Source organism: Serratia sp. NGAS9, from assembly GCF_009905295.1.
Lineage (GTDB): Bacteria > Pseudomonadota > Gammaproteobacteria > Enterobacterales > Enterobacteriaceae > Serratia > Serratia bockelmannii.
In genome coordinates this window covers 1-57671 of sequence record NZ_CP047605.1, presented here as the reverse complement: position 1 = coordinate 57671, position 57671 = coordinate 1, and the positions used below count along the sequence as shown (strand labels likewise).

51 protein-coding genes (1 of these 51 running past the window's edge) are annotated in these 57671 nt (G+C 61.5%); 22 read left to right on the top strand and 29 right to left on the bottom strand.

Going from position 1 to position 57671, the window contains the following annotated elements; translation table 11 throughout:
- Nucleotides 1–977, top strand: the 3' portion of a protein-coding gene (locus tag GUC32_RS00255; protein ID WP_049204735.1) for an MFS transporter. It extends 271 nt beyond the left edge of the window; only the last 977 of its 1248 coding nucleotides appear in the window; the start codon falls outside the window, past its left edge; it ends in the stop codon at nt 975–977.
- Between the two features lie 54 nt (nt 978–1031).
- On the opposite strand, the gene GUC32_RS00250 is transcribed toward GUC32_RS00255, so the two are convergent.
- Nucleotides 1032–1658: a LysE family translocator gene (locus GUC32_RS00250; protein WP_192974160.1), complete on the bottom strand. Its 627-nt coding sequence runs from the start codon at nt 1656–1658 to the stop codon at nt 1032–1034.
- A 121-nt stretch (nt 1659–1779) separates the two neighbouring features.
- Here GUC32_RS00250 and GUC32_RS00245 point away from each other — a divergent pair, with 121 nt between their 5' ends.
- The gene (locus GUC32_RS00245; protein WP_049209019.1) at nt 1780–2691 is read left to right on the top strand and encodes a LysR family transcriptional regulator; all 912 of its coding nucleotides are present in this window, start codon (nt 1780–1782) and stop codon (nt 2689–2691) included.
- Here the strand turns inward: GUC32_RS00245 and selB are convergent.
- The 8 genes from selB to fdnG form a co-directional block, all read right to left on the bottom strand.
- The gene (selB, locus tag GUC32_RS00240; RefSeq protein WP_197759519.1) at nt 2681–4537 is read right to left on the bottom strand and encodes a selenocysteine-specific translation elongation factor; all 1857 of its coding nucleotides are present in this window, start codon (nt 4535–4537) and stop codon (nt 2681–2683) included. The genes GUC32_RS00245 and selB overlap by 11 nt on opposite strands.
- On the bottom strand, nt 4534–5928 hold the full coding sequence (selA, locus tag GUC32_RS00235; RefSeq protein ID WP_049204691.1) for an L-seryl-tRNA(Sec) selenium transferase: 1395 nt from the start codon (nt 5926–5928) through the stop codon (nt 4534–4536). Before selA ends, selB begins: the two co-directional genes overlap by 4 nt.
- A 69-nt stretch (nt 5929–5997) precedes the next feature.
- Nucleotides 5998–6603 carry a glutathione S-transferase gene (locus GUC32_RS00230; RefSeq protein ID WP_238968826.1) on the bottom strand — a complete coding sequence of 202 codons (606 nt, stop codon included), beginning with the start codon at nt 6601–6603 and terminating at the stop codon, nt 5998–6000.
- A 40-nt stretch (nt 6604–6643) separates the two neighbouring features.
- A complete protein-coding gene (locus tag GUC32_RS00225; RefSeq protein ID WP_025304791.1) occupies nt 6644–7291 on the bottom strand; it encodes a DcrB-related protein in 648 nt (215 codons plus the stop codon).
- 114 nt (nt 7292–7405) lie between these two features.
- Entirely contained in the window at nt 7406–8335 is a 930-nt protein-coding gene (fdhE, locus tag GUC32_RS00220) for a formate dehydrogenase accessory protein FdhE (RefSeq protein ID WP_043140774.1), read from the bottom strand.
- Nucleotides 8335–8970, bottom strand: coding sequence for a formate dehydrogenase cytochrome b556 subunit (gene fdoI, locus GUC32_RS00215; protein WP_004934017.1), 636 nt, complete (start codon nt 8968–8970; stop codon nt 8335–8337). Before fdoI ends, fdhE begins: the two co-directional genes overlap by 1 nt.
- On the bottom strand, nt 8967–9869 hold the full coding sequence (gene fdxH, locus GUC32_RS00210) for a formate dehydrogenase subunit beta (protein WP_369435481.1): 903 nt from the start codon (nt 9867–9869) through the stop codon (nt 8967–8969). The genes fdoI and fdxH overlap by 4 nt, the downstream gene beginning before the upstream one ends.
- 12 nt (nt 9870–9881) lie before the next feature.
- Nucleotides 9882–12929, bottom strand: coding sequence for a formate dehydrogenase-N subunit alpha (gene fdnG / locus GUC32_RS00205; RefSeq protein WP_086013585.1), 3048 nt, complete (start codon nt 12927–12929; stop codon nt 9882–9884).
- Nucleotides 12930–13346: 417 nt separating this feature from the next.
- Between fdnG and sodA the strand changes: the two genes are divergently transcribed.
- The 4 genes from sodA (at nt 13347) to GUC32_RS00185 (ending at nt 17673) form a co-directional block, all read left to right on the top strand.
- Nucleotides 13347–13967, top strand: a complete 621-nt coding sequence (sodA, locus tag GUC32_RS00200) for a superoxide dismutase [Mn] (RefSeq protein ID WP_004934003.1) — start codon at nt 13347–13349, stop codon at nt 13965–13967.
- Between the two features lie 125 nt (nt 13968–14092).
- Nucleotides 14093–16021, top strand: a complete 1929-nt coding sequence (locus GUC32_RS00195; protein ID WP_167324697.1) for a methyl-accepting chemotaxis protein — start codon at nt 14093–14095, stop codon at nt 16019–16021.
- 98 nt (nt 16022–16119) lie between these two features.
- Nucleotides 16120–16791: a 6-hydroxyaminopurine reductase gene (gene yiiM, locus GUC32_RS00190; RefSeq protein ID WP_342096744.1), complete on the top strand. Its 672-nt coding sequence runs from the start codon at nt 16120–16122 to the stop codon at nt 16789–16791.
- A 102-nt stretch (nt 16792–16893) separates the two neighbouring features.
- Nucleotides 16894–17673 carry a class I SAM-dependent methyltransferase gene (locus GUC32_RS00185; protein ID WP_043140768.1) on the top strand — a complete coding sequence of 260 codons (780 nt, stop codon included), beginning with the start codon at nt 16894–16896 and terminating at the stop codon, nt 17671–17673.
- Between the two features lie 11 nt (nt 17674–17684).
- Here the strand turns inward: GUC32_RS00185 and GUC32_RS00180 are convergent, their stop codons facing one another.
- Together GUC32_RS00180 and GUC32_RS00175 are read right to left on the bottom strand one after the other, a co-directional pair.
- Entirely contained in the window at nt 17685–18047 is a 363-nt protein-coding gene (locus GUC32_RS00180) for a YibL family ribosome-associated protein (RefSeq protein WP_025304785.1), read from the bottom strand.
- A gap of 73 nt (nt 18048–18120) precedes the next feature.
- Nucleotides 18121–19587, bottom strand: a complete 1467-nt coding sequence (locus GUC32_RS00175; protein WP_025304784.1) for a PLP-dependent aminotransferase family protein — start codon at nt 19585–19587, stop codon at nt 18121–18123.
- Between the two features lie 142 nt (nt 19588–19729).
- Between GUC32_RS00175 and GUC32_RS00170 the strand changes: the two genes are divergently transcribed.
- Complete coding sequence (locus GUC32_RS00170; protein WP_025304783.1) at nt 19730–20338, top strand: LysE family translocator; 609 nt, start codon at nt 19730–19732, stop codon at nt 20336–20338.
- On the opposite strand, the gene GUC32_RS00165 is transcribed toward GUC32_RS00170, so the two are convergent.
- The 7 genes from GUC32_RS00165 to GUC32_RS00135 form a co-directional block, all read right to left on the bottom strand.
- Nucleotides 20335–20886, bottom strand: coding sequence for an MltR family transcriptional regulator (locus GUC32_RS00165; protein ID WP_016929575.1), 552 nt, complete (start codon nt 20884–20886; stop codon nt 20335–20337). The two genes, GUC32_RS00170 and GUC32_RS00165, sit on opposite strands and share 4 nt — an antisense overlap.
- A 94-nt stretch (nt 20887–20980) precedes the next feature.
- Nucleotides 20981–22126 carry a mannitol-1-phosphate 5-dehydrogenase gene (locus GUC32_RS00160; protein ID WP_049209024.1) on the bottom strand — a complete coding sequence of 382 codons (1146 nt, stop codon included), beginning with the start codon at nt 22124–22126 and terminating at the stop codon, nt 20981–20983.
- A 58-nt stretch (nt 22127–22184) separates the two neighbouring features.
- On the bottom strand, nt 22185–24104 hold the full coding sequence (locus GUC32_RS00155; protein ID WP_025304781.1) for a PTS mannitol transporter subunit IICBA: 1920 nt from the start codon (nt 24102–24104) through the stop codon (nt 22185–22187).
- A gap of 539 nt (nt 24105–24643) precedes the next feature.
- Entirely contained in the window at nt 24644–25363 is a 720-nt protein-coding gene (locus GUC32_RS00150; protein WP_025304780.1) for a DUF3053 domain-containing protein, read from the bottom strand.
- Between the two features lie 319 nt (nt 25364–25682).
- Complete coding sequence (gene glyS, locus GUC32_RS00145; RefSeq protein ID WP_049207117.1) at nt 25683–27752, bottom strand: glycine--tRNA ligase subunit beta; 2070 nt, start codon at nt 27750–27752, stop codon at nt 25683–25685.
- 9 nt (nt 27753–27761) lie between these two features.
- On the bottom strand, nt 27762–28679 hold the full coding sequence (gene glyQ, locus GUC32_RS00140; RefSeq protein WP_043140757.1) for a glycine--tRNA ligase subunit alpha: 918 nt from the start codon (nt 28677–28679) through the stop codon (nt 27762–27764).
- 731 nt (nt 28680–29410) lie between these two features.
- The gene (locus GUC32_RS00135) at nt 29411–31399 is read right to left on the bottom strand and encodes an autotransporter outer membrane beta-barrel domain-containing protein (protein WP_193402763.1); all 1989 of its coding nucleotides are present in this window, start codon (nt 31397–31399) and stop codon (nt 29411–29413) included.
- Nucleotides 31400–31595: 196 nt separating this feature from the next.
- On the opposite strand from GUC32_RS00135, the gene GUC32_RS00130 reads away from it, so the two are divergent.
- The 8 genes from GUC32_RS00130 to ghrB all read left to right on the top strand — a co-directional run bounded on the left by GUC32_RS00130 (nt 31596) and on the right by ghrB (nt 39038).
- Entirely contained in the window at nt 31596–32162 is a 567-nt protein-coding gene (locus GUC32_RS00130; RefSeq protein WP_025304776.1) for a DNA-3-methyladenine glycosylase I, read from the top strand.
- Entirely contained in the window at nt 32159–32611 is a 453-nt protein-coding gene (locus GUC32_RS00125) for an N-acetyltransferase (protein WP_043140746.1), read from the top strand. Before GUC32_RS00130 ends, GUC32_RS00125 begins: the two co-directional genes overlap by 4 nt.
- 246 nt (nt 32612–32857) lie before the next feature.
- On the top strand, nt 32858–33520 hold the full coding sequence (locus GUC32_RS00120; RefSeq protein ID WP_016929583.1) for an OmpA family lipoprotein: 663 nt from the start codon (nt 32858–32860) through the stop codon (nt 33518–33520).
- A 124-nt stretch (nt 33521–33644) separates the two neighbouring features.
- Nucleotides 33645–34679 carry a LacI family DNA-binding transcriptional regulator gene (locus GUC32_RS00115; RefSeq protein WP_025304774.1) on the top strand — a complete coding sequence of 345 codons (1035 nt, stop codon included), beginning with the start codon at nt 33645–33647 and terminating at the stop codon, nt 34677–34679.
- Between the two features lie 172 nt (nt 34680–34851).
- Nucleotides 34852–35604 (top strand): sugar phosphate isomerase/epimerase, encoded by a 753-nt coding sequence (locus GUC32_RS00110; protein WP_025304773.1) that lies wholly within the window; start codon nt 34852–34854, stop codon nt 35602–35604.
- 7 nt (nt 35605–35611) lie between these two features.
- A complete protein-coding gene (locus GUC32_RS00105) occupies nt 35612–36577 on the top strand; it encodes a sugar kinase (protein ID WP_025304772.1) in 966 nt (321 codons plus the stop codon).
- Between the two features lie 141 nt (nt 36578–36718).
- Complete coding sequence (locus GUC32_RS00100) at nt 36719–37987, top strand: MFS transporter (protein ID WP_033639091.1); 1269 nt, start codon at nt 36719–36721, stop codon at nt 37985–37987.
- A 73-nt stretch (nt 37988–38060) separates the two neighbouring features.
- On the top strand, nt 38061–39038 hold the full coding sequence (gene ghrB, locus GUC32_RS00095) for a glyoxylate/hydroxypyruvate reductase GhrB (protein WP_049204664.1): 978 nt from the start codon (nt 38061–38063) through the stop codon (nt 39036–39038).
- Between the two features lies 1 nt (nt 39039).
- Here the strand turns inward: ghrB and GUC32_RS00090 are convergent, their stop codons facing one another.
- Nucleotides 39040–39192, bottom strand: a complete 153-nt coding sequence (locus tag GUC32_RS00090; RefSeq protein WP_162837931.1) for a hypothetical protein — start codon at nt 39190–39192, stop codon at nt 39040–39042.
- Nucleotides 39193–39388: 196 nt separating this feature from the next.
- On the opposite strand from GUC32_RS00090, the gene GUC32_RS00085 reads away from it, so the two are divergent.
- The 4 genes from GUC32_RS00085 to GUC32_RS00070 all read left to right on the top strand — a co-directional run bounded on the left by GUC32_RS00085 (nt 39389) and on the right by GUC32_RS00070 (nt 43514).
- Nucleotides 39389–41452, top strand: coding sequence for an alpha-amylase (locus GUC32_RS00085; protein WP_369435480.1), 2064 nt, complete (start codon nt 39389–39391; stop codon nt 41450–41452).
- 135 nt (nt 41453–41587) lie between these two features.
- Nucleotides 41588–42838 (top strand): valine--pyruvate transaminase, encoded by a 1251-nt coding sequence (locus tag GUC32_RS00080; protein WP_049204660.1) that lies wholly within the window; start codon nt 41588–41590, stop codon nt 42836–42838.
- Nucleotides 42839–42912: 74 nt separating this feature from the next.
- Nucleotides 42913–43134 (top strand): ribbon-helix-helix domain-containing protein, encoded by a 222-nt coding sequence (locus tag GUC32_RS00075; protein ID WP_025304767.1) that lies wholly within the window; start codon nt 42913–42915, stop codon nt 43132–43134.
- Nucleotides 43134–43514, top strand: coding sequence for a type II toxin-antitoxin system VapC family toxin (locus tag GUC32_RS00070; RefSeq protein WP_025304766.1), 381 nt, complete (start codon nt 43134–43136; stop codon nt 43512–43514). Before GUC32_RS00075 ends, GUC32_RS00070 begins: the two co-directional genes overlap by 1 nt.
- Before the next feature lie 10 nt (nt 43515–43524).
- Here the strand turns inward: GUC32_RS00070 and GUC32_RS00065 are convergent, their stop codons facing one another.
- From GUC32_RS00065 to ibpA, 3 genes are all read right to left on the bottom strand, one after another.
- Nucleotides 43525–45183 carry a putative transporter gene (locus GUC32_RS00065; protein WP_089181468.1) on the bottom strand — a complete coding sequence of 553 codons (1659 nt, stop codon included), beginning with the start codon at nt 45181–45183 and terminating at the stop codon, nt 43525–43527.
- Nucleotides 45184–45350: 167 nt separating this feature from the next.
- On the bottom strand, nt 45351–45779 hold the full coding sequence (ibpB, locus tag GUC32_RS00060; protein WP_004933922.1) for a small heat shock chaperone IbpB: 429 nt from the start codon (nt 45777–45779) through the stop codon (nt 45351–45353).
- A gap of 106 nt (nt 45780–45885) precedes the next feature.
- On the bottom strand, nt 45886–46299 hold the full coding sequence (gene ibpA, locus GUC32_RS00055) for a small heat shock chaperone IbpA (protein WP_004933919.1): 414 nt from the start codon (nt 46297–46299) through the stop codon (nt 45886–45888).
- A 309-nt stretch (nt 46300–46608) separates the two neighbouring features.
- On the opposite strand from ibpA, the gene GUC32_RS00050 reads away from it, so the two are divergent.
- Nucleotides 46609–46956 (top strand): YceK/YidQ family lipoprotein, encoded by a 348-nt coding sequence (locus GUC32_RS00050; protein WP_016929593.1) that lies wholly within the window; start codon nt 46609–46611, stop codon nt 46954–46956.
- 30 nt (nt 46957–46986) lie between these two features.
- On the opposite strand, the gene GUC32_RS00045 is transcribed toward GUC32_RS00050, so the two are convergent.
- Nucleotides 46987–48267 carry a DUF3748 domain-containing protein gene (locus GUC32_RS00045; protein ID WP_043140737.1) on the bottom strand — a complete coding sequence of 427 codons (1281 nt, stop codon included), beginning with the start codon at nt 48265–48267 and terminating at the stop codon, nt 46987–46989.
- 38 nt (nt 48268–48305) lie between these two features.
- Nucleotides 48306–48707, bottom strand: a complete 402-nt coding sequence (locus tag GUC32_RS00040) for a hypothetical protein (RefSeq protein ID WP_152692847.1) — start codon at nt 48705–48707, stop codon at nt 48306–48308.
- A gap of 36 nt (nt 48708–48743) precedes the next feature.
- Here GUC32_RS00040 and GUC32_RS00035 point away from each other — a divergent pair, with 36 nt between their 5' ends.
- Complete coding sequence (locus tag GUC32_RS00035; RefSeq protein WP_369435479.1) at nt 48744–49712, top strand: threonine/serine dehydratase; 969 nt, start codon at nt 48744–48746, stop codon at nt 49710–49712.
- Nucleotides 49699–50640, top strand: a complete 942-nt coding sequence (locus tag GUC32_RS00030; protein ID WP_369435478.1) for an ornithine cyclodeaminase family protein — start codon at nt 49699–49701, stop codon at nt 50638–50640. Before GUC32_RS00035 ends, GUC32_RS00030 begins: the two co-directional genes overlap by 14 nt.
- Before the next feature lie 26 nt (nt 50641–50666).
- On the opposite strand, the gene yidA is transcribed toward GUC32_RS00030, so the two are convergent.
- The 5 genes from yidA to dnaA form a co-directional block, all read right to left on the bottom strand.
- Nucleotides 50667–51482 carry a sugar-phosphatase gene (gene yidA, locus GUC32_RS00025; RefSeq protein ID WP_025304760.1) on the bottom strand — a complete coding sequence of 272 codons (816 nt, stop codon included), beginning with the start codon at nt 51480–51482 and terminating at the stop codon, nt 50667–50669.
- A gap of 125 nt (nt 51483–51607) precedes the next feature.
- The gene (gene gyrB, locus GUC32_RS00020) at nt 51608–54022 is read right to left on the bottom strand and encodes a DNA topoisomerase (ATP-hydrolyzing) subunit B (RefSeq protein WP_025304759.1); all 2415 of its coding nucleotides are present in this window, start codon (nt 54020–54022) and stop codon (nt 51608–51610) included.
- A gap of 18 nt (nt 54023–54040) precedes the next feature.
- Entirely contained in the window at nt 54041–55126 is a 1086-nt protein-coding gene (gene recF, locus GUC32_RS00015) for a DNA replication/repair protein RecF (RefSeq protein WP_025304758.1), read from the bottom strand.
- A 45-nt stretch (nt 55127–55171) separates the two neighbouring features.
- Complete coding sequence (gene dnaN / locus GUC32_RS00010; RefSeq protein WP_004933892.1) at nt 55172–56272, bottom strand: DNA polymerase III subunit beta; 1101 nt, start codon at nt 56270–56272, stop codon at nt 55172–55174.
- A gap of 4 nt (nt 56273–56276) precedes the next feature.
- The gene (gene dnaA / locus GUC32_RS00005; protein ID WP_071826153.1) at nt 56277–57671 is read right to left on the bottom strand and encodes a chromosomal replication initiator protein DnaA; all 1395 of its coding nucleotides are present in this window, start codon (nt 57669–57671) and stop codon (nt 56277–56279) included.

The following is a 57671-nucleotide window of genomic DNA, read 5'->3' as shown; positions in this document are numbered from 1 at the left end:
TCTTTATCGTCTCCTGCCTGGCGATCCTGCTGGTCACCACCATCGAGCAGTTCATCGCCATGCGTTTCCTGCAGGGCATCGGCCTGTGCTTTATCGGCGCGGTCGGCTACGCCACCATCCAGGAGTCGTTTGAAGAATCGGTGTGCATCAAAATCACCGCCCTGATGGCCAACGTGGCGCTGATCGCCCCGCTGCTCGGGCCGCTGGCCGGCGCGGCGCTGATCCACGTCGCGCCGTGGCAGAGCATGTTCGTGCTGTTTGCGGCGCTGGCGGCCATCGCCTTCTACGGCCTGTGGAAAGCCATGCCGGAAACCGCCACGCTGCAGGGCGAGGCGTTTTCCGCCGCCAACCTGTGGCGCGACTACCGCCAGGTGCTGGGCAACCGCCGCTTCCTGTGCGGCGCGCTGGCGATCGGTTTCGCCAGCCTGCCGCTGCTGGCCTGGATCGCCCAGTCACCGGTGATCCTGATCAGCGGTGAGTCGCTGTCGACGCTGGACTACGGCCTGCTGCAAATCCCGGTGTTCGGCGCGCTGATCCTCGGCAACCTGACGCTGGCGCGCCTGACCGGCAAAAACAGCGTGGAGCGCCTGATCAAGCTGGGCGCGGGCCCGATGCTGCTGGGGCTGCTGATCGCCGCGCTGGCAACCCAGTTCTCCAGCCACGCCTACCTGTGGATGACCGCCGGCCTGAGCCTGTACGCTTTCGGCATCGGCCTCGCCAACGCCGGGCTGTACCGCCTGACGCTGTTCTCCAGCAATGTCAGCAAAGGCACGGTGTCGGCCACTATGGGCATGCTGAGCATGATGGTATTCACCGTCGGCATCGAGCTGGCCAAGGTCGCCTACGTCTGGGGCGGCAGCGGGCTGTTCAACCTGTTCAACCTCATCAGCGGCCTGTGCTGGCTGACGCTGGTGGCGCTGTTCCTCGGCAAACGCCGCAACGGCGACCCCACACCGCAGCCGACCGGCGCGGTGTAAACGCGACGATAAAACGCCGGTCCGGTTTCCCGACCGGCGTTTTTTTATGCGGCCTCAGCCGAGCAGCCCCCACAGCGCATACCCCGCTCCCACTACCGCCACCCCCAACAGCAGCAACGCCGACAGGACAGAGATCGCCCGCCGCGCGCGCTGCAGCGCCTTTCCCGACAGCAGGGTGATATAGGCCAGCAAGATGGCGAAATCCGCCAGCACCCACAGCGCGGTCAGCAGCGTCAGGCTGGCGCCGATCGAGGGAGTGACGGCGATGAACTGCGGGAAAAAGGCGACGAAGAAGATGATGTCCTTGGGGTTAGCGATGCCTACCAGAAAACCGTTTGCCATCGCCGAGCGTTTTTGCGATGGTGCAACGGGCTGCGCATCGGGGGTTCGTGCGGATAAATCCTCATACAGCGAGGCGATCGCCATGCGGCCGATAAACAGGCAGCCCAGCAGGCCTATCCACTGCAGCAAGCGCATATCCACCGCGAACAGCCCGGTGACAACCAGCGCGGCAATACCGATCAGCAACAAAGAGGCCCCATTGCTGCCCAGCGCGGTCAACAGCGCGCACCGGGCGCCAAAGCGCGCCGCGGTGTTGGCGACCATCATCACCACCGGCCCTGGCGTGGCGATCAGCAAGAAAATGGCGGCGAAATACGCCGCCAGCAACGACAGGTTCATCTTTATTTCACTCACATTCAGGCGGTTGGCGTCGGATCATTATGGTGCCGTAGCCCCCGCCTTGAAAAAGGAGTAATCCTGTCGTTTACTGTGAGCCAGACTCATTCTTAGAGACGCCGCGATGGCCAGTTCCCTTCCGCCGCTTTACGCCCTGCGCGCTTTCGAGAGCGCCGCCCGCACCGGCTCGTTCACGCTGGCCGCCGACGAGCTGCATCTCACCCCCAGCGCCGTCAGCAAGCACATCAAAACGTTGGAGCAGCACTTCGGCTGTCGGCTGTTCCAGCGCAACGGCCCACGCATCGAGGTCACCCCGCAGGGAAAAATCTTCGCCGCCGAGCTGCAGCAAGGGTTTGGCCGCATCGAACAAGCCTGCGAGCTGTTCAGAAGCCACCGCGATCTGCTGCGGATGAAGGCGCCCTCCACCCTGACCCTACGCTGGCTGCTGGACTGCCTGAGCCGATTCCGGCAAACGGCGCAGGCGTTCGAGGTGCAGGCAGCCAGCGTGTGGATGGACATCGACAGCGTGGATTTTTTCAGCGAACCCTACGACTGCGCCATCCTGCTCGGCAACGGACATTTCGGCGCCAATACCGCCGCCGCCAAGCTGTTCGACGAATGGCTGATCCCAATTTGCGCCCCCGCGCTGCTCGCCGACGCGCAGCGCGATCTCGCCACCTGCCCGCTGATCCATCCTTCGCCCGATCGGCGCGACTGGCGACGCTGGCTGCAAAAAAGCGGCATCGCAGCCCCGATCGATCTCACACGCGGCCAGGTATTTGATTCACTGGAACAGGGCAACGCGGCGGCCATCGCCGGGCACGGCGTCTCGATCGGCGATCTGGCGCTGAGCCTGCGGACGATGGAGGAGGGGTTATTGGCGCTGCCTTGTGACGCCGCCGTGCGTACCGGCGACGGTTACTATCTGGTTTGGCCGGAAGAATCGGCAAAACGGCCGCTGATCGAACGTTTACAGGCGTTTCTCACCGCCCAAACGCCCGACGTCAGCCGGGCCGCCGTCAGGTTTATCGGGTAGGGGACTCGCTACCGAACAGCCCGCCGTCGCGCAGCAGATGCTCGTTGCCCTTGCGGCGGGTAAAGCCGCTGCGATCGAAGAACTCCAGCACCTGGATCGCCAGCTTGCGCCCGACGCCGAGCCGATCGCGGAAATCGGCGGCGTTGGCGCCCCCGCGCTCCGCATCCAGCTCGCGGATCAGCGCCGCGAACTGATCGATGCGCCGGCTGAGGTAGTAGCGATCCACCACCACCGCCGTCACATGGCCCAGTTGAGCCGCCTTGCGCAGCAGCGCCCGTACCCGGCTCTCTTCCTCGCCCAGTTCGCTCGCCAGATCGCGCACCCACCACGGCTCGTCGCCGAACAGCGGTTCGATGCGCGCCCACAGCGGCGCCTCGTCGGCGCTGAACGCCAGGCCGTGTTCCGGCAAGTGCAGCCAGCCGCGCGTATTGCGCAGCGCGCCGGCCTTCAGCAGCCGATCGATCATCATAAACACCAGCGCTTCCGGCTGCTGAGGCAGCGCCATGCGCCGCAGGCGGGCGCGTCCTAAGCCCAGCTGATCGGCGTGCTGTTGGTGATACTCCGCCAGCACCTGCAGCAGGCGGCTTTCCGCCTGCTGCACCTGATCCTGCGCCAGCGCTCGGTCACCGACGATCAGCAGATCGCGGTTCGCCAGCAGTGCCGCCAGGCCGTCGTCGGTCAACTGACGCGCCCAGGCGAACGCCGCCAGAGACAGCGCGCCCTGCGGCAACTCAAGCGCCAGCGCCCGCACGTCGTCTTGCGCCTGCGCCAAGGCCTGCAGCCATGCCAGATAGTCCGGCTGACGCTTGCCGCGCTTGGGCGCATTCAGCCTGAGCACCCGGGCCGCGCCCAGCGTTTGCCGCGCGCCGATATCTCGCAGCACCAGCCGATCGTTTTCCGCCAGCCACAGCGGGCGATCGAGGATCAGTTCCGCCAGTCCGTCGTTCAGCAGCGAAATGCGCCCGGTGATGTGGCTGGCGGCATGGTGCAGATGCAGCGGCTGCCAATGGCGGATCGGCCGATCCGTCTCCAGCGCCACCAGAATGCGTTCCGCCGCTTCGGGCGGACGCTGCGCCAGCAGCCAATCACCGCGCGCGATCCGCTCTTTATCGACATCGCCGCTGATGTTAAGCGCGATGCGTTGCCCGGCCTGCGCCTGTTCCACGGTTTGATTCTGGGCATGCAGGCCGCGCACCCGCACCGGCGCGTCGGCGCCGGTCAGCCACAGCGTATCCCCCACCTTCACCCGGCCGCCGAGCGCGGTGCCGGTCACCACCAGCCCCGCCCCTTTGACGCTGAACGCACGGTCTACCGCCAGGCGAAAACGGCGCGTCAGCGCGTGCTCGCCGGGCGACAGCGCCAGCAAATGCGCGCGCAGCGCCTCGATGCCCTCTCCCGCCGCCGCCGCGGTGACAAACAGCGGCGCATCGGGCCAGCCCTGGCGCGCCAGCTCATCACGCACCTGACTGCGCACCTCGTCGACACGCGCCGCCTCCACCCGGTCGGCCTTGGTCAGCGCCACCGTCAGCGCCGGGCGCCCGCTTAGGCGCAGGATCGCCAAATGCTCGCGGGTCTGCGCCATCACGCCATCATCGCAGGCCACCACCAGTAGCGCATGGTCAATGCCGCCGACGCCCGCCAGCATATTGGCGAGGAATTTCTCGTGGCCGGGCACGTCGATAAAGCCCAGCACCCGGCCGTCCGGTTGCGGCCAGTAGGCGTAGCCCAGATCGATGGTCATGCCGCGGCGCTTCTCTTCCGGCAGGCGATCCGCATTGATCCCCGAGATCGCCTGCAGCAGGGTGGTTTTGCCATGATCGACATGGCCGGCGGTGGCGATGATCATGATGCGCTCAACGCGTCGATCAGCGCCCCTTCCTGTTCCAGACAGCGCAGATCCAGCCACAGCCGGCCGTCGCCGAGGCGGCCGATCACCGGCTGCGGCAGGCGGCGCCAGCGCTCAGCCAACGCTTCCAGCGTGGCGCCGCGGCCGTCGCGCGGCGTGAAGGTCAGCGCATAGCTGGGCAGGCGATCCACCGGCAGCGAACCGCTGCCAATCTGCGACCAGCACGGTTCGGCGCGCAAGTCGAAATCGGCGGTGAACCGTGGTCTCAGCGCCGCCAGCAGCCGCTCGGCCGCCTGTTGCATCTCCTGCTGCGGGCGGATCAGCAGCCGCAGCGTCGGCAGCTGCTCTGCCAGTTTTTCCGGTTGCAGATAGAGCCGCAGCGTGGCCTCCAGGGCCGCCAGCGTCAGCTTGCCGACGCGCAGCGCGCGCTTGAGCGGGTGCTGCTGCAGGCGCGCGATCAGCGCCTTTTTGCCGACGATGATGCCGGCCTGCGGGCCACCCAGCAGCTTATCGCCGGAGAACGTCACCAGATCGACGCCGGCGGCCAGCAGCCGCTGCGGCATCGGTTCGGCGGGCAGGCCGTACTGCGCCATATCGATCAGTGAGCCGCTGCCCAGATCGGTGGCGGTCGGCACGCCCTGTTCGGCCCCGAGCTGCGCCAGTTCAGCCTCGTCGACCGCCGCGGTAAAGCCCTGAATGCTGTAGTTGCTGGTGTGCACTTTCATCAACAGGCCAGTCTGCTCGCTGATGGCCTGGCGGTAATCTTTCAGATGGGTGCGGTTGGTGGTGCCGACTTCCACCAATTGGCAGCCGGCCTGACGCATCACGTCGGGAATGCGAAACGCGCCACCGATTTCCACCAGCTCGCCGCGCGACACCACTACCTCTTTGCCGGGGGCGATCGCCGCCAACATCAGCAATACCGCCGCCGCGTTGTTATTGACGATGCAGGCGTCTTCCGCGCCCGTCAGCCGGCACAGCAGACTCGCCACCGCCCGATCGCGATGACCGCGCCCGGCGCCGTCCAGATCGTACTCCAGCGTCACCGCCTCTCCCATCACCGCGCTGACCGCGTCCTTCACCGGCTGCGCCAGCAGGGCGCGCCCGAGGTTGGTGTGCAGCACGGTGCCGCTGAGGTTGAACACCGGCAGCAAAGCCGGGCGTTGCTGCCGGGCCAGCTCCGCCCGCAGCGCCTGCGGCCAGTCGCCGCACCAGGCCGGTAAACGTTGCTGTTGCTTGATAGCGTCGCGCGCCTGGGCCTGCAGCCGGCGCAACAGTTCGCCGATCAGCGTCTGGCCATGCTGAGCCACCAGCGGTTCAATCGCGGGTTCACGCAGCAGACGGTCGATGGCGGGCAGTTGGCTGTAAAGAAGGTGGGATTCAGTGCTCATGGTCGCTCGGTTTTCAATTTAGACGTATCGGCATAGCAAAACCCCGCCGCGGCGGGGAGAAAAGAACGTTCAGGGCGGTGCCGTGCGGGCGAAACTTTCGCGGGCGAACAGGCGTTCGGCCAGCTTGACCAGCGCCGGACGTTGGACGCACCAGTTGGGCAGAATGTGGCGGAAATTGAGGTAGCCCAACGCGCAGCCGGTGGCGATATCCGCCAGCGTCAGCCGCTCGGCATTGAGCCACGTTTTTTCCTGCGCCAGCGCCTCCAATGCGTCCAGGCCCTGCGTCAGCTTGTCACGCTGGCGCAGCATCCAGTTTTCGTCCTGCTTTTCCGGCGCGCGCCGGCTTTCGCGGAACAGCGTCGCCGCCGCTTCAGTCACGCCGTCCGCCAGTGCCGCCACCCGGCGGACGCGCAGCGCGGTGGCGCGATCGGCCGGCAAAAACGCCGGCTCCACCGTCAGCAGTTCGAGGTATTCGGCCACGATCGGCGAGTCGTAAAACACCTCGCCATCATCGGCGATCAGCACCGGTATTTTGCCGAGCGGGTTCAGTTCCTTCACCCGGCTGCCGGGCTCATACGGCGGATCGTTGACGAATTCAAACGCGATCCCCTTCTCCAGCAGCATCACGGAAATCTTGCGCACAAAGGGGCTGGTGTAACTGCCGATAAGCTTCATCCGGTCTCCTCCGCTTCGTCCTGGCCGCGGCGCAATGCCCTTACTTCACCGCCAGAGTATCGATAATCCGCTGCACCAGCGCCTGATGCACTTCCGGCGTTTTGGCCGGCGACAGCATTTGCAGCGTCACTACTCGCTTGTTGAACACCGTCAACACCAGGGTGGAAACCACCTTTTGCCCGTTGACGGTCTGCTCGGTATCCACCCGGCGAAACTTCTGTTTGCCGACGGTGAAGTTCTCTTCTTTGGTGGTCTGGATATTCTGATAGCGCTCGGCCAGCACCGTAATGGCGCTCTGCGTCAGCTCTTTCAGCATTTTGTCGCTGGTATTGATCTTCATGCCGTCCGGCGGGATCACTTCGGACGAAACCGCGCTCTGGCGCGACTTGCCATCGAGGAAGCGCTGGATGGTGGAGGTACTGTCATTGACGATGCCGCTGTTCAGCGTTTGATCGCTAAAGCCTGGCGGCAACTCGAAGGTGATTTTGCCCTTCTGCAGCGACACGTTCAGCCCCGGCGGCGCGGGCGGGGTTTCTACCGGCGCAGGCGGCGGTGGCGCGGGCTGCGTCACGGTCGGTTTGGTATCCGGTGGCGGCACCGCCGGTTTGGTGTCGTCCTTGTTGTCGCAGGCCGCCAGTCCGATCGCCAGCACAGCGACCGCGGTCAGTTTTGCCAGGGTGTTTAACATCGTGGTTCCTTTCGCTTGGCGCGTCATGGCCTAAACGTAGCAACTCGCCCGGGCGAATGCCAGAAGCCCGTTCTTAAATTGCGGGTCCGGCCCCGCGCGAACGGGGCCGGGCGGTTACTCCGCCGGGAACAGGAACGGATTGATGCTGCTGCGGCCGAAGCCTTCCTCTTCCATGCGGGCGTCCAGCACCAGCGAAGCCAGATCGTCGGCCACCGCTTCAACCTGCGGGTCTTTTTCCTGATAGAGGATCTTCAGGTAAGTGCCGCAGTCGCCGCAGCTTTCCGCCTTCACCGCCGCCTGTTCGCTGTCCAGCGACCAGTAGTTGAGATCGCGGGTCTGCTCACAGTTGCTGCACTTCACCCGCACCACGTGCCATTCGCTTTCGCACAGGTTGCAGTGCAGGTAGCGCAGGCCGTTGACGGTGCCGATATGCACCATGCTGGAGACCGGAATGCTGCCGCACACCGGGCAGAACTGACGCTGCTCGCCGTATTCGGCGCGCGCCTTACCGGGGATCAGGCTGGCCATCTGCGCCCAATAGAGCGACAGCGCGGCCCAGAGGAACGGCGCCTTCTCGCTGCCCACCTTGCCGAACTCGCGGTTGAGCAAAGCGTCGGCCATCAGCTCCAGCTCGTGCGCCGAAGCTTTCTCCAGGTTGTCCAGCACCGTCAGAATGTGCTCCGGCGCCTGCGGGCGCAGCTCGGCGATCAGCGACGTCAGCAGCTTGCGCCAGTGCTCGCTGCGCGGGAACACGCTCAGATCGAGCGGCGGTTTGCCGCTGGCGGCGCCCTGCGCCAACGCTTCGCTCAGATCGAGCGCCAGCGGATTATCGTGCAGCGCATGCTGCTGCGCCTGCGCCAGTTCGGCGGCGAAGTTAAGGTAGTCGCCCAGCGGGTTGTCGACCGCCAGCTGACGCAGACGGTCGGCGCGGCGGCTGTACAGGCTTTTCAGGTTGGCGAAAAGTAACGGCGGGATGTTCTCCGCCGTTGTGGACTTCTCACGCTGTGCCCCTAACTGCTCTTTAGGAACGATGCGGATACTCATCAGGGTTTATCTTCCTGTCGTTTCTCGCGGACCTCACGGTACCAGCGCGGATGATGTTTCTTGGCCCAGGCCGCCGGCACCCAGCCTTCCACCATCGCGGTAATGGTGCCTTTTACCCACAATGCGGCGTAAATGTGCACCATAATCACGATGATAAGGCCGACCGCGGCCAGCGAATGCACCAGCAGCGCGATGCGGATCAGCGGGATGGAGAACGACGGCGCAAAATACGGCCGCCAGATCACCACGCCGCTGGCCAGCAACAGCACCAGGCTGATAATCGCCGCCCAGAACACGCACTTCTGGCCGAAATTATAGCGCCCGGTGTCACCCACTTCCTCGTTCATGGCGATTTTGTGGATATTCTTGGCCCAGACGATATCTTCCCGGTTGATCAGGTTATGCTTCCAGTAGCGCAGGAACATCAGCAGGAACGCGGCGAACATGATGACCCCGACAAACGGGTGCAGAATGCGCGCCAGCTGCGGCGTCCCGAAGATGTTCATCAGCCAGTTGAAGGAGGGGAAGAAGAACCCCAGCCCGCTGATGGCGGCGAACACGAAGCAAAATGCCACGATCCAGTGGTTGATGCGCTCCGGTGCGCTGTAACGCTGAATGGGCTTTTCCTTTCTCATTTGCGCGTCTCCTCGTCATGCGACTCGTCGTGCTCATCCTCATCGTCGACGCGGTTAGGCCCGACGCCGACATAGTGGAACACGCTGGCCGCGAAGGTGGCGGCAAAACCGATGGCCGCCAGGGGTTTCCACACGCTCTTCCAGAAGGTCACCGCCGGGCTGATGCTCGGGTTGTCCGGCAAACCGTGGTACAGCTGCGGTTTGTCGGCGTGGTGCAACACGTACATCACGTGCGTGCCGCCCACCCCTGCCGGATCGTACAGACCGGCGTTCTGGTAGCCGCGGGTGTTCAGCTCGCTGACGCGATCCGCCGCCACCTGCTTCATCGCTTCCTTGGTACCGAAGTGAATGGCGCCGGTCGGGCAGGTTTTCACGCAGGCCGGTTCCTGGCCGACGTCCACGCGGTCGACGCACAGGGTGCACTTGTACACCCGGTTGTCGTCCTTGTTCATGCGCGGCACGTCGAACGGGCAGCCGGCGATGCAGTAGCCGCAGCCGATGCAGTGCTCGGATTGGAAGTCGACGATGCCGTTGGCGTACTGAATGATCGCGCCTTCCGACGGACAGGCCTTCAGGCAGCCCGGATCGGCGCAGTGCATGCAGCCATCCTTGCGGATCAGCCATTCCAGCTTGCCGTTTTCCTCCACCTCGGAGAAGCGCATCACCGTCCACGACTTGGCGGTCAGATCGGCGGGGTTATCGTACACCCCGACGTTGTGCCCCACTTCGTCGCGGATGTCGTTCCATTCGGAACAGGCCACCTGACAGGCCTTGCAGCCGATACAGGTGGTGACATCGATCAGTTTGGCCACTTCTTCCTGGTGGTCACGGGCGCGCGGCGCCGGCGTGAAACCATTGGTGGCGGATTTACGAATGATGTCTTGAGATTGCATGGCCATGATTCGTCTCCGTTACACCTTTTCCACGTTGACCAGGAACGCCTTGAACTCCGGCGTTTGCGTATTGGCGTCGCCGACGAACGGCGTCAGCGTGTTGGCGATAAAGCCTTTCTTCGCCACCCCTTCGTAACCCCAGTGGATCGGGATGCCGATGGTGTCGACTTCCTGGCCGTGCACCTGCAGCGTGCGAATACGTTTGGTCACCACCGCCTTGGCCTTGATGTAGCCGCGGTTGGAGCTGACCTTCACGGTATCGCCCTGCTTGATGCCCTTCTTCTCCGCCAGCTTTTCGCCGATCTCCACGAACTGCTCCGGCTGCGCGATGGCGTTCAGCCGCGCGTGCTTGGTCCAGTAGTGGAAGTGCTCGGTCAGACGATAGGTGGTGCCGACGTACGGGAACTTGTCGGATTTGCCCATCGCCGCCAGATCGTCCTTGAACACGCGCGCCGCCGGGTTGGACACCACATTCGGGTGCAGCGGGTTGGTGCCGAGCGGCGTTTCGAACGGCTCGTAGTGTTCAGGGAACGGCCCTTCCGCCATCTTGTCGGTGGCGAACAGGCGGCCCATGCCTTCCGGCTGCATGATGAACGGCCCGACGTCGCTGCCCGGCGCGGCGGTGCTGTAGTCCGGGATATCGGCCCCGACCCACTTGGCGCCGTCCCACTCCAGCAGTTGGCGTTTCGGATCCCACGGTTTCCCCTGCGGATCCGCCGAGGCGCGGTTGTACAGAATGCGGCGGTTGAGCGGCCATGCCCAGGCCCAGCCCAGCGTATTGCCGAGGCCGGACGGATCGGCGTTGTCGCGCCGCGCCATCTGGTTGCCGGCCGGCGTCCAGCTGCCGGCGAAGATCCAGCAACCGCTGGCGGTGGTGCCGTCGTCGCGCAGCTGCGCGAACGAGCTGAGCAGCTCGCCTTTTTTCACCAGCACTTTGCCGTCGGCATCCAGCAGATCCGCCAGCGCCTTGCCGTTGTTCTCCTGCGCCACCTCTTCCGGCGCCGGGTTGTCCGGCGTCAGGTAGTCCCAGGTCATGTTCAGCACCTGTTCAGGCACCGCACCGCCGTCGCGCGCATACATCTCGCGCAGGCGGCTGAAGATGCCCGCCAGGATCTCACCGTCGTTCAGCGCTTCGCCCGGGGCGTCCGCGCCTTTCCAGTGCCACTGCAGCCAGCGGCCGGAGTTGACGATCGAACCGTTCTCTTCGGCGAAGCAGGTGGACGGCAGGCGGAACACTTCGGTCTGGATCTGCGAAGGATCCACCTCGTTGAACTCGCCGTGGTTCTGCCAGAAGTTGGAGGTTTCGGTGTTCAACGGATCGATGGTCACCAGGAACTTCAGCTTGGACAGCGAAGCCACTACCTTGTTTTTGTTCGGGAACGACGCCACCGGGTTAAAGCCCTGGCAGAAGTAGCCGTTGACCTTGCCCTGCGCCATCATCTCGAAGTACTGCAGCACGTCGTAGCCCTTGTCCCACTTCGGCAACCAGTCAAAGCCCCAGCTGTTGTCCTTCTGCGCCTTGTCGCCGTAGAAGGTCTTCATCATGCTGACGAAGAATTTCGGGTAGTTGCCCCAGTAGTTCACCTGGCCCGGCAGCAGTGCTTTCGGCGTGTTGGCCTTCAGGTAGGTGTCGAGATCGGTCTGTTTCTCCGACGGCAGCGTCAGGTAGCCCGGCAGGCTCTGCGACAGCAGGCCGAGATCGGTCAGACCCTGGATGTTGGAGTGGCCGCGCAGCGCGTTGACGCCGCCGCCCGCCATGCCCATGTTGCCGAGCAGCAGCTGGATCATCGCCATGGTACGGATGTTCTGCGCGCCGACCGAGTGCTGAGTCCAGCCCAGGGCGTACAGGAACGAAGCGGTTTTATCCGCGACGCAGGTTTCGGCGATGTATTCGCACACCTTGAGGAAATCGTCCTTCGGCGTGCCGCAGATGTTGGTCACCACGTCAGGCGTGTAGCGGCTCACGTGCTGCTTCAGCAGGTTCCACACGCAGCGCGGATCCTGCAGCGTGACGTCGCGCTTGGCGAAGCCGTTCTCGTCGAACTGGTAGTTCCAGGTGGTTTTGTCGTACTTGCGGTTTTCCGCGTCGTAGCCGCTGAACAAGCCGTCTTCGAAGGCAAAGTCTTCCCGCACCAGCAGGCTGGCGTTGGTGTAGGCCTCGACGTACTCGCGGTTAAACTTGTTGTTGGTCATCAGATACAGCAACACGCCCGACAGGAAAGCAATGTCGGTCCCGGAGCGGATCGGCGTGTAGAAGTCCGCCACCGATGCGGTTCGGGTAAAGCGCGGATCGATCACGATCAGCTTGGCATTGTTGTGTATTTTGGCTTCCATCGCCCAGCGGAACCCCACCGGATGCGCTTCCGCCGCATTACCGCCCATGACGATAATCAAATTCGCGTTCTTGATATCAACCCAGTGGTTGGTCATCGCACCGCGACCAAATGTTGGAGCAAGACTTGCTACCGTTGGTCCGTGTCAGACACGCGCCTGGTTGTCTACGGCAAGCATGCCGAGAGCGCGACTAAATTTTTGCGACAGAAAACCGGTTTCGTTGCTGGCGGCCGAGGCGCACAGCATGCCGGTGGTCAGCCAACGGTTGACGGTAACGCCCTGGTCGTTGGTTTTGATGAAGTTGGCATCGCGGTCTTCTTTCACCAGCTTGGCGATGCGGGTGAAGGCGTCGTCCCAGCTGATGCGCTGCCATTTGTCCGACCCCGGCGCCCGATATTCCGGGTACTTGAGGCGGCTTTCGCTGTGGATGAAGTCAACCAGGCCGGCGCCTTTCGGGCAAAGCGCGCCGCGGTTCACCGGGTGATCCGGATCCCCTTCGATATGGAAAATGCTTTCTTTGGCGTTCTTGGCGCCATCACCAAGGCTGTACATCAACAGCCCACAGCCGACGGAACAATACGTACAGGTATTACGGGTCTCACGGGCGCGCAGCAGTTTATACTGCCGGGTTTCCGCCAACGCCACTTCGGGGGCAAAGCCCAGCGCGGCCACCGTCGTTCCTGCCATACCGCCAGCGCAGATCTTAAAGAACTGCCTTCTGCTGACCTGCATGGGGGTCTCCTTTACTCTCGATTGTCACATTGTTCAAATGCGCCTGCCCCGCTAGCGCGGCAAACGCGAATGTCACTGTTGTTATGCTTGCTACGAACGCCGGCCATATTACCACAGCGTGCTTGTGGTTGTTACACACTCGTGCTCATTCAGTGAACGCATTGGCACATTTCGATACATTTCGACCTTGGCGCTCTCTACAGTATAGAGAGTAACCCACGTGCCGGGGCGATGGCTTGACGCGGCCACCCGCCGCCCTCTCCTATCAGTATGTTAGCGCATCGATTTGTACATTAACCACACACTTCACAGGGCATTGATAATCATTTTCAATATCATTTAATTAACTATAATGATCCGACTGCTTACGCGGTGCTCGCCCTTTGCGCCGCCCATACACCACTGGAGATGATGATTATGAGTTATTCACTGCCATCCCTGCCGTACGCTTACGACGCACTGGAACCGCATTTCGACAAGCAGACGATGGAAATCCATCACACCAAACACCACCAGACCTACGTCAACAACGCCAACACCGTGCTGGAAGCCTACCCTGAGCTGGCCAAATACAGCGTTGAAGAGCTGATCCAGGATCTGGATAAAGTGCCTGCCGACAAACGCACCTTCATGCGCAACAACGCCGGCGGCCACGCCAACCACAGCTTCTTCTGGAAAAACCTGAAAACCGGCACCACGCTGGGCGGCGATCTGAAAGCGGCCATCGAGCGCGATTTCGGCAGCGTTGAGAAATTCCAGGAAGAGTTCGAGAAAGCCGCAGCCACCCGCTTCGGTTCCGGTTGGGCCTGGCTGGTGCTGAAAGACGGCAAGCTGGCCGTGGTGTCTACCGCCAACCAGGACAGCCCGCTGATGGGCGAAGCCGTCGCCGGCGCTTCCGGTTTCCCAATCATCGGCCTGGACGTGTGGGAACACGCTTACTACCTGAAATACCAGAACAAACGCCCTGACTACATCAAGGCGTTCTGGAACGTGGTCAACTGGGACGAAGCCGCCGCACGCTTCGCCGCGAAGAAGTAATTCGCCCCCGTTGATGAAGATGCCCGCCGCCGGCGGGTATTTTTTTGCCTGAAATCCGCTAAAGTTTGACCACTTCTTGCCGATGGTTTGTTCAATTGACGTTCGCCCGGAGAAGGAAAAACGCTATGGCGGCATTGCAAGCATTAGCAGGAAAGTTCACTCATCTCACCGTAGGTAAAAAGCTCGGCCTCGGCTTCGCGCTGTTGTTGCTGTTGGCGGTCGTCATCGCCGGCACCGGGGCGCAATACCTGCACATCATCGAATCCCGCGCCGATCGCATCGACTTCAGCAACCGGCTGAACGAGGAGATCAACCAGGCCAAATACAACCGCGCCATGTACGGCCAGACCTACCAGCCGGAGTATCTGCAGAACAATCGCGCCAATATCGATAACGCCGTCAAACTGATAGACCAAGGCCAGGCGTTGGACTGGGACGCCCAAAGCCGCAAGGATCTGCAGCGTCTGGTGACGCTGATTGGGGAATATCAGCAACAGCAAAAAATCTTTGAGCAGGCGGTCTCGGCGAAAGACGCGGTGCGCCAGAGCTGGAACATGTCGGAAGTGCAGGCCAGCCTGAGCCAGGTGGAGCGCCAGCTCACCAACGGCGATCTGCAGTTGGCCTTCATTCAACTGAACCAGAAGCTGACCCAGGTGCGCTACGGCGCGCGCGGTCTGCTGCTGAGCCTGAACAAGGAAACCGAAGCGCCGCTGATGGCGGCCATCGACGACGCGCGCGACGCGGCCAACGCCCTGAGCCGCCGGGTCAGCGACGCGCAGCGCCCGCAGCTGCAACCGCTGCTGGCCGCCCTGGACGATTACAAAAACCGCATCGCGGCCTACCTGCCGGCCTATGAGCACGAACAGCAGATCAGCCGGCAGCTCGGCGAACGCGCGCATGAGATCGGCACGCTGGTGAACGCCTTTATGCAGGACGAATTGGCGCAGACGCGCAGCAACATCAACCTGGCGCAGCTGCAGATGGGCATCACCACCCTGATCGCCATCATCGCCGGGATACTTATCGCCTGGCGTATCACGCTGCAGATCACCCGTCCGCTGCACAGCACGCTGGCGATGGCGGAACGCATCGCCAGCGGCGATCTGCGCCAGGCGCAGACCAGCACCCGCCGCGACGAGCTGGGACAACTGCTGAACGCGGTGGCGGCGATGAGCCAAAATCTGCGCACTATGATTGAGAAGATCCAGATGGGAGTCAGCCAGGTCTCCACCGCCTCCGCGGAAATCGCCGCCGGCAACACCGATCTCTCCTCCCGCACCGAACAGCAGGCGGCGGCGGTTGAAGAAACCGCGGCCAGCATGGAACAGCTGACCGCCACGGTGAAACAAAACGCCGACAATGCCCATCACGCCAATCAGCTGGCCACCGACGCTTCGCAGACCGCGCAACAGGGCGGCAAGCTGGTGGAGAACGTGGTCAGCACCATGCGCGATATCTCCAGCAGTTCGCAGCGTATCGCTGAAATTACCACCCTGATCAACGGTATTGCCTTCCAGACCAACATCCTGGCGCTCAACGCCGCGGTGGAAGCGGCGCGCGCCGGCGAACAGGGACGCGGCTTCTCGGTGGTCGCCAGCGAAGTGCGCAGCCTGGCGAGCCGCAGCGCCCAAGCGGCCAAGGAGATCGAAGGGCTGATCGCCGAGTCGGTCAGCCGGGTGAAAACCGGCACCGAACTGGTGGAAAGCACCGGCAACACCATGGAACAGATCGTCCGCTCGGTCACCCACGTGCGCGACATCATGGCTGAAATCGCCGCCGCCTCCGATGAGCAGACGCGCGGCATCGCCCAGATTGGCCAGGCGATCGTCGAGATGGATCACACCACCCAGCAGAACGCCGCGCTGGTGGAAGAGTCCGCCGCCGCCGCCGATTCGCTGGAAGAACAGGCCGACATGCTGCTGCAGAGCGTTTCGGTGTTCCGTTTGGCGGAGCAGACCGAACCCACCGCCGTGAAAACCGCCGCGCCGAAAGCGCCTGCCGTAAAAACCACGGCCGCCAACGCCGCAGCGGAGGAGAACTGGACCACCTTCTGACGCCACGCCCCCGCCCGAGGATTTTCGGGCGGGTTGTTATGTCCCCCTGACACAACTCAGGCTATGCTGAGCCCTCGACGCGAGACACGGAGGCGCACATGCATCACCCAGACGTTTACATCGGCAATATTCAACCCTATGAAGGCGGGCGCCCCAGCGCCATCGCCAAACGCCAGGTGGATGGCGCCATCCGGCTCACGCCGCTCGGCCTGGAAGGCGACGAGCAAGCCGAGAAAAGCTACCACGGCGGGCCGGACCGCGCGCTGTGCCACTACCCGCGCGAGCATTATGCCCACTGGCGCGAACAGTTTCCGGCGCAGGCCGAGCAGTTTTGCGCCCCGGCCTTCGGCGAGAATATCTCCACCGAAGGACTGACCGAACACAATGTGTTTATGGGCGACATCTTCCGCTGGGGCGAAGCGCTGATCCAGGTCACCCAGCCGCGCTCGCCGTGCTTCAAGCTCAACTACCACTTCGCCATCGAGGATATTTCGGTGCTGATGCAGCAAAGCGGCCTCTGCGGCTGGCTGTATCGGGTGGTCTCGCCGGGTGCGGTCAGCGGCGATCGTCCGCTGGAGCTGGCGGCGCGCAACAGCGACGTGTCGGTGGCCGAAGCCATCGCCATCGCCTGGCACATGCCGTTCGACGCGGAACAATATCGCCGCCTGTTGGCGGTGGCCGGCCTCTCCGCCAGCTGGAGCAAGACCATGCTCACGCGGCTTGCCGAAGGGCGCCTCGAGGACTTCAACCGTCGCCTGCTCGGCCGTTGAAATCGCTGGCGGAAAAGATGAAAAACGTGCGCCGAATGCCGCGTTAACCCTCTTCTTCCGCCTATACTGTAGCCGCGTGTTTTTCAGCCAGGAGCCAGGTATATGACCACCCCGACCCATTCGATTCATCACGCCGCCGCCGAGGGCTATCAGGCCAACGCCGATCGCTATGTGAAAGGCCGGCCGGATTACCCGCCGGAAATCGCCGCCTGGCTGCGTGAGTCTATCGGCCTGCACGCCGGCATGACGGTCATCGATCTCGGCGCCGGTACCGGCAAGTTCACTCCGCGCCTGCTGGAAACCGGCGCGCAGGTGATCGCCGTCGAACCGGTGCCGCAAATGCTGGAAAAATTGTCGGCGGCGCTGCCGCAGGTGAAAACGCTGGCGGGCACCGCCGACGCGATCCCGCTACCGGACGAGTCGGTCGATGCCGTGGTGTGCGCCCAGTCCTTCCACTGGTTCGCCACGCCGCAGGCGCTGGCGGAAATCCAGCGTATTCTCAAGCCCGGCGGCAAACTCGGTCTGGTGTGGAACATGCGCGATGCGCGCGTCGGTTGGGTGCGTAAACTGAATCAGATCGTCGACAGCCACGAAGGGGATGCGCCGCGTTTCTATACCGGCGAATGGCGCAAATTCTTCCCGTTCAAAGGCTTTGAACCGCTGCAGGAGCAGGTCTTTATGCTGGGCCACCGCGGCGCGGTGGAGGACGTGATCTACAACCGGGTACGTTCAACCAGCTTTATCGCCGCACTGCCACAGGCGCAACAGGAGCAGGTTATCGATCGGTTGCGCCAGCTGGTGGCGGAAGAAGAGGAGTTGCAGGGCCAGGACACGGTCACCGTGCCCTATCAGACCAAGGCGTATTTCACCACCAAGGTCTGACGCCCGGGGGTTCAGAACGCTTTCTTGGCGTAACCGGTGACCGCTTTCAGGCCCATCTCGCGGCCCAGCGCGGTCATCGGGTGCACCACAATCAGCCCGCGCGCGCTTTTCTTCAGCGCGCCCATATCGGCTTGCTCTTTCTTGGTGATCTCGCGGCTGAACGGCAGCTTGCTCAGCTTCTGCGCTTCGGCGCTCAGCTTCTCGCCACGCACGTCTTTCAGGCGCTCGATCTCCGTCGCCAGTTTCTCTTTTTCTTTGGTGTGCTGCGCGATCAACTCAGGGTTGCCCTGTTGGATCACGGTGGCGTCTTTGTGGTTCAAGGCGTCCAGCAGGTCGCTCAGGCGCTTGATCTCTGCCTTTTCTTTCTCTTTCATGGTCTCTGGCCCGTTGTGCCCAAAATGGCACGCTAATCAATGATACCGGCATTGTAGCAAAAGGCGCGCGCCGTTACCCGTCCTGCGCAATACCGGGCGGCAGGCCGCTCATCTCGCAGGCCTTGGCGCCGAGCCGGGCCAACGCCTGGGTGTAGCGCGCGTTGAACGGGTAGCAGCAGGAGAGCCGCAGCGCATTGCGGTAGCGCCCGCTGGGGGAATACAGGGTGCCCGGCGTCAAACAGATCTGCTCCTCCAACAGCTGGTGGAACAGCGCCACGCTGTCCACGCCGGGAGGGAATTCGACCCAGAACACGAAGCCGCCCGCCGGCTGCGTGGCCAGCGTGCCGCGTGGGAAATGCCGGGCGATCAGCGCCCGCGCCTCGTCGACCTGCGCCGCATAGCGCTTGCGCAGGTTGCGCAAATGGTGATCGTAGCCTCCGCTCTCCAGGAAGGTCGCCAGCGTTTCCGACAGCAGCTGCGACTCGGACATCGACGACACCGCCTTCAGCTTGCGCAACGCCTCGTGAAAACGGCCGCCGCAGATCCAGCCGACGCGAAAATCCGGCGCCAGCGTTTTGGTGAAGCTGGAGCAAAACAGCACCCAGCCGTCGCGATCGAACGCCTTCACCGCCGGCGACAGCGCGCCGCCGAACTGGATCTCGGCATACAGCCCGTCTTCAATCAACGGCACCTGATGATCGTTCATCAGCCGCGCCAGCCGCTTTTTCGCCGCCAGCGGCATGGTGCAACCCAGCGGGTTTTGCACCGTCGGCATGGCGATCACCGCGTTCAGCCGCTTCTCGTTCAATAGCAACTCGAGCGCGTCCAGCGACAGCCCCAGCTGCGGATCGGTGGGGATTTCCAGCGCTTTCAGCCCCAGGCTGGCCAGCAGCGGCAGCAGATAGAAATAGGTTGGCGACTCCAGCCCGACGCAGTCACCCGGTTTGGTGGTGACGCGCAGCGCCAGCTGCAGCGCCTCCATGCAGCCATGGGTCAGCACTACGTCGCCCGGCTCCAGCAACATGCCCAGCGTCATCGAGCGGCGGGCGATCTGCTGGCGCAGCCGTAGGCTGCCGGGCGGCAACGGATACTGCCCGATCAGATCCGGCTGGCGGCGCAGCTGAGAAGACAACATACGCCCCAGCTTGCCGCCGGGATAGAAGTCGCTGGTCTGCGGGCAGGCCAGCGCAATGTTAGTGAAGGCCGGATTCTGCTGGGCGGCGAATACCGTATCGATCAGCGCCAGCACGTCGTCCGCCGGCGGCTCGATGCGGCCGCTGGGCGCCGAGGCCATCTTCAGCGCCGGCAGCGTGCTGCGGACATAAAACCCCGACTGCGGTCGCGCTTCGATCAGCCCGCGATCCTCCAGCGTGCGGTAAGCCGACACCACGGTATTGATGCTGACGCGGTGCGTTTGCGCACAGCGCCGCACCGAAGGCAAGCGGTCACCGGGCAGCAGCGTGCCGCGTCGAATGGCCTCGGCCAACGTATCCGCCAGCTGCAGGTAGCGGGTATCCGGGGTTTCATCGAGCAAGGTCACAGTTTCTCTCCAGGTAATGGGTACAGTTTACATTTTGCACAACTGTAACCATGACAATATCCGATTTGTGGTTCTGTCACCATCCCATTGCAGCGATTATGCTGATCCTCTCGTTATCACCGTCATTTTCAAGGAACCTGCCATGCTGGACTCCGCCTTTGTCAGCTACGTCACCGTCATGTCGATCACCCCCGGCCCCAACAACCTGCTGCTGGCCTCGTCGGGCGTCAACTTCGGCCTGCGCCGCACCCTGCCGATGCTGTTTGGCATCTGTGTCGGTTGTGCGGTACAGCTGGCGATCATTATCCCGCTGCTGGCGCTGGCGTTGAGCTGGGCCGGCGTCATCCGCCTCCCGCTGGCGGTGATCGGCTGCGCCTATCTGCTGTGGCTGTCATGGAAGCTGTTTCAGGCGGCCTCGCCGGACGCCAAAGAGCAGGCGCAGCCGATGAGCCTGCTCAACGGTGCACTGTTTCAGGCGGTCAACCCCAAAGCCTGGCTGATGGTGATCAACGTGGCGATCCTGTTCACCCCGCGCGAAGGCGCCACCTTCGTCCATACGCTGTCGGTCATCGCCGGTTTCGCGCTGCTGAACCTGCCGTGCGTGCTGCTGTGGGCGGTGCTGGGCGACCGGTTGCGCAACGCGCTGCGAGTGACCTGGAAACTGCGCGCCTTCAACGGCGTGATGTCCGGACTGATGGCCGCCACCGCGCTATGGCTGTTGTTCGACGAGTGGCGCGCGGCCTTTGCTTAGCCGCGGCCGAGAGGAGAGAGTCGGGAAGGTTGTTTGGCGCCGATGCCGGCGATCAGATCGGTAATGGACAGCACCATGGTGGAGCGCACCATCTGCTGATAGCGCTGGCGCTGCATGGCGATCAGCGCTTCATCCGCCTCGCCCGGCTGCAGGAAGGTCGGCACCGGCGGCAGCGCGGCCACGCAGTGCAGCTCGCCGAACGGCCCGAGAATTTCGTCATCGACGAAGCGGTATTCCGACCCGTCGTGGTTCAGCTCTTCGCGCATCGCCATCAGCAGCTCGGCATCTTCATATTCGTGGCGGGAAATCACCCCCAGGCCGTACATCAGCTTCAGGCGCACCGACAGCTCCCCCAGCGGGCCGCTGCCGGACAATAGCGGTTCGACGGCATATTTCACCGCGTAGTCATCCTTGCGGAATACCTGCACCACCAGCACGTTGAGCGCTTCCGCCAGCAGCTCTACCGCTGCGATCAGGAAGCTGCGCACCGTTTTGCCCGCGTTCAGCTTTTCCAGAACCTGGTTTTCAAATGCCTGTGCTTCTTCCATCGTCGCTTTTCGAAAGGCGTGGGGAGGGCCGTCGATGCCGAACTCGGGTTGCAGGAGCGCAGCAAGCTGCGCTCGGGTGTTCATCATCACGATTCTACTTGTGCATGGCGTTATACACAGCAACGGCCTCTTCTACAACCTCGCTTTCCGCCGGCAGGCCGGAAATTTGCGCCAGCGCGGCTTTCGGCCCGAGCGTGTTCAGCAGTTCCGCCAACTCCAGCGCCTGCGGATCCTGTTCGCTGCGGTAGCTCATGGCGGCGGCGATGCCCTGGATCAGGTTGGCATGCGGCAGGCCGTATTCCAACGTGCCCAGCAGCGGTTTGATCAGGCGATCGCCGGCGCTCAGTTTGCGCAGCGGCTGACGGCCCACGCGCTCGACGTCGTCGTGCAGATACGGGTTTTCGAAGCGGCCGAGGATTTTGTTGATGTAGGCGGCGTGCTTGTCGGCGTCGAAGCCGTAGCGCTTGATCAGCACCGCGCCGCTCTCTTCCATCGCCCCTTTCACCACGCGGCGGATCGCCGGGTCGAGAATGGCGTCGCGAATGGTTTGCAGCCCGGCCTGTTGGCCGAGGTAGGCGGTGATGGCGTGACCGGTGTTGAGGGTGAACAGCTTGCGCTCGACGAACGCCATCAGGTTATCGGTCAACTCCATGCCGGCGATCGCCGGAGGCTGGCCTTTGAACTGGGTCTGATCGACGATCCATTCGCTGAAGGTTTCCACCGTCACTTCCAACGGGTCGTTGCTGTCCGCCGGCGGCACAATGCGATCGACCGCCGAATCGACGAAGCCGACATGCTGCTCAGCCCATGCCTGCTCATCCTGCGGCAGCGCGGCGAACACATGCTGTTTCAGCTGGCTGGTGCCGCGCACCATGTTCTCGCAGGCGATGATGTTCAGCGGTTGCACATTGCCCTGCTGATGACGCAGCACCAGCCCTTTGGCGATCGTGCCGGCGATTTTGGCGAGAATTTGCGGGCCAACGGCGGTGGTCACCAGATCCGCTTCGGCGATCAGCGCCACCGCCGCCTCACTGCCGCTGTTGACGGCGCTGACGTTGTTGACGCGCTCCACGCGTTCTTGCTCGCCCACCACGTGCACCGCGTAGCTTTTACGGCTGTTCAGCAGATCCAACACCGTTTGATTGACGTCGGCGAAGGTCAGTTCAACCCCGGCGTCCGCCAGCAGCTTGCCGATAAAACCGCGGCCGATATTCCCTGCGCCAAAATGTAATGCTTTCATAACTCTACCTTCTTAATGTCGAAGGGTGCAGCAAGCTGCACCCTTTAAAATGATTCTGTTATCCAGCTTTTTTGCCGCCGAGCAGGTCCAGCACTTCCTGGACGCTGGTGGTATTCGCCAGCCGCTCAATCACGCTCTCGTCATCCAGCGCGTTGGTCAGGCTGGTGATCACCTGAATATGCTCGTTGTTGCGCGCGGCGATGCCGATCACCAGGCGAGCCACTTCATCCTCTTCATCGCCGAAGCGCACGCCCTGCGGGTACTGGCAGAACACCACGCCGGTGCGCAGCACCCGGTCTTTGGCCTCGATGGTGCCGTGCGGCACGGCGATCGACTCGCCCAGGTAGGTGGAGGTGAGCTTTTCGCGCTCCAGCATCGCCGGCACGTACTCCGCCTCGACGTAGCCGCCTTTCACCAGCTGCTCGCCGGCGAAACGGATCGCCTGCTCTTTGTCGCTAGCCTGCAGGTTGAGGAACACATTGCTTTCGCTCAGCTTGAACAGGTTCGGTTCCCCGGCTTCGAAGCTGTCGTCCAGCGCGCCCAGCACCTTCTGCTGGTTGTCGGTGGTTTTGTTGACCGCTACCAAACGGTCGACCAGATCGCTGTACAGCTTGCTGTCGAGGAAGTTGGTCAGCGAGATGTGCTGGGCCTGCGGCGCGTGGCGCATCGCGCGCTCGGTCAGATCGCGGTGCGTGATGACCAGATCCACATCGTCCGGCAGGCTGTTGATGGCGCTGTTAGTCACCGAGATGTTCTTCAGCCCGGCGTCCGCCACTTTCTTGCGCAACACCCCGGCGCCCATGGCGCTGGAACCCATGCCCGCATCGCAGGCGACGATGATTTTGCGCACGGTGCTCAGATCGCCGTCGACCGACGCTGGCGCCGCTGCGCCGCCTTTGGACTGCGATTTCATCTCTTGCATGCGGCGGGTCGCGGCTTCCAGATCGTCATCCTCTTTCACTTTGGAGGTTTTCAGCAGGAAAGCGGACACCACGAAGGAGACGGCAAAGGCTGCGCACACCGCCGCAATGTTGGCGAAGTAGGCGCCTTTCGGCGTCATCGCCAGCACCGCCAGGATCGAACCCGGGGAAGCTGGAGAAACCAGGCCGCCGTTCAGCATCGTCAGGGTGAATACGCCGGTCATGCCGCCCAGGATCACCGCCAGCAGCAGACGTGGATTCATCAGCACGTAAGGGAAGTAGATTTCGTGGATGCCGCCCAGGAAGTGAATGATCGCCGCACCGCCGGCGGATTGCTTGGCGCTGCCGCGGCCGAAGAACATGTAGGCCATCAGCACGCCCATGCCCGGGCCTGGGTTGGCTTCAATCAGGAAGAACACCGACTTGCCGGCTTCCGTGGCCTGCTGGATACCCAGCGGCGAGAAGATGCCGTGGTTGATGGCGTTGTTCAGGAACAGGATTTTCGCCGGTTCAACGAAGATGGACGCCAGTGGCAGCAGGTTGTTCTTCACCATCACGTGCACGCCCGCCGCCAGCAGCTTGGAGAGCACCTCCACCAGCGGCCCGATGCCCAGGAAGGCCAGGATCGCCAGCAGCATGCCGATGATGCCGGCGGAGAAGTTGTTCACCAGCATTTCAAAGCCGCTTTTGATCTTGCCGTCCACCCAGCGGTCGAAATGCTTGATAGCCCAGCCACCCAGCGGGCCGGCGATCATCGAGCCGAGGAACATCGGCATGTCGGCACCGACGATGACGCCCATGGTGGTGATGGCACCCACGACGCCGCCGCGATCGCCGCCCACCAGCCGCCCGCCGGTATAACCGATCAGCAGCGGCAGCAGGTAGGTGATCATCGGGCCGACCAGCTTGGCTAAGGTTTCATTCGGCAGCCAGCCGGTTGGAATGAATAGCGCGGTGATAATCCCCCAGGCGATAAAGGCGCCGATGTTGGGCATCACCATGTTGCTCAGGAAGCGGCCAAAGTTTTGCACTTTAACCTTGATGTCTGGTGAAAACATAAAACACACCCCTATTGTTACGCGCTGACAATAGAGCGCGTGATTATTGTTGTGACGATCCAGCCGTGTTGCCGCTGTATGCGAAACGGACTCTATCACGCTGTTTTTGTCACGCGAACTTCACGAATTTTTTGTGATACAAGTCACACACAACACCCCAGCAAACCCTCATTTATAGTGATAAAGATCACATTTATGACGTGTAAAAAAAGCACAGTGAGAAAAAAGTCGCCACAAAACCCCCAATAAAGTGACTATGATCACATTTTTAAATTGGCGTTTTGTTTTTGAATTGTGACATTAGTCACAATTTATTTTTAGCTGCAGCGCCGATCGCAACGCTCTGTTTGATCTTCCCTGTGAGCACTCATCCCGCCGGGAACTAGCGAAGTGATGAATGAAAGAAAACTACATTGCCTAATGAATGGATTAATTGAAGTGTAGTACAGAAGCCTGCGCAATAAACCAGCAAGCTATTGGAAACGCTGAGGGGAAATAAAACAGGCCGGCAATGCCGGCCTGTTTCGCGCCTGGACGCGTTATTGCGTCACGCTTTGAATGGTCTTCTGCGCATTCATCAGGTTCTGCTGTTTGGCCACCAGATTCGACATCATGGTGTTGTACTGCGCCACCTGCTGCGCGGTGCGGAACTGCACGCCGTTGTTGTTGAAGCTGACCTGATTGCCCTGGCTCTGCAGGAAATCGCCGACCTGCACCAGATCCTGCACAAAGCTGGCGGTGGTCGGGATCGCCGGCATCAAGGCGTTGGCCGGTGCGGTGACGATTTTGTCATAGGCCTGGTTGTACACCGCCTTCAGATCGTCAGGCTGTTTCAGCGCCGCGTGGGCAGTATCCGCCTGCGACTTGGCCGACTGGATCTGCTGGCCCAGCAGGTTCAACGCCCCGACCGATTGCTGCAGCGCGTCGCGTTTGTTCAGGTAGTCCTGCGCGGTGCGGATCTGGTTAATCTGATCCAGCGCCGGGGTCAGGCTGGCGCCGACCGACTTGGACAACTGCTGCGAAAAGCCGACCAAAATCGCGTAATCACCGGCATAGTTGCCGAACTTCTGTTTCTGGTCTTCGCTCAGCGTGGGGATGTTCGCCCCGCTGCGCATCACGGTATTCTGTAAGTAATCGATAAATGCTTTGCGCTGTTCCGGCTCTTTATCGCCGCAGGCGGTCAATTGCATGACCACCAACAATGCCAATACCGGTGCCAACCAACGCGCGAAACCTCTGCTCTGGATCCCTACCGCCATGTGACATAACTCCTGTTATAAACCTGCTTTTTCATTGGACTCCGCCCCTTTTTGCGCACTCCGTGCGCCTATAAGAATAGATCAACTGGCGGCGTTCCGATACGCGATTCCGTTTGCGGTGAACATTGTCTCGGCCGGAGGCGGTTGAACATCGTGCGCAAAACGCACTGAGGTTCATTGCCGTCGGCGACCGGACGCTTCAATTTCCCCAAGTCGCCCCCCAAGTCGCCCCCCAAGTCGCCAGGCGACCTTGCCTTCGCACCCAGGAAACGAAAATAAAAAAGGCGCCCGCAGGCGCCTTTTCACAGCAGAGAATCGCTTACTGCAGTACGGAGATATCCGCCACCTGCAGGAACAGTTCGCGCAGCTTGCTCAGCAGCGTCAGGCGATTCACGCGCACTTCCGCATCGTCCGCCATTACCATCACGTTGTCGAAGAACGCATCCACCGGCTCACGCAGCGCGGCCAGTTCCACCAGCGCTTCCTGGTAGTTGCCCGCCGCGAAGTACGGCTGCAGCTTGTCGCGCAGCACCACCAGGTGAGTCGCCAGCTGGATCTCCGCCGCATCCTTCAGCACCGAGGCGCGCACGCTGTCGTTCAGCGTTTCGGTAGACTTCGCCAGAATGTTGGAGACGCGTTTGTTGGCCGCAGCCAGCGCCGCCGCCTCGTCCAGCGTGCGGAAGTGGGATACCGCCTTGACGCGCGCGTCGAAGTCGGCCGGCTTGGTCGGACGGCGCGCCAACACCGCCTGAATGGTATCGACCGCGTGGCCTTCTTCCTGATACCAGGCGCGGAAGCGGCCCAGCATGAATTCCACCACCTCGTCGACCACCTTGGCATTGGTCAGCTTGCTGCCGTACAGGCGCACGGCCTCTTCGGTCAGTGTCTGCAGATCCAGCGGCAGGTTTTTCTCGACGATGATACGCAACACGCCCAGCGCGGCACGGCGCAGCGCAAACGGGTCTTTATCGCCCTTCGGATGCTGACCGATGCCGAAGATGCCGGCCAGGGTGTCCATCTTGTCGGCGATCGCCAGGGAACAGGCCACCAGCGACTGCGGCAGCGCATCGCCGGCGTAGCGCGGCTGATACTGCTCGTTCAGCGCAACGGCGACGTCTTCCGCCTCACCGTCGTGGCGCGCATAGTGCATGCCCATCACGCCCTGGGTGTCGGTGAATTCGAACACCATGTTGGTCATCAGGTCGCACTTCGACAGCAGGCCCGCACGAGTAGCGTGGTTGACGTCGGCGCCGATCTGGCCGGCAACCCAGCCCGCCAGCGCCTGAATGCGGTCGGTCTTGTCGCGCAGGGTGCCCAGCTGCTGTTGGAACAGCACGGTTTCCAGGCGCGGCAGGTTGTCTTCCAGACGCTTCTTGCGGTCGGTGTTGAAGAAGAACTCGGCGTCGGCCAGACGCGGACGCACCACCTTCTCGTTACCGGAGATGATCTGCTGCGGGTCTTTCGACTCGATGTTGGCTACGAAGATAAAGTTCGGCAGCAGTTTGCCCGCGGCGTCGTACACCGGGAAATACTTCTGGTCGCCCTTCATGGTGTACACCAGCGCTTCCGCCGGCACCGCCAGGAATTTCTCTTCGAATTTGGCGGTCAGCACCACCGGCCATTCCACCAGCGAAGCCACTTCTTCCAGCAGGCTTTCACTCAGATCGGCCTTGCCGCCAATCTTCTGCGCCGCCAGTTCGGCATCGCGCTTGATGAGGGCTTTACGCGCTTCGTAGTCGGCGACCACTTTGCCGCGCTCCAGCAGGATCTGCGGGTATTGGTCGGCATTGTCGAGGGTGAACTCGGCTTCGCCCATGAAGCGGTGGCCGCGCACGGTGCGCGCGGATTCGATGCCCAGCACGGTGCCTGGGATCAGATCGGCGCCCAGCAGCATCGTGACGGTATGTACCGGACGCACGAACTGCACGTCGGAGTCGCCCCAACGCATCAGTTTCGGGATCGGCAGCTTGCCGAGCGCGGTGCTGACCATGCCGGCCAGCAGTTGTTGCGCCGACTGGCCTTTAACGTGGGCGCGGTACATCAACCACTCGCCCTTGTCGGTCACCAGGCGTTCAGCCTGATCGACGGTGATGCCGCAGCCGCGCGCCCAGCCTTCGGCCGCTTTGCTCGGTTTACCTTCGGCGTCGAACGCCTGGGCGATCGCCGGGCCGCGTTTTTCAATTTCGCGATCGGCCTGTGCCGCGCTCAGGTTGGCCACTTTCAGCGCCAGGCGGCGCGGTGCGGCGAACCAGCTCACGTCACCGTGTTCCAGGCCGGCGTTGTCCAGCTCGGCGGTGAAGTTGGCGGCGAAAGATTCCGCCAGGGAACGAAGCGCCTTCGGCGGCAGCTCTTCCGTGCCGATTTCCACCAGGAAAGTCTGTTGAGTCATGGCTGCCTCTTAGTTCTCGTTCTTCTTGTTGCACATCGGGAAGCCCAGCGCTTCGCGGGAAGCGTAGTAGGCTTCGGCAACGGCTTTGGTCAGCGTGCGGATGCGCAGAATGTAGCGTTGACGCTCGGTTACCGAAATCGCCTTGCGCGCGTCCAGCAGGTTAAAGGTATGGCCCGCCTTCAGGATGCGTTCGTAGGCCGGCAGCGGCAGCGGTTTTTCCAGCGCCAGCAGCGATTGGGCTTCTTTCTCGTACTGCTCGAAGCAGGAGAACAGGAAGTCGACGTCGGCGTATTCGAAGTTGTAGGTGGATTGCTCCACTTCGTTCTGGTGGAACACGTCGCCGTAGGTGGTGACACCCAGCGGGCCGTTGCTCCACACCAGATCGTATACGCTGTCCACGCCCTGGATGTACATCGCCAGACGCTCCAGACCATAGGTGATCTCGCCGGTCACCGGCTTGCACTCCAGGCCGCCGACCTGCTGGAAGTAGGTGAACTGCGTCACTTCCATGCCGTTCAGCCACACTTCCCAACCCAGGCCCCAGGCGCCGAGCGTCGGGTTTTCCCAGTTGTCTTCCACGAAGCGAATGTCGTGGATGGTCGGATCCAGACCCAGCTCTTTCAGCGAGCCCAGGTAGAGTTCCTGAATGTTGTCCGGCGATGGCTTAATCACCACCTGGAACTGGTAGTAGTGCTGCAGACGATTCGGGTTTTCGCCGTAGCGGCCGTCGGTCGGGCGACGGGATGGCTGCACATAGGCGGTCGCCATCGGCTCCGGCCCCAGTGCGCGCAGGCACGTCATCGGGTGTGAGGTTCCCGCGCCGACTTCCATGTCCAATGGTTGAACGATGGTGCAGCCCTGGCGCGCCCAATAATCCTGCAGTGTCAGGATCAGGCCCTGGAAGGTCTTGGTATCAAACTTTTGCATGTTGAATTCGCACGCGATACAAGTGGATTTAGATGGAATGCGCCAGTATACCCTTTGACCGTAAGATATACAGCCAGAATCCGGCAACAAGTGCGAATCGGGGTGAGAAGCGCTGGATTTTCACGCGGCGGGCACCGAGGGAAGGACAACGCGCCGGCCGGTCGCCTCGCCGTCCAGAAAGACACACCCGGCAAAAACATTAGAGTATCTAAACAAAAATATCACTCACCGCCGTTTAAATAGTCAATTAGCTGAACGCTATTTCTCCCCTCGCCGGTCAAATTCAGGCTGATTTCCGTGCGTGTATCTTTATATTTGCCACGAGATAAAGTTGCGACAATGTTATTTTTGTTAATTTTATCAACTAAAAAACTCCCCTCATCGAGAGATAATGTGATCAAGTGCCAGATTATTTCTTATTATCGTGAACAATAAGGCGATATCACGCGGCGTGCCGACGGTCGGGGCATGGGAGGAACGGCCAGGGATGAAAGACGGCGCTAACGGGCCACAGAAACAAATTGACAGTTAATCTTTGGTTATACAATAATAAATAAAATTTTCCCTGGTGTTGGCCAAGTGGCTACCTGATCCTTTCATAGGATCAGTTTTTTTTTGTATTTCCGCCAACGTCATTGCGGCCCGCATAATTCACCCCAGGCCGCCTTCCTCATAAATCCCTTATCAGACCTTATGACTATCCTGCGCCCTTGAGCGCGCCGATGGCCAATTCAAAAACGCGCGCTGACGCCGACGTTATACATAAACTGCTCGCCGCTGCTCAGCCCGCCGGTTTGCGAAACGGTGGCGAAGGCCGATACCCTGTCCGTCAACGGCATGTTGGCCCCCAGCGTGACATCCACCCAGTTTTTGTCCTGGCCCGCACTGTCGCGGGTAAACGAGGTTTGCGTCGATTTCAGGCCGCCGCCGGCGCGGTAGACGTCGTCGCCGAACTGATGCTGATAACTCACTTCCGCATAAGGGTTAAACACGCCGAATTGCGTATCCAGCCGCCAACCCAGCGCGCCGATCTGCGAGTGATAGGTTTGATCGTTGAAGCGCATGGCGGTGCTGTCATCGCCATCTTCGCTGTAGCCGGAAACGCGGCTGTAGTCCCAGGCGAACTGCGCCACCGGCCCGGTGGTCAGGTAAGAGGCGATCGGGAAGTCATAGCCGGCGGTCACGCGCGCCCCCCACTGCTTGCCGGTGGTCGAACCGGTTTCGGTACGCGTCAGCGGCCCCAGCCGCATGCTGCGGCGGATGTCGTCATAGTCCATCGTCGCATAGTGCAGATCGGCGTTGACCCAGCCCTGCTCGAATAGCGCCAGCGAACTGAAGGCTGACAGCAGCAGCCCACGCGCCTTGTAATCAAAACGGCTGGAAGGATGCTGATCGTCGTTGGAGCCGGCGATCAACGCACCGATCAACCAGCTGTCGGTCAGTTGATAGTCCACGCCGACGGTCAGGTTGTGGGTGGTGGCGTTGCCGTCCCCCGCCGCCCGATTATCGGCATAGTCGTAGTGCTGGCCGGCGTAGCCGCCGAACACGCCCAGCGAGCCCTGCGGGTTGTCGCCGTTGCGCAGCTGCTGGAAACGGCTGTCGAGCGTGGCGCGGCTGTCACGCGCCATCGCCGCCGTCGCCTGATTCAGCGCCACCACCTGCGCCGGGCCATCCAACACCGCCTGAATATAATCCGCAATCAGCAGGTGCGCCTGCGGGCTGGGGTGGAAATGGTCGGAGAACAGATAGGACTGGCCGGCGTCGAAGCCGGGCATGTCGGAACGGCAAACCGCCGAGGAAACGCCCGCCGGGCAAGCCATGCCGGCCGTGTTGGCGAAGCCGAACTGCGCCGGATTGGCGATCGCTTCGGCGAACAGCTTGTTGACGTCCACCCGCACGATATTGCCGCTGCCCTGCGCCAGCAGACGGTCTTCACTTTGATTATAGAAATCGGTCAGCTGGGCGGCCTGCGCGCTCAGGCTGTCATACGCCGCGATAAGCTGCGCGGCGATCGCCTGCTGTACCTGAGGAATGGCGCTGCCCTGCTTCGCCGCGGCGGCCAACGCCGCGTGGATCGCCTGCGTGCGCGAAGCGTTGTCCGGGGTAGCCACCGAATTAAGCGTGGCATAGGCCGCCTGGATCGCCGCCCCCTGTACCGGCGGCAGCGCCTGCTGAATGATCAGTTCCATCAGCTGCGGCGTGGAGCCGATGTTCGGCACCGTCGGCACGATCACCGTGCCGGCACCGGCGTTCAGCAGCGAATGCACCTGCGCGGCGGCGGCCGCGGCACTGTTATAGGCCACGCCGGGCGCGGTAGCGGCATTCAGCGCCGCCGCCGCCAAATCGTTACCGCCGATCCAGTGAATATACAAACCGTCGCCATCGGCCTGGCCGTTAACCCGATTCAGGTAGTGCTGCACCTGATCCTGGGTGTTGTCGACCGGGTTCAGGCCCGGCACCGCCACGGCGCCGCCGGCGGCGTAGTTTTCACCACCGTTGTCCGAGGCCACCAGCGCCGCGCCGATGCGTTGCGCCAACGCTTCGTCGTACAGCAGGTGCTGACTGCCGTCATAGGTGAACCGGCCGTTGTTGCCGGTATCGCTCAGGCTATCGCCAAAGACGTACAGTTGATCGTACGCCTGAGCCGGAAGGGTCATACTGCAAAGCAACGCCACTGCAAGCGCCGCCGGGCGGGGCATGCACGTTATTTTTAGAGGCATGAATCGACTCCTGAGAGCCTGCAAATGAAGGCAATGTCGTTTTTATCGTTGGCCGGTTTTCCACCGGCCATGTAGTAACTATTGTCGGCTTTTTCACCACGTCAAGCGGGCTGATGACAAAACAATCAGAGGCTTGCCAAGTTCGGCGCTTCGAGCGATGATTACTGTTCATAAACACAGCATAAGGACAGTCAGGATGGCAGACGAACGTTGCGGTTGGGTGACGGCCGATCCGTTGTATCTCGAGTATCACGACAAGGAATGGGGCGCGCCCACCACCGACGCGCGCGAGCTGTTTGAAATGCTGTGTCTGGAGGGGCAGCAGGCCGGCCTTTCCTGGATCACCGTCCTGAAAAAGCGCGAGAATTACCGGCGTGCTTTCCATGGTTTCGATCCGCAGCGGGTCGCCGCCATGACCGAGCAGGACGTGGAAAACCTGCTGCAGGACAGCGGCATCATCCGCCACCGCGGCAAGATAGAAGCCATCATCACCAACGCCAAAGCCTATCTGGCGATGGAGGCGTCCGGCGAGAATTTCGTTACCTTCATCTGGGACTTCGTCGGCGGCCGGCCGCAGCTCAACCGCTGGCAGGCGCTGAGCCAGGTGCCGGCTAAAACCGAGCAGTCCGACGCCATGTCCAAAGCGTTGAAAAAGCGCGGCTTCAAGTTTATCGGCTCCACGATCTGTTACGCCTTCATGCAGGCCAGCGGGCTGGTGAACGATCATCTCACGGGGTGCATGTGCTACCCAAAGCCACGGTGATCCGCCCCTGTGGCCCGGAGGATATCGAACGGCTGATGGCGCTGTGGCTGCCCAGCACCATCGCCGCCCATCCGTTCGTGGCGGAAAAATACTGGCATGAGAGCGCCGCACTGGTGCGGGAAAACTACCTGCCGCGCGCGCAAAGCTGGGCCTGCTGGCATAACGACGAGATCGTCGGCTTTATCAGCGTGCTGGACGAGCAGTTCATCGGCGCGCTGTTCGTCGATCGGGCGTATCACGGCCGCGGCGTCGCCCAGGCGCTGATGACGCACGTGCAGCAGCGCTACCGCCGGCTCAGCCTGGAGGTGTATCAGCAGAACCTGCGAGCCTGCGCGTTCTACCACAAGCACGGTTTTCAGGTGACGCAACGCCTGTTTAACGACGAAACCCAAGCCTATACGCTGATCATGAACTGGCCGGCAATCGAGAATTCAACCGGTTACGGTTAAAAAAGGCGCATTCGCGCCCTGGCGGCGCGCAATTAGGAATCCGCTGCATGGCGCCGCCCGGCGTTTTATCGCATAACTCCCCCAGCACTTACCCGCGCTCATCATTTGTCACGTTTTTCTCCGGAACTGCCGGCGAGCCAACGCGTCATAGTAGCGCGGTGATGCGGGCCCCACCTGCGTCGCCTACTTTTTGCGCCCCCGTGTTGGGCCGGCGCGTACAGAATTGATGCCATTAAGGACAAGAACATGAAAAAACGCATTGCAATTATTGCCGGCGCAGTGAGCGTCGCGCTCACGCTGTCGGCCTGTACCACCAACCCTTACACCGGCGAATCCGAAGTCGGTAAATCCGGCATCGGCGCGGGCCTCGGTGCCGCACTGGGCGCCGGCGTCGGCGTGCTGTCCTCTTCCAAGAAAGATCGCGGCAAGGGCGCGCTGATCGGCGCAGCGGCCGGTGCAGCCCTCGGCGGCGGCGCAGGCTATTACATGGACGTGCAGGAAGCCAAACTGCGCGACAAGATGAAAGGTACCGGCGTCAGCGTCACCCGCCAGGGCGACAACATCGTGCTGAACATGCCGAATAATGTGACCTTCGACAGCAGCAGCGCCACGCTCAAACCGGCGGGCGCCAACACCCTGACCGGCGTCGCCATGGTGCTGAAAGAGTATCCGAAAACCGCGGTCAACGTGGTCGGCTACACCGACAGCACCGGCTCCCGCTCGCTCAACATGAACCTGTCGCAGCAGCGCGCCGACGGCGTAGCCAGCGCGCTGATCACCCAGGGCGTGGCGGCGAACCGTATCCGCACCACCGGTGCCGGCCCGGACAACCCGATCGCCTCCAACAGCACCGCGGAAGGCAAGGCGCAAAACCGCCGCGTCGAGATCACCCTCAGCCCGCTGCAGTAATCCCGTGCGGGGCGCCACCGGTGCCCCGCCGCTTCCTCCCGACTTTCTCCTTATCCTTCAATATTCCCGCTCGCACATCGGGTATGGTAGTCTCCTTGGCAATTAACCGCAGGAGGGATCGGCTGTGAGCACAGGCAAGGCAACGCGCACCTCAGGACGCGCCACCATCAGCGATGTGGCCAGCATCGCCAAAACCGGCAAGACCAGCGTATCGCGCTATCTGAATGGTGAACAGCACCTGCTTTCCGACGATCTCAAACAGCGCATCGAACAGGCTATCCAGCAGCTCGACTACCGGCCAAGCCAGATGGCGCGCAGCCTGAAGGGCGGCCAGACCCGCCTGATCGGCCTGATCCTCGCCGATATCACCAACCCCTATTCGGTGGACGTGATGCGCGGCATCGAGGCCGCCTGCCGTCAACACGGTTTTACCCTGCTGGTGTGTAACACCAACAACGAAGTCAATCAGGAACAGCACTACCTGCAGCTGCTCAGCAGTTACCGGGTAGAAGGCATCGTGGTCAACGCGGTCGGCATGCGCGAGGAAGCATTATCCACGCTGCAACAGTCGATGCTGCCGATGGTGCTGATCGACCGAAAAATCCCCGACTTCGCCTGCGACGTGGTGGGCCTGAACAACCGCGAAGCCGCCACCGTCGCCACCGAACACCTGCTGCAACAAGGTTTCGAAGCGATCCTGTTCCTCAGCGAGCCGCTCGGTACGGTCAATACCCGTCTCGAACGCCTGCACGCTTTCAGACATACCATGGCGCAGCACCCCGCGCTGTTGGCGGAGCAGGCCGAAACGCCGCTCAACGATCGGCAGAAGCTGGAGCAAGTGCTGAGCGATTTCAGCGGCCGCCATCGCGGCATGCGCAAAGCGGTGATCTCCGCCAACGGCGCCCTGACGCTGCAGGTGGCGCGCGCCATGCGTCGGCTCGGCATCCAGTGGGGCAACGACATCGGCCTGCTGGGCTTTGACGAGCTGGAGTGGGCGGAGCTGGCGGGCGTCGGCATCACCACGCTGAAACAACCTACCTACCAAATGGGACACGCGGCGCTGGAGCGGCTGGTGCAGCGCATTCAGGGCCTGGCCACCCCCAGCGGTGAGCAGATGTTCTCCGGCGAGCTGATCGTCCGCGGCTCCACCACCCGCTAATCCACCTTCTCCGGGGCCGTTGACCGCCCCGCCTCTATCTGAATCGGCTGTTTTTTGCTCAGCTTCGTGATTGCGATCATATTTTTACACTCTGTCGCTTTTCGCTGGAACCGGTTCCATTTAACGTACCGGTAACAGCAGCGGCGGCGACAATGCCGCCTCAGGAGTCAAAATGAAAACAGAAATCATCGTGGTCACCGGCGCCTACGGCACCGATACCGTCAAACAACACGGCGGCCAGCGCGCGCTGTTGCCCATCATCGCCGGCGCGGGCGCCGACGGAGTGGAGATCCGCCGCGAACTGTTCACCGCCGGTGAACTGGACAGCCTGCCGGCGCTGGCGCAAGAGATCGATCGCCAGCAGCTGTTCGCCGTCTATTCCGCCCCTGAGGCGCTGTTCACACCGCAACATACGCTGAACCCCAACCTGTCGGCGCTGCTGGCGGAAGCGCAGGCGCTGAACGCGCGCCAGCTGAAGCTCTCCCTCGGCCATTTCCGCCCCGGCTTTGATTTTACCGAGTTGAAAGTGGCGCTGGAGCAACACCCGGTCAAGCTGGTGGTCGAGAACGACCAAACGCCGGACTGCGGCATTTTGTCGATGCTGAACGCCTTTTTCCACGCCGCGGAAGATAGCCACCTGCCGGTCAGCATGACCTTCGATATGGCCAACTGGCTGTGGGTGGGGCAAGACGCCTTCGCCGCCGCCGAACGCCTGGCCCGCCACGTCGGTTACGTGCACGTCAAAGCCGCCACCCAAGGCCCGCGCGGCTGGCGCGCCATCGCGCTGGACGAGACCGACGGCAGCTGGCGCGACCTGTTGGCCCGCCTGCCGCACGATGCGCCGCGCGGTATCGAATTCCCGTTGCAGGGCGATGACCTGGAAGCCGTCACCCGCCATTACGTCAATATCTTGCGTGCGGAGTAACCCCATGATGACAACGTTAACGGCAACGACGGCGCAGCAGGCGCCCCTGGATGTGGTCACGCTGGGTGAAGCCATGGCGATGTTCGTGGCGGCACAAACCGGCGATCTGGCGGAGGTGGAAACCTTCACCAAACGCATCGCCGGCGCCGAACTGAACGTGGCGATCGGCCTGGCGCGTCTGGGTATGAACGTCGGCTGGGTCAGCCGCGTCGGCAACGATTCGTTCGGGCGCTTCACCCTGCAGCAGTTGAAAAAAGAAGGCATCAATTACCGGCAGGTGACGGTCGACGGCCACTACCCCACCGGTTTTCAGGTGAAATCCAAAACCACCGATGGTACCGATCCCAGCGTGGAATACTTCCGTAAAGGCTCGGCGGCCAGCCACCTGTCGATTGCCGATTTCAACCGCGAGTATTTCGGTTCCGCGCGCCACCTGCACCTGAGCGGCGTGGCGGCAGCGCTGTCCAGCGAGTCGCTGGCGCTGTGCCACCATGCGGCGCGCGAGATGCGTGCCATGGGTAAAACCATTTCGTTCGATCCCAATCTGCGCCCGGTGCTGTGGCCCAGCCGCGAGGTGATGATCGAGCAGCTGAACCAGCTGGCGTTCGCCGCCGACTGGGTTCTGCCGGGGTTGAAAGAGGGACAGATCCTCACCGGCCAGTCGACGCCGGAAGGCATCGCCGATTTCTATCTGGAGCGCGGCGTGCAGGCGGTGATCATCAAAACCGGCCCGGACGGCGCCTGGTTTAAAACCGCCGCCGGCGATAAGGCGGCAGTGGCCGCGGTCAAGGTCGACAACGTAGTGGATACCGTCGGTGCCGGGGACGGCTTTGCCGTCGGCACCCTCAGCGCCCTGCTGGAAGGCAAAACGCTAATACAGGCGGTGCAGCGCGGCAACAAAATCGGCTCGCTGGCGATCCAGGCCATCGGCGACAGCGAAGGCCTGCCGACCCGTGCGGCGCTGGCCGAATAACAATAAAAAAAAACGACTTCTCCGCATGACGTCAGCCTCTGGCCCTACAACCGGGACGCGTCGGGAGAGCATCTGCCCCTTCGTCTTTCACGCCCAGCGTGCCGGGCGAAGGGGATGCAACACCACTGAAGGATACTGAACATGAACAAAGCGACTGTCGCGGCCAAACGCTGGTGGTACATCATGCCCATAGTGTTTATCACCTACAGCCTGGCCTATCTCGATCGCGCCAACTTCAGCTTCGCCTCTGCCGCCGGCATCAATGAAGATCTCGGCATCACCAAAGGCATGGCCTCGCTGTTGGGCGCGCTGTTTTTCCTCGGTTATTTCTTCTTCCAAATTCCCGGCGCCATCTACGCCGAACGTCGCAGCGTCAAAAAACTGATCTTCTGGTGCCTGATCCTGTGGGGCGGCTGCGCCTCGCTGACCGGCGTGGTCAGCAATATTCCGATGCTGGCCGCCATCCGCTTTATCCTCGGCGTGGTGGAAGCGGCGGTGATGCCGGCGATGCTGATCTACATCAGCAACTGGTTCACCAAATCGGAGCGGTCACGCGCCAATACCTTCCTGATCCTCGGCAACCCGGTGACGGTGCTGTGGATGTCGGTGGTATCCGGTTACCTGATCCACGCCTTCGGCTGGCGTGAAATGTTCATCATCGAGGGCATTCCGGCGGTTATCTGGGCGTTCTGCTGGTGGGTGCTGGCGAAAGACAAACCGGCGCAGGCCGGCTGGCTGAGCGCCGATGAGAAACAGGCGCTGCAGCAGCAGCTGGACGAAGAGCAAAAAGGCATCAAGGCCGTGCGCAACTACGGCGAAGCTTTCCGCTCACGCAACGTGATCCTGCTGTGCGTGCAGTACTTCGCCTGGAGCATCGGCGTGTACGGCTTCGTGCTGTGGCTGCCTTCCATCCTGCGCAGCGGCATGCAGATGGGCATGGTGGAAGCCGGCTGGCTGTCGGCGGTGCCTTACCTGGCGGCAACCATCGCCATGATCGTGGTCTCCTGGGCGTCGGACAAAATGCAAAACCGCAAGCTGTTCGTCTGGCCGCTGCTGCTGATCGGCGCGCTGGCGTTCTTCGGTTCTTACGCCGTCGGCGCCAACCACTTCTGGATCTCCTACGGCCTGCTGGTGGTCGCCGGCGCCGCGATGTACGCCCCCTACGGGCCGTTCTTCGCCATCATTCCGGAAATGCTGCCGAAAAACGTTGCCGGGGGCGCCATGGCGCTGATCAACAGCATGGGCGCGCTGGGTTCGTTCTTCGGTTCGTGGTTCGTCGGCTATCTGAATGGCGCCACCGGCAGCCCGGCGGCTTCCTACATGTTCATGGCCATCGCACTGGTGGTGGCGGTGGTGCTGACGCTGATCGTCAAGCCCGCCCGCAACGAGATCCAGCCGCAATTGGCTTGATCCAGTTATACTTTTTATCTGTTAACCCAACCGGGGGGGCACCATGCCCCCTTTGGCCCAGCTGGAGTTCGTGATGAAGCCTTCTATCGTATTGTACAAAAGCCTGCCCGCCGATCTGCTTGAACGTCTGGAACAGCACTTCACCGTGCACGCCTTCAACGGCCTGCAGCCGGAGAACCGCGACGAACTGCGCCAGGCTTTGCAGCAGGCCGAAGGGATCATCGGTTCCGGCGGTAAAATTGACGAAGCCTTCCTGCAGCAGGCGCCCAAACTGCGCGCGGCCTCGACCGTTTCCGTCGGCTACGACAACTTCGACGTCGAGGCGCTCAACGCCCATAACGTGCTGTTGATGCACACCCCGACGGTGTTGACCGAAACCGTCGCCGACACCATCATGAGCCTGGTGCTGGCGACCGCGCGCCGGGTGGTGGAAGTGGCGGAGCGGGTGAAGGCCGGCGAATGGCGCGGCAGCATCGGGCCGGACTGGTTCGGCGTCGACGTGCACCACAAAACCATCGGCATCCTCGGCATGGGCCGCATCGGCCTGGCGCTGGCGCAGCGCGCGCACTTCGGCTTCGGCATGCCGGTGCTCTACAACGCCCGCCGCACGCACGAAGAGGCGGAGCAACGCTTCAACGCCCGTCGCTGCGATCTGGATACCCTGCTGGCCGAGTCGGATTTCGTTTGCATCACGCTGCCGCTGACCGAACAAACCTTCCACATGATCGGCCGCGAACAGCTGGCGAAAATGAAGAAAAGTGGCATTCTGATCAACGCCGGCCGCGGGCCGGTAGTGGATGAGCAGGCGCTGATCGAAGCGCTGCAAAACGGCGTGATCCACGCCGCCGGGTTGGATGTGTTCGAGAAAGAGCCGCTGCCGGCCAACTCGCCGCTGCTCAGCATGCCGAACGTGGTGGCGTTGCCGCACATCGGCTCCGCCACCCATGAAACGCGCTACGGCATGGCCGCCTGCGCGGTGGATAATTTGATCGCCGCGTTGACCGGCACGGTGAAAGAAAACTGCGTCAACCCGCAGCTGTTGCGGAAATAACTCAGCGCGGCCGGTGGTCTGAGGATAACCGGCCGTGTTGCTCTTCCTGCTGCGGCGCGAACAGCGCCTGCAGCTGATGTTCTTCGGCGAAGTGCTGCAATTCGGCATCCTGAATTGCCTGAACGATCTCTTCTCGCCAGTTTTTGTCCGTCATCGCTAACCTCCTTTGATGTTCACCGTTTAATCTGCCGCAGCGCGCGCACAAAGCCAAGCCGAATCAATCCGAAAACGCTCCGCCCTTCCTCTCCTCCTCGAAAAACCCTCGCAGGGAGGAGGCCATTTTTCCGTCGTTTGCCACACTGGGCGCTACCCTGCGAGAAAAACGCTTCCTGCCGCGCGTAAGGAGAGCCATGAAACTGTTACCCCTGCCCTTATTGATGCTGCTGTCGCCTTCGGCGCTGGCCAGCTGGACACTGCCGGGTTTCCCGGCCTTCGACGAAACGGCCGCCGGGCTGTTCACCAGCCAGGCCACGCTGCCCAAAGGCCAGCTGCCGCTGCGCCTGTATCAGGATAACCGCTGCTGGCAACCGGCGGAGGCGGTAAAACTTAACCAGACGCTGTCGCTGCACCCCTGCGACGCCAACCCGCCGGTCAGCTGGCGGCAGTTCCGCGCCGGCGACTATCAGGTGCGCGTCGATACGCGCAGCGGCACGCCGACGCTGCAGCTCAGCCTGAGCAGCGCGCCGGAAAGCGCCGCCGTTGCCGTCCGCAGCTGCCCGCGCTGGGACGGTAAGCCGGTCACGGTCGACGTCACCTCCACCTTCACCGAAGGCGAAACGCTGCGCGATTTCTATTCCGGCCAAACGGCGCAGGTGAGCCAGGGAAAAATCACGCTGCAGCCCGCCCCCGCCAGCGGCGGCCTGTTGCTGCTGGAATCCGCCGCCACGGCGAAACCGGCGGCGTTCAGCTGGCATAACGCCACGGTCTACTTCGTGCTGACCGATCGCTTTGAGAACGGCAATCCGGCCAATGACCACAGCTACGGGCGCCGCAGCGACGGCCTGCAGGAAATAGGCACCTTTCACGGCGGCGATCTGGCCGGCCTGACGCAGAAGCTGGATTATCTGCAGCAGCTCGGCGTCAACACCTTGTGGATCAGCTCGCCGCTGGAGCAGATCCACGGCTGGGTCGGCGGCGGCACCCAAGGTGATTTCCCGCATTACGCCTATCACGGCTATTACGCGCTGGACTGGACTCGCCTCGACGCCAACATGGGCACCGAACAGGAGCTGCGCACGCTGGTCGAGCAGGCGCATCGCCGCGGCATTCGCATTCTGTTCGACGTGGTGGTGAACCACGTCGGCTACGCCACGCTGGCGGATATGCAGACGTTCCACTTCGGCTCGCTGTATCTGCAAGGCGCAGAGGTGGAGAAAACCCTGGGGAAAAACTGGAGCGACTGGCGCCCCGGGCCAGGGCAAAACTGGCACAGCTTCAACGATTACATCAACTTCAGCGACAAGGCGGGCTGGCGCCCATGGTGGGGGAAAAATTGGATCCGCACCGACATCGGCGACTATGACGCGCCGGGCTATGACGATCTGACGATGTCACTGGCCTTCCTGCCGGATATCAAAACCGAAGCGCCCGGCGCCAGCGGCCTGCCGCTGTTCTATCGCCACAAACCCGACACCGCCGCGCGCGACATGCCCGGCGCCACCCCCCGCGATTACCTGACCGCCTGGCTCAGCCAGTGGGTGCGCGATTACGGCATCGACGGTTTTCGCGTCGATACCGCCAAGCACGTGGAAAAACCGACGCTGGCGCTGTTGAAACAGCGCGCCACGGCGGCATTGGCGGCATGGAAAGCGGAGCATCCGCAGCAGGCGTTGGATGATGCGCCGTTTTGGATGACTGGCGAGGCCTGGGGCCACGGGGTGATGAAAAGCGACTATTACCAAAACGGCTTCGACGCGATGATCAACTTCGATTTCCAGGACCAGGCGTCGCAGGCATTGGGCTGCTTCGCCGACATCGATGCCACCTACCGGCAGATGGCCGAGCGGCTGCAGGATTTCAACGTGCTGAGCTATCTCTCTTCACACGACACCCGGCTGTTCTTCGCCAGCGACGCCAAAGGCTCGCTGCCTCGCCAACAGCGGGCGGCGAACCTGCTGTTGCTGGCGCCGGGCGCGGTGCAGATTTACTACGGCGATGAAAGCGGCCGCCCGCTCGGCCCAACCGGTTCCGATCCGCTGCAGGGTACCCGCTCCGACATGAACTGGCGTGAGCTGCAGGGAGAAAAAGCCCCGCTGCTGACCCACTGGCAACGGTTAGGGCAGTTCCGCGCTCGCCACCCGGCGATCGGCGGCGGCGTGCAAACCCCGCAGGCGCACGCCGCCTATTACGCCTTCAGCCGCCGGCTTGGCGACGATAAGGTGATGGTGGTGTGGGCCGGCGAACGGTCACAATAATCCAGCGTAATATGCTGCTAATCGGCCAATGAGCGAAGTTTGTGCCCATTGGCCGATTTGTCGGCCGCATTGCAGCGGGATTTGTCTGGCGGTATGGTGGGTGATTACCTGCTAAGAAACAGTACTGCTGCACCTATGACTTTCTCACTTTTCGGCGAAAAATTTACCCGTTATGCGGGCATTACCCGTTTGATGGACGACCTGAACGAAGGCCTGCGCACCCCCGGTGCCATCATGCTCGGCGGCGGCAATCCGGCGCAGATCCCAGAGATGGAAGCCTACTTCAAACAGCTGTGCCAGGAGATGCTCGACCAGGGCAAACTGACCGAGGCGCTGTGCAACTACGACGGCCCGCAAGGCAAGGACGCGCTGCTGAAAGCGCTGGCCAATCTGCTGCGCGACGAGCTCGGCTGGGAGATTTCGCCACAGAATATTGCACTGACTAACGGCAGCCAAAGCGCGTTTTTCTACTTGTTCAACCTGTTCGCCGGCCGCTACGCCGACGGTTCGCGCCGCCGCGTGCTGTTCCCATTGGCGCCGGAATATATCGGCTATGCCGACGCCGGGCTGGACGAAGGGCTGTTCGTCTCCGCCAAACCGAACATCGAGCTGCTGCCGGACGGCCAGTTCAAGTATCACGTCGATTTCGAACATCTCACCATCGGCGATGACATCGGCATGATCTGCGTTTCACGGCCGACCAACCCGACCGGCAACGTGATCACCGACGAAGAGCTGATGAAGCTCGACCTGCTGGCGCAGCAGCGTGATATTCCGCTGGTGATCGACAACGCCTACGGCGTGCCGTTCCCCGGCATCATCTTCAGCGACGCCACGCCGCTGTGGAACCCGAACACCATCCTGTGCATGAGCCTCTCCAAGCTCGGCCTGCCGGGCTCGCGCTGCGGCATCGTGATCGCCGACGAGAAGGTGATCACCGCGCTAACCAACATGAACGGCATCATCAGCCTGTCACCAGGCAGCATGGGGCCGGCGATGGCGACGGAAATGATCGCGCGCGGCGATCTGCTGCGCCTGTCGAACGAGGTCATTCGCCCGTTCTACAAACAGCGCGTCGAGCACACCATCGAGATTATTCGCCGCTACCTGTCGCCGGAGCGCTGCCTGATCCACAAACCGGAAGGTGCTATCTTCCTCTGGCTGTGGTTCAAGGATCTGCCGATCACCACCGAAGTGCTGTATCAGCGCCTGAAAAAGCGCGGCGTGCTGATGGTGCCGGGCCACTACTTCTTCCCGGGGTTGGAGCACGAATGGCCGCACACCCACCAGTGCATGCGCATGAACTACGTGCCCGATCCGGAGAAAATCGAGCGCGGCGTGGCTATTCTGGCGGAAGAGATCGAGCGCGCACATCAGAAAGGCTAACGCCGACTGATTGAAAATTGACCGACAAAGATATACGATGCATATATCGTATATCTTTTTTTGGAGGGCCAACGATGACTCGCATCGTGATCGATTTACCTGAAGAAGACCTGCGGCAGCTCGATAATCTGAAAAATATCCGCCACGTTCCGCGGGCCGAGATCATTCGTCAAGCAGTCTCCCGCTATCTGACGGAGAACCACGTGGAAGATCCCAGCAACGCTTTCGGGCTCTGGTCCGGGGCGATGGGAGATGGCGTGGAGTACGAAAATCGTCAGCGCGAGGAGTGGGAATAATGGTGGCTCAACGGGCGTTATTCGACACCAATATCCTGATCGATTATCTCAACGGCATTCCTCAAGCCAGGGACGTTCTGGTCGAGTATCACATCAATCCGGCCATCAGCGCCATCACCTGGATGGAAGTGATGGTAGGTGCTAAAAAACAGGGTCCGGCACTGGAGCTGAAAACACGTCAGTTTTTAGGGCAATTTCTGCTGCTGCCTATTACCGATGAAGTCGCTGAACGCGCCGTAGAACTGCGCCACTCACAGCATGTGAAACTGCCAGACGCCATTATCTGGGCCACAGCGCAGGTGGGATTCCGGATGCTCATCTCCCGCAACCCCAAAGATTTCGGCACTGACAATGGCGTGTTGATGCCTTATCGGCTGTAGACGATCCGCACTACAGCGTCCAGAACAGCACCGCCAGCAGCTGCGGCGACATGATGCGCAGGAACATCGCCAACGGATACACGGTGGCGTAAGACAGCGCGGCGGCGCCGCTGGTGGGATGCAGACCGTTGGCGAAGGCCAGCGCCGGCGGATCGGTCATCGATCCCGCCAGCATGCCGGACAGCGTCAGGTAGTTCATCTTGCCCACCGTGCGTGCCAGAATACCGACGCTCAGCAGCGGAATGGCGGTGATTAACGCGCCATAACCAATCCATGTCAGCCCCTCGCCGTGCAGCAACGTATCGATAAAATTGCCGCCCGATTTCAAACCGACCACCGCCAGAAACAGCACGATGCCCAGTTCGCGCAGCGCCAGGTTGGCGCTCGGCGGCATAAACCAATACAGCTTGCCGAGACTGCCGATGCGCCCCAGGATCAGCGCCGCCACCAACGGCCCGCCAGCCAGCCCCAGCCGCAATGCCGCCGGAAAGCCGGGCACGAACAGCGGAATGGAGCCCAGCAGCACCCCGAGACCGATGCCGATAAAGACCGGCAGCATCTGCACCTGCTGCAGTTTTTGTTGGGCGTTGCCGACGATTGCCGTCACCGCGTCGATGGCCTCCGGCCGGCCGACCAGGTTGAGAATGTCGCCAAACTGCAGCGTCACGTTGCTGCCGGCCACCAGCTCGACGCCGGCGCGGTTGAGGCGTGAAATTACCACGTCATACTTCTGCTTCAGGTTCAGATCGCGGATTTTCTTGCCCAGCACCTGCTCGTTGGTCACCACTGCCCTCACCACCTGCAGCGCGGTGCCGCGCGTCGACAGCGAGGCGTCCACCTCTTCGCCTATCACCAGCCGGGCGTTCTCCAGATCTTCACGCTTGCCCACCAGATGCAGGTAGTCGCCAAGTTCCAGCCGCTCGTGCGGCGCCGGCACCATCAGCAGCTCTCCGCGCTTGAGGCGCGAACAGACGATCGCTTCACCGTTGAGCAACGGCACCTGCTTAATCGCCATGCCCTGCAGGTTGGGATTGCGCACCGCCACGTTGATGGCGTGCAGCAGCTCACGCTGATTGCCCAGGCTGTTTTCAAACGCCTGCGCCTCGCGCTCGATGTTGATGCGGAAAACCAATCGGATCAGCCACATCACCAGCAAGATGCCGCAAATGCCGAACGGGTAGGCCATGGCGTAGCCCATCCCCATGCCGTCCACCAACGCCGGATCGGAACCGAGATCGGTCAGGATTTGTTGACCGGCGCCCAGCGCCGGGGTGTTGGTGACCGCGCCGGAGAACACGCCGAGGATGATCGGCAGCGGCACGTCGAACAGCTTGTGCACCGCCGCCGCCACTGCGCCGCCGGTCAGTACCAGCAGCACCGCGAAGGCGTTGAGGCGCAGACCAGAGACGCGCAGCGAAGAGAAGAAACCGGGACCGACCTGGATGCCGATGGTGTAAACGAACAGGATCAGGCCAAACTCCTGGATAAAGTGCAGCATGTCACCATTCAGGCTGATTTGCCCGCTCTGGGCAAAGTGGCCGACCAGAATGCCGCCGAACAGCACGCCGCCGATGCCCAGCCCGACGCCGTACAGTTTCCAGTTCCCCATCCACAGCCCAATGACGGCCGCCAGCGCCAACATGCTGACGGTCAGGGCGATATCGCTCATAGGTCACATCCTTGCCAAAATTGAAGAGGGAATTTGCGGCCAAAGACACACAATTAATAAGGATTATGACATCGGACTGTCGGGGGGACTGTGGCGTGCGCCACATAACGCAACGGGGGAGATCCGTCTGGATCTCCCCCGCATGATGATGACCGTTTTTCAGTCGGTTATTTGGCTTCCAGCTCCGGCGTCGCACCGATGGCGATGCGCTGCGGCTGTAAGGCTTCCGGCACCTGACGCACCAGATCGATGTGCAGCAGGCCATTTTCAAATTTGGCCTCGGACACCTGCAGATGTTCCGCCAGGGTAAAGGTCAACTGGAACTCTTTGCACACCAGCCCCTGATGCAGGTACTCGACCTGTTTTTCCGGCGGCGTGGGTTTACCGCTGACGGTCAGCCGCGGCCCTTCCACTTCGATATTCAGTTCGCTCTGCCGGAAACCGGCCAGCGCCAGAGAAATACGGTAGTGATTGTCATCGCTTTTCTCGATGTTATACGGCGGGAACCCCTGGGGTTCCTGGCCGCCCATTGAACTGGCCAATTTATCAAAACCAATCCATTGACGCAGAAGCGGGGATAGATCGTAATTACGCATAGGAACAACTCCTTTCATTAAGCGAGATGTGTTTATTCAGCCCCCTGACGGCAGGCGGATTGTTACTGCATATTTGCCGACAGCGTTCCTGCCGGCGAAAAGGGAATTATTTAATTTCGATACGGCGCGGTTTTAATGTTTCCGGCACGATGCGCTGCATATCGATATACAGCAGGCCGTTTTCCAGTTTGGCGCCTTTAATTTGAATATGTTCAGCCAGCTGGAATTTACGCTCGAAATTACGCTCAGCGATGCCCTGATATAAATAGGTTTTTTCTGCCGGTTCGTTATTGTGCGCACCGCGCACGATCAGCAGATTATCTTGCGTGGTGATCTCCAGCTCCTGCTCGGCAAACCCGGCTACCGCAATGGCGATGCGATAATGATTTTCGTCCACCAGCTCGACATTATAAGGGGGATAACCGCCGTTGCCCTGGCTCTGGCCGGCCTCCAGCGCGTTGAACAGGCGATCGAAACCAATGGCGGAACGGTATAGCGGAGAAAGATCGAAATTACGCATAAAACAGCCTCCTAAGGCACTTCAGCGAGGTTGAAATAAATACGCCTTCCATTCTGGACAGGCTAATTAAGCCAGAATTCCCTTACGGCAAATTCTCAATCCGGCTCTGATGATAAAATGGGGGTTGATTTCATCAATTCAACGGGCGAGGATCAAAAAAAGCGCTTTTCGGTTAGGTGAAAGTTTTTTTACCACTTACACTAAAGTGAGAGAGCCGCCACAGAGCGGGATTTTGCTTCTTTTAAAGCAGCAACAGGATGTTATAAATCAGCTTAATTTAGGGGCACAGCAACCCTGCAGGATGGATTAATGACGACGATGAAAGCGATAGCGACGGGCTGCATGTTGTTGGCGACCAGCGGTTGCTCCAGCGTGATGAGCCATACCGGCCCGAATCAGGGTTACTATCCCGGCACCCGCGCCAGCGTGGACATGCTGAAGGACGACAACACCAGCTGGGCGATGATGCCGCTGGTGGCGCTGGATCTCCCGTTCTCCGCAGTAATGGATACCGTGCTGCTGCCTTACGACTATCTGCGTTCAGGCAATGACGCCACCGCAGACTCGCCAAAAGCGCGCATCCTGCGCAGCGAGCAGCAGAATCTGGCGGCAACCGGCAACCCCGGCGAAGGCAACGACAGCACCGCCACACACTAATCACGCACGCAGCGGGCCATCAGGCCCGCCTTACGCCTCAACCACAAAGATCTGGTTGAATCCGGCAATCTCGCGCATAAACGCCACTTTCTTGCCATCCGGCGAAAACACCACGGCATCTCCCGACGGCGGCTGCAGGCTGCGCTGCGTTAAACGCTGCAGGCGGCCGCTGGCGACCTCACACAGCATCACGCTGTTGTCACACACCAGGGCTATCGCCCCGCCCTGCGGGTGCCAGCTGAACGCCGACTGGATGTCATGCTCGGCGCGGCTGACCTGGCGCGGCTCACCGCCGTTCGGCGACACCGTCCACAGCTGTACCACGCCGCCGTCATCCTTCATCAAAAATGCGATTTGGCTGCCGTCCGGCGAGCTGCGCAGCCAATGGCGCGGCGCACCGGCGACGCCCGGAAAACGACGCTCCCCGGTAAAGGTTACCCGCCGCTGCCTGACGCCAAGCGGCGGCGCCGGCAGCTCGCTTTCCGTCCCCTGCAGCGGCAAAGCGCCCGCCCTGGCGTAATCGGCGTCGTTCTCCGGCAGGTCGACAATAAACACCTCCGGCAGTTTCTCTCCGGCGGCGGACAACGTATCGCCAATGAACGCCAGCGCCCAGCGCTGCCGGCTGCCGTCGGCCTTACGGTAACCTTCGCGGCCAATCCAGCCCTCTTCGTAGGCGCGATTGATCTGATCGCTGCCCGGCTGCGGCTGCGGCACGGTCTCGCTGACCAGCACGCAATAGTGGCTGCCGTCATATTCACGGGGATGCTGTTTCGGCGGATTGACCCCGTGCAGCGGCACAGCCACGCCGACGTTGCGCAGATCGCGCGCCGGATCGCATTCATGCATCACGTGATCGTTGTAGGTAAAGCTGAGGCGGCTGCCGTCCGGGCTGAAAACGTGCACATGGCTGCCGCCGCGCAGCGCACCGGGCGTGTAGGGCGCCGTGATATCCAGCGCGTCGAGGGTAATGGCCAACTCGCGATCCGGTTCGCTGACGATCACCCCGCGGCGGTGGTGAAAATCATACTGCCAGGCGCTGTCCGGATGTTCCGGGCCGTGGATGAAGACGTAGCGCGCCGGCGCATCGGGGCTGACCGTAACCACGCCGACGTGGGCACCGTGCTGGGCGCGATAAACCACCTCCACCGCGCCGCTGGTGACGTTGACCCGCTCGATGCTAAGGCCGGTGAAAGAGGCGCCGCGCGGGCGCACGTCATAAGCCAGCCATTGGCTATCCGGCGTCCAGACGTTGATATTGGTTAACTGATGCCCGCGTGGGTCGAAAGTCAGTTGTTTTTCCCGATGGCTCATGGCGGCTCTCCTGCGCATGCTGGCACTGAACGGCCATCTTACCGGATCGGCGGCAGCGTTTCATATGGCCAGCGAGAGGCGCTCGGGGGCATTTTGGCGCAATTATTTTTCAGCGTCTTATCATTTAAGCCGCTCGGCGGCGCCGGCAGGAAATAAACGCCCGGGTAGGCGGCCGTATTCCAGGCAGCGAAACTCAGCGGTGCCCATGCCGTATAGGCAGATGCCGCGAGCGCTATTTTTTCATTCTCATTTACTTGATCAAAATAATTCAGCGGCAGCGCCTTTCTTAACGCAAATAAATAAAAAATCGTGTCGCTAAACGACAGATTAATGATTACTTTCACCGCCAACCCGCTGCTCTTCTCCGGCCATTGCCGTTTGCTGGCCGGCTTACCCGCCGGTCGGATGGCAGGGTTTACAATCAATACAAAAAAGTACAATATGGATTTTTAAGTCCAAAATATTCTGGAGCCGGTATGAATCCCCTCTTCGATGCCATTGTTTTTGCCCATCAGCAACTGCGCCCTCAGGTTCGGGTCACGCCATTGGAGCGCAGCGTACTGCTTTCTCAGCAATTGGGCTGCGAGCTGTATTTGAAATGCGATCATCTGCAGCACACCGGCTCCTTTAAATTTCGCGGCGCCAGCAACAAGCTGCGGCTGCTGGATAACGAGCAACGCCGGCGCGGCGTGATCGCCGCCTCAACCGGCAACCACGGCCAAGCGGTCGCCCTGGCGGGGTACCTGATGGGGGTTGGCGTCACGGTTTATGCGCCAGAGACGGCCGCGAGCATCAAGCTCGACACCATTCGTGCACTGGGCGGCACCGTGGAATTGGTGCCGGGCGATGCGCTGAACGCCGAACTGGCGGGGGAACAGGCCGCACGCGAACAGGGAAAAACCTATATCTCGCCGTATAACGACGAGCAGGTGATCGCCGGCCAGGGCACCTGCGGCATGGAGCTGGTTGAACAACTCACCGATCTGGACGCGGTGTTCGTGGCGGTGGGCGGCGGTGGCTATATCGCCGGCATCGGCACCGTTCTGCGGCAAATGTCGCCGAACACGCAGCTTATCGCCTGCTGGCCGGAAAACGCCACCAGCCTGTACAGCGCGTTGGAAGCGGGCCATATCTTCCCGGTGGAAGAGCAAGAAACCCTGTCCGACGGCACCGCCGGCGGCGTCGAGCCGGGCGCCGTGACCTTTCCGCTGTGCCAACAGCTGATCGACCGCAAAGTGCTGGTTAGCGAGGCAGAGATCAAACACGCGATGCGCCGGATCGCCGCCAGCGATCGCTGGATTATCGAAGGCGCGGCCGGCGTGGCGCTGGCGGCGGCGATCAAACTGGCGCCGGAATACCAGGGTAAAAAGGTGGCGGTGGTACTGTGCGGCAAGAACATCGTGCTGGAGAAATACCTCAAGGCCATCGCCGATGCACATCCTTAATCGGCAGCAAATCCTCGCCGCGTTCGACGCCGAGACCATAACGCCGCTGCTGAAGCAGGGTTTTATCGCCTACTCGCAACAGCGAGTGCAACAACCGCCGGTGCAGCATTTCCTGTTCGAGCGTGCCGCCGGCGACTGCTGCATCAAGTCCGCCTGGCTGGAAGGTGACGAACTGTTCGTGGTCAAGATCTCCGCCGGTTTCTATCGCAACGCCGAACACGGCCTGCCGAGCAATCAGGGGCTGGTGATGGCGTTCTCCGCCCAGACCGGCGAACCGCAGGCGCTGCTGCAGGATGAAGGTTGGCTGACCGCGTTGCGCACCGCCCTGGCCGGCCGCATCGCCGCCGAGCTGTGCGCGCCGCCGCATATTCAGGCGATCGGCATGGTCGGCACGGGTCTGCAGGCGCGGCTGCAGCTGCAATGCCTGAAACCGGTGACCGATTGCCGAGACGTATGGGTGTGGGGACGAGACGAACAGACGCTGGCGGCGTATCGGCGCGATGCCGAAGCCGAGGGTTTTCGGGTGCGGGTTACGCAGAATGCGGCGGAACTGGCAGCGCACTGTCGGCTGATCGTGACTACCACGCCCAGCCGCGAACCGATATTGCAGGCGGCGGATATTCGGCCCGGCACGCACCTCACCGCCGTGGGCGCCGACGCGCCCGGCAAGCAGGAACTGGCGACCGATTTGGTGGCCAACGCAGACGCGCTGCTGGTCGATGCCCTGACGCAGTGCGCGGACTATGGCGAGATCGCGACGGCTTATCGGCAAAACAGGCTGATTTCAACGCCAATCGTCGAAATGGGCGCCGTCTTGGCGCAGGGAGGGCGGGTACGACGCGAGCCGCAGCACATCACCATCGCCGATCTCACCGGCTTGGCGATTCAGGATCTGCAGATCGCCAAAGGGGTGTTGGCGAAAGTATAAAGGGGCGCCGCAGCGCCCACGCGTTATCAGGCGTTGAGCACGAACTTCTCGATAGCGCGCGCCACGCCGTCCTCTGTATTGGCGCTGGTGACAAACTGCGCCACCGCTTTCAGTTCGGGAATGGCGTTGCCCATCGCTACGCCGACGCCGGCATATTCGATCATCGCCGTATCGTTGGCCTGATCCCCCAGCGTCATGATGTTTTCCCGCGCCACGCCCAAATGCTCGGCCAGCATTCTCACCCCGGCGCCCTTATCGACGTTCTTGTGCAGGATCTCGAGGAAATAAGGCGCGCTTTTCAGGATGGTATAACGCTCGCGCGTTTCCGCCGGGATGCGCGCGATAGCGCGGTCCAACAGCTCCGGCTCGTCGATCATCATCACTTTAGGGAAACGCATCTGGCGATCCATCTCTTCCACGCTGCGGTATTTCAGCGGAATACCGGTCATTTCCGCCTCGTGTATGGTGTACTTGCCGATATCCTTGTTCGGGGTATACAGGGTATCGAAATCAAACGCCTGGTAGTGAACGCCGAACTCGCGCGCCATCTGCTCAAAGTGCAGATAATCCTCAAAGCCCAGCGTTTCTTGCAGAATGCAGGCGCCGTCAACCGCACGCAGCACCAGCGCGCCGTTATAGGTGATACAGAAATCGCCGGGGCCCTGAATGTCCAACTGGCGCAGATAATCCTGCACGCCGACATAAGGCCGCCCGGTGGCCAACACCACGTGCACCCCTTTGCGCCGCGCCGCCGCGATAGCCTGCTTTACCGCCGGCGTGATTTGGTGCTGCGGATCCAGCAACGTGCCGTCCATGTCGATCGCAATCAGTTCAATAGCCATTCAACGCTTCTCCCAGTGGTTTTTTCCCATGCTAACGCGTTTCAGCCTCGGCTGTCAGCGCCAAAAAAGGCGCAAAAAAAATCCGCGCGGGTCGCCCGGCGCGGATTTTCACAGCCATTAACGCATCAGATATCGATGTTCGCCGCTTTCAGGGCGTTTTCTTCGATAAAGGCGCGGCGCGGTTCAACCGCATCGCCCATCAGCGTGGTGAACAGCTGATCGGCAGCGATGGCATCCTTGACGGTCACGCGCAGCATACGGCGGCTTTCAGGATCCATGGTGGTTTCCCACAGCTGCTCCGGGTTCATCTCGCCCAGACCTTTATAACGCTGCACCGACAGGCCGCGGCGCGACTCTTTCACCAGCCACTCCAACGCCTGCTCGAAGCTGTCTACCGGCTGACGGCGTTCGCCGCGCTCGATGAACGCGCCCTCTTCGACCAGCCCGCGCAGCTTCTCGCCCAGCTGACAGATCTTGCGGTATTCGCCGCCGTGGATGAAGTCGAAGTCCAGCTTATAGTCGGTATCCACGCCGTGGGTGCGGATGCGCAGCGCCGGCTCGAACATCTGGCGCTCGCGGTTCTCGAAGATAACGAAGTCATAGCTGCTGCCGTGCTGCTCTTTGTCGTTCAGCGCCTGCACCAGCGAAGCAATCCAGGTTTTCACCTTGGCTTCATCGCTGAGATCGCCTTCGTTCAGCGTCGGCTGATAGATCAGGCTGTTCAACAGCGCGCGCGGGTAGCGGCGCTCCATGCGGCCGATCAGCTTCTGCACGCCATAGTGCTCAGCCACCAGTTTTTCCAGCTGTTCGCCACCCAGCGCCGGTGCGCTGGCATTGGTGTGCAGCGTAGCGCCGTCCATCGCAATAGCGATCTGGTACTGATCCATCGCCTCGTCATCTTTGATGTACTGCTCTTGCTTACCTTTCTTCACCTTGTACAGCGGCGGCTGTGCGATGAACACGTGGCCACGCTCGATGATTTCCGGCATCTGGCGATAGAAGAAGGTCAACAGCAGCGTACGGATGTGCGAACCGTCGACGTCGGCATCGGTCATGATAATGATGCTGTGATAACGCAGCTTGTCCGGGCTGTACTCGTCGCGGCCGATGCCGCAACCCAGCGCGGTGATCAGCGTCGCCACTTCCTGCGAGGAGAGCATTTTGTCGAAACGCGCTTTCTCGACGTTGAGGATTTTCCCCTTCAGCGGCAAGATAGCCTGGTTCTTGCGGTTGCGCCCCTGCTTGGCAGAGCCGCCCGCGGAGTCCCCTTCCACCAGGTACAGTTCGGACAACGCCGGGTCGCGTTCCTGGCAGTCCGCCAGCTTGCCCGGCAGGCCGGCCAGATCCAGTGCGCCTTTGCGGCGGGTCATCTCACGCGCTTTACGCGCCGCTTCGCGCGCGCGCGCCGCGTCGATGATTTTGCCGACCACGATTTTCGCATCGCCTGGATTCTCCATCAGGTAATCCACCAGCTTCTCGTTCATCAGCGTTTCAACCGCGGTTTTCACCTCGGAAGAGACCAGCTTGTCCTTGGTCTGAGAAGAGAACTTCGGATCCGGCACCTTCACCGAGACCACGGCGATCAGGCCTTCACGTGCGTCATCGCCGGTGGCGCTGACCTTGGCCTTCTTGCTGTAGCCTTCCTTCTCCATGTAGCTGTTCAGCGTACGGGTCATCGCGGTACGGAAACCGACCAGGTGCGTACCGCCGTCGCGCTGCGGGATGTTGTTGGTGAAGCAGTAGATGTTTTCCTGGAAACCGTCGTTCCACTGCAGCGCCACTTCCACGCCGATGTCGTCTTTCACGGTCGAGAAGTAGAACACGTTCGGGTGGATCGGGGTTTTGTTCTTGTTCAGGTACTCGACAAACGCCTTGATGCCGCCTTCGTAATGGAAGTGGTCTTCACGGTCGGTACGCTTGTCCTTCAGGCGGATAGACACGCCGGAGTTGAGGAAGGACAGCTCGCGCAGACGCTTGGCCAGAATGTCATACTCGAATTCGGTCACATTGGTGAAGGTCTGGTGGCTCGGCCAGAAGCGCACCATGGTGCCGGTCTGCTCGGTTTCGCCCACCACGTTCAGCGGCGCCTGCGGCTCGCCGTGGCTGTAAGTTTGTTCGTGCACTTTGCCTTCGCGGCGGATCACCAGCTCCAGTTTCTCCGACAGGGCGTTAACCACCGAGACGCCCACGCCGTGCAGGCCGCCGGAAACTTTATAGGAGTTGTCGTCGAATTTACCGCCGGCGTGCAGCACGGTCATGATGACCTCTGCGGCTGAAACCCCTTCTTCAGGGTGAATGCCGGTCGGAATGCCGCGGCCGTCATCCTGCACCGATACCGAGTTGTCGGCATGGATGGTGACCTGAATGTCACTACAGTGGCCCGCGAGCGCTTCGTCGATAGCGTTGTCCACAACCTCGAATACCATGTGGTGCAGACCGGTGCCGTCATCGGTATCGCCGATATACATGCCCGGGCGCTTGCGCACCGCATCCAGCCCTTTTAATACCTTGATACTTGAGGAGTCATAAGAATTCGACATCAACGTTTCTCGCTCATTTTAGTCCTGTGGTTGAACCTCTATTTTACCCTGTTCCACGCGGAACATCTTGCCCTTTTCACCGGCCATGTCGGTCACTTGTTCAGCGCTGACTGCGCTGACAAAAACCTGGGCCTGGGTGGCTTTCAGGCGATCGGCCAGCAACCGGCGACGGCCGGTGTCCAGCTCGGAGGCAAAATCATCAATCAGATACAGGCAACGCCGCCCGCTCTGCCGGGTGAGAAACTCACCCTGCGCCAAGCGCAACGCGCACATCAGCAGCTTAAGCTGACCGCGCGATAACAAATCCTCTACCGGCGTGCCGTCGGCACGAATGCGAAAGTCCGCTTTATGCGGCCCCACCGCGGTATAGGTCAACGCCCTGTCGCGCTCAAACTGGCGCTCCAGCAGCTCGCCGTAGTCGCTCTCTTTGTCCCAGCCGCGTTGGAAGGAGAAGCTCAGGCCGAATTCAGGCAGAAACTGCGCACAGGTCGCGGTGATATCCGCGGCGATCGCGTCGCTGTATTCCGCCCGCCATTCGCTGATGCGCTCCGCGAGCGGGATCAGTTCCTGATCCCAAGCGCGGATCTGCGCATAGCGACTCACCTGGCGCAGCGCGGCATTGCGCTGCTTCAGTAACCGTTTCAGGTTGCTCCAGGCGGTGAAAAAACCGGGTTCGTTATGAAAACAGCCCCAGTCCAGGAAGGCGCGCCGGAATTTCGGCCCGCCGTTCAGCAGGGTAAAACCTTCGGGGGTGATCAGCTGCATGGGCAGCAGCTGCGCCAGCTCGGCCACCTTGTGGCCGTCGCTGCCATCGATGCGTACTTTGCTGTCACCCTGACGGCTCTTACTCAATCCTACCGACAGCTCGCGCTCCGCACCTTCGATGCGGCCATGCAACACGAACTCCGGTTGGTCGTGGCGAATCACCCGACCAGCCTGCAGGCTGCGAAAGGCACGGCCGTGGCCGAGCGTATACACCGCTTCCAGCACGCTGGTCTTGCCGCTGCCGTTGGCGCCAACCAGGAAGTTGAATCCCGGCGCTAGCGCCAAATCCGCCGCCTCGATATTGCGGAAGTCTTTAATCAATAAACGCGTCAGAGCCATGCAATCTCTTTACCGATGACGGTGCTGTAATTCAAGGTAACGAGACTACAACCGCATTGGCATGACAACGTAGGCCGCCGCCTGGCTGGCGCCGTCTTCGATCTGCACGCTGGAGACCGAGTCGGTCAACAGCAGGCGCACGTCTTCACACTTGAGCGCGTTCAACACGTCCAGCACGTAGCTGACGTTGAAACCGATCTCCATCTCCGCGCCGTCGTAGCTGACGTCGAGGATCTCTTCCGCCTCTTCCTGCTCCGGGTTGTTGGCGGTGATCTTCAGCTGGTTCTGGCTGACGTACAGCCGCACGCCGCGGAATTTCTCGTTCGAGAGAATGGCCGCGCGGGCAAACGCCTGCTTGAGCAGATCGCAGCCGGCTTCCAGCGTTTTATCCGGGTTCTTCGGCAAGACGCGACGATAGTCCGGGAAACGGCCGTCAACCAGCTTGGACGTGAAGATGAAATCGCCGACGTGGGCGCGGATGTTGTTGCTGCCGATCTGCAACTGCAGCAGCGAATCGCCGCCGTCCAGCAGGCGCACCAGCTCCATCACCCCTTTACGCGGCACGATCACCGAATGCGACGGCAGCTGCTGGCCGATTGGCATCGAGCACACCGCCAGGCGGTGGCCGTCGGTCGCGACGGTGCGCAGCTCTTCGCCTTCGGTTTCAAACAGCATGCCGTTCAGGTAGTAACGCACGTCCTGATGGGCCATCGAGAACTGGGTAGCTTCGATCAGGCGCTTCAGCGTCGCCTGCGGCAAGGTGAACTCCACCTCGCTCTGCCAGTCGTCCAGGTTCGGAAAGTCCGCCGCGGGCAGCGTAGACAGTGAGAAACGGCTGCGGCCGGATCGCACCAGCATGCGCTCGCTCTCCAGCGTGACGGCGATCTCCGCCCCTTCCGGCAGGCCACGGCAGATATCAAAGAATTTGCGCGCAGGCACGGTGGTCGCGCCCGGCTCATGCGGTTGGGACAGGGCGACGCGCGCCACCATCTCCATCTCCAGATCGGTGCCGGTCAGCAGCAGGGAGCCTTCCGTCACCTGCAACAGCAGGTTGCCCAGGATCGGCAAGGTCGGGCGGCCGCCCAGCGGGCTGCTCACCTGTTGCAGCGGTTTTAGCAGATGCTCACGTTCAACGATAAATTTCATAGTGCTATGAAGATAATGTTCTGATTAAATTGGAGAAATCTTCTTTGATGTCGTGACTTTCCTCACGCAGCTGCTCGATCTTCCGGCAGGCGTGCAACACCGTGGTATGGTCGCGGCCACCAAACGCATCGCCGATTTCCGGCAGACTGTGGTTGGTGAGTTCCTTCGCCAGCGCCATCGCCATCTGGCGCGGGCGGGCAACGGATCGCGAACGCCGCTTGGACAGCAAATCCGCGACTTTAATCTTGTAATACTCCGCCACCGTCTTTTGGATATTGTCGATGGTGACCAGCTTTTCCTGCAGCGCCAGCAGATCGCGCAGCGCTTCGCGCACGAAATCAATGGTGATAGCCCGGCCGGTAAAGTTGGCGTTGGCGATCACGCGGTTCAATGCCCCTTCGAGCTCACGCACGTTGGAACGCAGGCGCTTGGCGATGAAGAACGCCACTTCGCCCGGCAGGCGAATGTCGTTTTCGTCGGCCTTTTTCATCAGGATCGCCACGCGGGTTTCCAGCTCCGGCGGCTCGATCGCCACCGTCAGCCCCCAACCGAAGCGGGACTTCAAGCGATCTTCCACCCCGTTGATCTCTTTAGGGTAGCGATCCGAGGTCAGGATGATCTGCTGATTGCCTTCCAACAGGGCGTTAAAGGTATGGAAGAACTCTTCCTGCGAACGCTCCTTGTTGGCGAAAAATTGGATGTCATCGATAAGTAAGGCGTCGACCGAACGGTAGTAGCGCTTAAACTCTTCGATGGCATTATTTTGCAACGCTTTGACCATGTCCTGCACGAAGCGTTCTGAGTGCATGTAGACCACTTTGGCGTTGGCCTTGCGCGCCATGATGCCGTTGCCGACCGCGTGCAGCAGGTGAGTTTTACCCAGGCCGGTACCGCCATACAGGAACAAAGGGTTGTAGGCGCCGCCCGGATTGTCCGCCACCTGGCGAGCCGCCGCGCGCGCCAGCTGGTTGGACTTACCCTCGACGAAGTTGTCGAAGGTGTGTTTGGGGTTGACGTTGGAGCGGTAAGAGAGCTCGGGCTGCGCCGCCGCGTTGTCCCAGCTCGGGCGCAAAGGTGCAGCCGTACGCGCCGCCGGGGCCGCAGGGGCGCTGCTGACGCTGGCGGTCACGGTCTGGCTGATCACCTGCGTGATCGGCTTGCTGCCGACTTCAAAACGCAGCAAAGGCGCGTCCGTGCCGCAGAAATCATTCAGCAGACCATTGATGTTGTTTAAGTACTTATCGCGAACCCAATCCAGCACAAAACGGTTAGGCGCGTACAGCGCCAGGGTGTTGTCACTCAGTTCCGCCTGCAATGGGCGAATCCACATACTAAATTCTGTGGCAGGTAACTCATCCTGCAATCGGGCAAGACACTGCTGCCAAAGCGAAAGTGACAC

What these genes read in the sequence shown, in the direction of transcription:
- fdhE (WP_043140774.1), bottom strand. Translation starts at nt 8,335, where the DNA reads ATGAGTATCCGCATCGTTCCTAAAGAGCAGTTAGGGGCACAGCGTGAG.
- dnaN (WP_004933892.1), bottom strand. Translation starts at nt 56,272, where the DNA reads ATGAAATTTATCGTTGAACGTGAGCATCTGCTAAAACCGCTGCAACAG.
- GUC32_RS00080 (WP_049204660.1), top strand. Translation starts at nt 41,588, where the DNA reads ATGACTTTCTCACTTTTCGGCGAAAAATTTACCCGTTATGCGGGCATT.
- selA (WP_049204691.1), bottom strand. Translation starts at nt 5,928, where the DNA reads ATGAGCACTGAATCCCACCTTCTTTACAGCCAACTGCCCGCCATCGAC.
- GUC32_RS00035 (WP_369435479.1), top strand. Translation starts at nt 48,744, where the DNA reads ATGAATCCCCTCTTCGATGCCATTGTTTTTGCCCATCAGCAACTGCGC.
- GUC32_RS00170 (WP_025304783.1), top strand. Translation starts at nt 19,730, where the DNA reads ATGCTGGACTCCGCCTTTGTCAGCTACGTCACCGTCATGTCGATCACC.
- GUC32_RS00065 (WP_089181468.1), bottom strand. Translation starts at nt 45,183, where the DNA reads ATGAGCGATATCGCCCTGACCGTCAGCATGTTGGCGCTGGCGGCCGTC.
- GUC32_RS00100 (WP_033639091.1), top strand. Translation starts at nt 36,719, where the DNA reads ATGAACAAAGCGACTGTCGCGGCCAAACGCTGGTGGTACATCATGCCC.
- ghrB (WP_049204664.1), top strand. Translation starts at nt 38,061, where the DNA reads ATGAAGCCTTCTATCGTATTGTACAAAAGCCTGCCCGCCGATCTGCTT.
- GUC32_RS00130 (WP_025304776.1), top strand. Translation starts at nt 31,596, where the DNA reads ATGGCAGACGAACGTTGCGGTTGGGTGACGGCCGATCCGTTGTATCTC.
- glyS (WP_049207117.1), bottom strand. Translation starts at nt 27,752, where the DNA reads ATGACTCAACAGACTTTCCTGGTGGAAATCGGCACGGAAGAGCTGCCG.
- GUC32_RS00085 (WP_369435480.1), top strand. Translation starts at nt 39,389, where the DNA reads ATGAAACTGTTACCCCTGCCCTTATTGATGCTGCTGTCGCCTTCGGCG.
- GUC32_RS00120 (WP_016929583.1), top strand. Translation starts at nt 32,858, where the DNA reads ATGAAAAAACGCATTGCAATTATTGCCGGCGCAGTGAGCGTCGCGCTC.
- glyQ (WP_043140757.1), bottom strand. Translation starts at nt 28,679, where the DNA reads ATGCAAAAGTTTGATACCAAGACCTTCCAGGGCCTGATCCTGACACTG.
- GUC32_RS00110 (WP_025304773.1), top strand. Translation starts at nt 34,852, where the DNA reads ATGAAAACAGAAATCATCGTGGTCACCGGCGCCTACGGCACCGATACC.
- gyrB (WP_025304759.1), bottom strand. Translation starts at nt 54,022, where the DNA reads ATGTCGAATTCTTATGACTCCTCAAGTATCAAGGTATTAAAAGGGCTG.
- GUC32_RS00135 (WP_193402763.1), bottom strand. Translation starts at nt 31,399, where the DNA reads ATGCCTCTAAAAATAACGTGCATGCCCCGCCCGGCGGCGCTTGCAGTG.
- GUC32_RS00185 (WP_043140768.1), top strand. Translation starts at nt 16,894, where the DNA reads ATGACCACCCCGACCCATTCGATTCATCACGCCGCCGCCGAGGGCTAT.
- GUC32_RS00050 (WP_016929593.1), top strand. Translation starts at nt 46,609, where the DNA reads ATGACGACGATGAAAGCGATAGCGACGGGCTGCATGTTGTTGGCGACC.
- GUC32_RS00150 (WP_025304780.1), bottom strand. Translation starts at nt 25,363, where the DNA reads ATGGCGGTAGGGATCCAGAGCAGAGGTTTCGCGCGTTGGTTGGCACCG.
- sodA (WP_004934003.1), top strand. Translation starts at nt 13,347, where the DNA reads ATGAGTTATTCACTGCCATCCCTGCCGTACGCTTACGACGCACTGGAA.
- GUC32_RS00105 (WP_025304772.1), top strand. Translation starts at nt 35,612, where the DNA reads ATGACAACGTTAACGGCAACGACGGCGCAGCAGGCGCCCCTGGATGTG.
- fdoI (WP_004934017.1), bottom strand. Translation starts at nt 8,970, where the DNA reads ATGAGAAAGGAAAAGCCCATTCAGCGTTACAGCGCACCGGAGCGCATC.
- GUC32_RS00045 (WP_043140737.1), bottom strand. Translation starts at nt 48,267, where the DNA reads ATGAGCCATCGGGAAAAACAACTGACTTTCGACCCACGCGGGCATCAG.
- yiiM (WP_342096744.1), top strand. Translation starts at nt 16,120, where the DNA reads ATGCATCACCCAGACGTTTACATCGGCAATATTCAACCCTATGAAGGC.
- GUC32_RS00230 (WP_238968826.1), bottom strand. Translation starts at nt 6,603, where the DNA reads ATGAAGCTTATCGGCAGTTACACCAGCCCCTTTGTGCGCAAGATTTCC.
- GUC32_RS00030 (WP_369435478.1), top strand. Translation starts at nt 49,699, where the DNA reads ATGCACATCCTTAATCGGCAGCAAATCCTCGCCGCGTTCGACGCCGAG.
- GUC32_RS00225 (WP_025304791.1), bottom strand. Translation starts at nt 7,291, where the DNA reads ATGTTAAACACCCTGGCAAAACTGACCGCGGTCGCTGTGCTGGCGATC.
- GUC32_RS00245 (WP_049209019.1), top strand. Translation starts at nt 1,780, where the DNA reads ATGGCCAGTTCCCTTCCGCCGCTTTACGCCCTGCGCGCTTTCGAGAGC.
- fdxH (WP_369435481.1), bottom strand. Translation starts at nt 9,869, where the DNA reads ATGGCCATGCAATCTCAAGACATCATTCGTAAATCCGCCACCAATGGT.
- GUC32_RS00090 (WP_162837931.1), bottom strand. Translation starts at nt 39,192, where the DNA reads ATGACGGACAAAAACTGGCGAGAAGAGATCGTTCAGGCAATTCAGGAT.
- yidA (WP_025304760.1), bottom strand. Translation starts at nt 51,482, where the DNA reads ATGGCTATTGAACTGATTGCGATCGACATGGACGGCACGTTGCTGGAT.
- ibpB (WP_004933922.1), bottom strand. Translation starts at nt 45,779, where the DNA reads ATGCGTAATTACGATCTATCCCCGCTTCTGCGTCAATGGATTGGTTTT.
- recF (WP_025304758.1), bottom strand. Translation starts at nt 55,126, where the DNA reads ATGGCTCTGACGCGTTTATTGATTAAAGACTTCCGCAATATCGAGGCG.
- ibpA (WP_004933919.1), bottom strand. Translation starts at nt 46,299, where the DNA reads ATGCGTAATTTCGATCTTTCTCCGCTATACCGTTCCGCCATTGGTTTC.
- GUC32_RS00250 (WP_192974160.1), bottom strand. Translation starts at nt 1,658, where the DNA reads ATGAACCTGTCGTTGCTGGCGGCGTATTTCGCCGCCATTTTCTTGCTG.
- selB (WP_197759519.1), bottom strand. Translation starts at nt 4,537, where the DNA reads ATGATCATCGCCACCGCCGGCCATGTCGATCATGGCAAAACCACCCTG.
- GUC32_RS00075 (WP_025304767.1), top strand. Translation starts at nt 42,913, where the DNA reads ATGACTCGCATCGTGATCGATTTACCTGAAGAAGACCTGCGGCAGCTC.
- GUC32_RS00160 (WP_049209024.1), bottom strand. Translation starts at nt 22,126, where the DNA reads ATGAAAGCATTACATTTTGGCGCAGGGAATATCGGCCGCGGTTTTATC.
- GUC32_RS00155 (WP_025304781.1), bottom strand. Translation starts at nt 24,104, where the DNA reads ATGTTTTCACCAGACATCAAGGTTAAAGTGCAAAACTTTGGCCGCTTC.
- GUC32_RS00070 (WP_025304766.1), top strand. Translation starts at nt 43,134, where the DNA reads ATGGTGGCTCAACGGGCGTTATTCGACACCAATATCCTGATCGATTAT.
- GUC32_RS00180 (WP_025304785.1), bottom strand. Translation starts at nt 18,047, where the DNA reads ATGAAAGAGAAAGAAAAGGCAGAGATCAAGCGCCTGAGCGACCTGCTG.
- GUC32_RS00195 (WP_167324697.1), top strand. Translation starts at nt 14,093, where the DNA reads ATGGCGGCATTGCAAGCATTAGCAGGAAAGTTCACTCATCTCACCGTA.
- GUC32_RS00165 (WP_016929575.1), bottom strand. Translation starts at nt 20,886, where the DNA reads ATGGAAGAAGCACAGGCATTTGAAAACCAGGTTCTGGAAAAGCTGAAC.